Annotated in this window: 46 protein-coding genes (2 of these 46 cut by a window edge); 28 read left to right on the forward strand and 18 right to left on the reverse strand. The window is 37.9% G+C overall.

Annotated elements, in window-relative coordinates:
• From I215_RS07725 to I215_RS07780, 12 genes are all read left to right on the forward strand, one after another.
• A protein-coding gene (locus I215_RS07725; RefSeq protein ID WP_008991403.1) for an SDR family oxidoreductase crosses the window boundary here: on the forward strand, positions 1–443 show its 3' portion. The gene continues 361 nt to the left of window position 1, outside the view; only the last 443 of its 804 coding nucleotides appear in the window; its start codon lies off the left edge, out of view; the stop codon is at positions 441–443.
• 11 nt (positions 444–454) lie between these two features.
• Entirely contained in the window at positions 455–1,657 is a 1,203-nt protein-coding gene (gene uxuA, locus I215_RS07730; RefSeq protein ID WP_008991404.1) for a mannonate dehydratase, read from the forward strand.
• Positions 1,658–1,792: 135 nt separating this feature from the next.
• The gene (gene kduI / locus I215_RS07735) at positions 1,793–2,629 is read left to right on the forward strand and encodes a 5-dehydro-4-deoxy-D-glucuronate isomerase (protein ID WP_040460007.1); all 837 of its coding nucleotides are present in this window, start codon (positions 1,793–1,795) and stop codon (positions 2,627–2,629) included.
• Positions 2,630–2,636: 7 nt separating this feature from the next.
• Positions 2,637–3,422: a gluconate 5-dehydrogenase gene (locus tag I215_RS07740; RefSeq protein ID WP_008991406.1), complete on the forward strand. Its 786-nt coding sequence runs from the start codon at positions 2,637–2,639 to the stop codon at positions 3,420–3,422.
• Positions 3,422–4,828 (forward strand): glucuronate isomerase, encoded by a 1,407-nt coding sequence (uxaC, locus tag I215_RS07745; protein WP_008991407.1) that lies wholly within the window; start codon positions 3,422–3,424, stop codon positions 4,826–4,828. Before I215_RS07740 ends, uxaC begins: the two co-directional genes overlap by 1 nt.
• A gap of 20 nt (positions 4,829–4,848) precedes the next feature.
• A complete protein-coding gene (locus I215_RS07750; protein WP_008991408.1) occupies positions 4,849–5,859 on the forward strand; it encodes a sugar kinase in 1,011 nt (336 codons plus the stop codon).
• 23 nt (positions 5,860–5,882) lie between these two features.
• The gene (locus I215_RS07755; RefSeq protein ID WP_008991409.1) at positions 5,883–6,551 is read left to right on the forward strand and encodes a bifunctional 4-hydroxy-2-oxoglutarate aldolase/2-dehydro-3-deoxy-phosphogluconate aldolase; all 669 of its coding nucleotides are present in this window, start codon (positions 5,883–5,885) and stop codon (positions 6,549–6,551) included.
• A gap of 81 nt (positions 6,552–6,632) precedes the next feature.
• Complete coding sequence (locus tag I215_RS07760) at positions 6,633–7,613, forward strand: TRAP transporter substrate-binding protein (protein WP_008991410.1); 981 nt, start codon at positions 6,633–6,635, stop codon at positions 7,611–7,613.
• Positions 7,614–7,615: 2 nt separating this feature from the next.
• Complete coding sequence (locus tag I215_RS07765) at positions 7,616–8,077, forward strand: TRAP transporter small permease (RefSeq protein ID WP_040460009.1); 462 nt, start codon at positions 7,616–7,618, stop codon at positions 8,075–8,077.
• A gap of 4 nt (positions 8,078–8,081) precedes the next feature.
• Positions 8,082–9,377: a TRAP transporter large permease gene (locus I215_RS07770; RefSeq protein WP_008991412.1), complete on the forward strand. Its 1,296-nt coding sequence runs from the start codon at positions 8,082–8,084 to the stop codon at positions 9,375–9,377.
• Positions 9,378–9,404: 27 nt separating this feature from the next.
• On the forward strand, positions 9,405–10,871 hold the full coding sequence (locus tag I215_RS07775; RefSeq protein WP_008991413.1) for a tagaturonate reductase: 1,467 nt from the start codon (positions 9,405–9,407) through the stop codon (positions 10,869–10,871).
• Positions 10,872–10,890: 19 nt separating this feature from the next.
• The gene (locus I215_RS07780; protein ID WP_008991414.1) at positions 10,891–12,501 is read left to right on the forward strand and encodes a UxaA family hydrolase; all 1,611 of its coding nucleotides are present in this window, start codon (positions 10,891–10,893) and stop codon (positions 12,499–12,501) included.
• 84 nt (positions 12,502–12,585) lie between these two features.
• Here I215_RS07780 and I215_RS07785 read toward each other — a convergent pair whose 3' ends face one another.
• Positions 12,586–13,110 (reverse strand): DinB family protein, encoded by a 525-nt coding sequence (locus tag I215_RS07785; RefSeq protein WP_008991415.1) that lies wholly within the window; start codon positions 13,108–13,110, stop codon positions 12,586–12,588.
• Positions 13,111–13,255: 145 nt separating this feature from the next.
• Positions 13,256–14,272, reverse strand: coding sequence for a LacI family DNA-binding transcriptional regulator (locus I215_RS07790; RefSeq protein WP_008991416.1), 1,017 nt, complete (start codon positions 14,270–14,272; stop codon positions 13,256–13,258).
• 318 nt (positions 14,273–14,590) lie between these two features.
• Between I215_RS07790 and I215_RS07795 the strand changes: the two genes are divergently transcribed.
• From I215_RS07795 to I215_RS07820, 6 genes are all read left to right on the forward strand, one after another.
• Complete coding sequence (locus I215_RS07795; protein WP_008991417.1) at positions 14,591–17,692, forward strand: SusC/RagA family TonB-linked outer membrane protein; 3,102 nt, start codon at positions 14,591–14,593, stop codon at positions 17,690–17,692.
• A gap of 6 nt (positions 17,693–17,698) precedes the next feature.
• The gene (locus I215_RS07800) at positions 17,699–19,321 is read left to right on the forward strand and encodes a RagB/SusD family nutrient uptake outer membrane protein (RefSeq protein ID WP_008991418.1); all 1,623 of its coding nucleotides are present in this window, start codon (positions 17,699–17,701) and stop codon (positions 19,319–19,321) included.
• Positions 19,322–19,431: 110 nt separating this feature from the next.
• Positions 19,432–20,451: a DUF4861 family protein gene (locus I215_RS07805; RefSeq protein ID WP_008991419.1), complete on the forward strand. Its 1,020-nt coding sequence runs from the start codon at positions 19,432–19,434 to the stop codon at positions 20,449–20,451.
• 12 nt (positions 20,452–20,463) lie between these two features.
• On the forward strand, positions 20,464–21,690 hold the full coding sequence (locus I215_RS07810; protein ID WP_051009174.1) for a glycoside hydrolase family 88/105 protein: 1,227 nt from the start codon (positions 20,464–20,466) through the stop codon (positions 21,688–21,690).
• Between the two features lie 56 nt (positions 21,691–21,746).
• Positions 21,747–22,682, forward strand: a complete 936-nt coding sequence (locus I215_RS07815; RefSeq protein ID WP_008991421.1) for a pectinesterase family protein — start codon at positions 21,747–21,749, stop codon at positions 22,680–22,682.
• Entirely contained in the window at positions 22,657–23,418 is a 762-nt protein-coding gene (locus tag I215_RS07820) for a rhamnogalacturonan acetylesterase (RefSeq protein WP_008991422.1), read from the forward strand. The genes I215_RS07815 and I215_RS07820 overlap by 26 nt, the downstream gene beginning before the upstream one ends.
• 92 nt (positions 23,419–23,510) lie before the next feature.
• Here the strand turns inward: I215_RS07820 and I215_RS07825 are convergent, their stop codons facing one another.
• Both I215_RS07825 and gyrA read right to left on the reverse strand, forming a co-directional pair.
• Complete coding sequence (locus I215_RS07825; protein WP_008991423.1) at positions 23,511–24,782, reverse strand: tetratricopeptide repeat protein; 1,272 nt, start codon at positions 24,780–24,782, stop codon at positions 23,511–23,513.
• 31 nt (positions 24,783–24,813) lie between these two features.
• Positions 24,814–27,366: a DNA gyrase subunit A gene (gene gyrA / locus I215_RS07830; protein WP_008991424.1), complete on the reverse strand. Its 2,553-nt coding sequence runs from the start codon at positions 27,364–27,366 to the stop codon at positions 24,814–24,816.
• 266 nt (positions 27,367–27,632) lie between these two features.
• Between gyrA and I215_RS07835 the strand changes: the two genes are divergently transcribed.
• The 3 genes from I215_RS07835 (at position 27,633) to I215_RS07845 (ending at position 32,196) form a co-directional block, all read left to right on the forward strand.
• Positions 27,633–30,185, forward strand: a complete 2,553-nt coding sequence (locus I215_RS07835; protein WP_008991425.1) for an ATP-dependent Clp protease ATP-binding subunit — start codon at positions 27,633–27,635, stop codon at positions 30,183–30,185.
• Between the two features lie 120 nt (positions 30,186–30,305).
• The gene (gene rimK / locus I215_RS07840) at positions 30,306–31,682 is read left to right on the forward strand and encodes a 30S ribosomal protein S6--L-glutamate ligase (protein ID WP_008991426.1); all 1,377 of its coding nucleotides are present in this window, start codon (positions 30,306–30,308) and stop codon (positions 31,680–31,682) included.
• A gap of 106 nt (positions 31,683–31,788) precedes the next feature.
• The gene (locus I215_RS07845) at positions 31,789–32,196 is read left to right on the forward strand and encodes an STAS/SEC14 domain-containing protein (protein ID WP_008991427.1); all 408 of its coding nucleotides are present in this window, start codon (positions 31,789–31,791) and stop codon (positions 32,194–32,196) included.
• Positions 32,197–32,205: 9 nt separating this feature from the next.
• Here the strand turns inward: I215_RS07845 and hutH are convergent, their stop codons facing one another.
• Both hutH and I215_RS07855 read right to left on the reverse strand, forming a co-directional pair.
• On the reverse strand, positions 32,206–33,717 hold the full coding sequence (gene hutH, locus I215_RS07850; RefSeq protein ID WP_008991428.1) for a histidine ammonia-lyase: 1,512 nt from the start codon (positions 33,715–33,717) through the stop codon (positions 32,206–32,208).
• 88 nt (positions 33,718–33,805) lie between these two features.
• Positions 33,806–35,356 carry a bifunctional ADP-dependent NAD(P)H-hydrate dehydratase/NAD(P)H-hydrate epimerase gene (locus tag I215_RS07855; protein ID WP_008991429.1) on the reverse strand — a complete coding sequence of 517 codons (1,551 nt, stop codon included), beginning with the start codon at positions 35,354–35,356 and terminating at the stop codon, positions 33,806–33,808.
• Between the two features lie 300 nt (positions 35,357–35,656).
• On the opposite strand from I215_RS07855, the gene thrA reads away from it, so the two are divergent.
• From thrA to thrC, 3 genes are read left to right on the forward strand one after another with little or no spacing between them, the layout of a single operon-like run.
• Positions 35,657–38,104: a bifunctional aspartate kinase/homoserine dehydrogenase I gene (gene thrA / locus I215_RS07860; RefSeq protein WP_008991430.1), complete on the forward strand. Its 2,448-nt coding sequence runs from the start codon at positions 35,657–35,659 to the stop codon at positions 38,102–38,104.
• Between the two features lie 19 nt (positions 38,105–38,123).
• Positions 38,124–39,044, forward strand: coding sequence for a homoserine kinase (locus I215_RS07865; protein WP_008991431.1), 921 nt, complete (start codon positions 38,124–38,126; stop codon positions 39,042–39,044).
• A gap of 52 nt (positions 39,045–39,096) precedes the next feature.
• A complete protein-coding gene (gene thrC / locus I215_RS07870) occupies positions 39,097–40,401 on the forward strand; it encodes a threonine synthase (protein ID WP_008991432.1) in 1,305 nt (434 codons plus the stop codon).
• A 94-nt stretch (positions 40,402–40,495) separates the two neighbouring features.
• Here thrC and I215_RS07875 read toward each other — a convergent pair whose 3' ends face one another.
• Positions 40,496–41,578, reverse strand: a complete 1,083-nt coding sequence (locus tag I215_RS07875; protein WP_008991433.1) for a Gfo/Idh/MocA family protein — start codon at positions 41,576–41,578, stop codon at positions 40,496–40,498.
• A gap of 114 nt (positions 41,579–41,692) precedes the next feature.
• Between I215_RS07875 and gcvT the strand changes: the two genes are divergently transcribed.
• The gene (gene gcvT, locus I215_RS07880; RefSeq protein WP_008991434.1) at positions 41,693–42,781 is read left to right on the forward strand and encodes a glycine cleavage system aminomethyltransferase GcvT; all 1,089 of its coding nucleotides are present in this window, start codon (positions 41,693–41,695) and stop codon (positions 42,779–42,781) included.
• Between the two features lie 41 nt (positions 42,782–42,822).
• Positions 42,823–43,635, forward strand: coding sequence for a sugar nucleotide-binding protein (locus I215_RS07885; protein WP_156800232.1), 813 nt, complete (start codon positions 42,823–42,825; stop codon positions 43,633–43,635).
• A 29-nt stretch (positions 43,636–43,664) separates the two neighbouring features.
• Here the strand turns inward: I215_RS07885 and I215_RS07890 are convergent, their stop codons facing one another.
• From I215_RS07890 to I215_RS07930, 9 genes are all read right to left on the reverse strand, one after another.
• Positions 43,665–45,644 carry a protein-disulfide reductase DsbD family protein gene (locus I215_RS07890; protein ID WP_008991436.1) on the reverse strand — a complete coding sequence of 660 codons (1,980 nt, stop codon included), beginning with the start codon at positions 45,642–45,644 and terminating at the stop codon, positions 43,665–43,667.
• Entirely contained in the window at positions 45,637–46,953 is a 1,317-nt protein-coding gene (gene tilS, locus I215_RS07895) for a tRNA lysidine(34) synthetase TilS (protein WP_008991437.1), read from the reverse strand. Before tilS ends, I215_RS07890 begins: the two co-directional genes overlap by 8 nt.
• A 14-nt stretch (positions 46,954–46,967) precedes the next feature.
• On the reverse strand, positions 46,968–48,629 hold the full coding sequence (gene recN, locus I215_RS07900; protein WP_008991438.1) for a DNA repair protein RecN: 1,662 nt from the start codon (positions 48,627–48,629) through the stop codon (positions 46,968–46,970).
• 58 nt (positions 48,630–48,687) lie between these two features.
• The gene (gene porD, locus I215_RS07905; protein WP_008991439.1) at positions 48,688–49,578 is read right to left on the reverse strand and encodes a type IX secretion system protein PorD; all 891 of its coding nucleotides are present in this window, start codon (positions 49,576–49,578) and stop codon (positions 48,688–48,690) included.
• Complete coding sequence (coaBC, locus tag I215_RS07910) at positions 49,571–50,782, reverse strand: bifunctional phosphopantothenoylcysteine decarboxylase/phosphopantothenate--cysteine ligase CoaBC (RefSeq protein ID WP_008991440.1); 1,212 nt, start codon at positions 50,780–50,782, stop codon at positions 49,571–49,573. The genes porD and coaBC overlap by 8 nt, the downstream gene beginning before the upstream one ends.
• Positions 50,783–50,785: 3 nt before the next feature.
• The gene (locus tag I215_RS07915; protein WP_008991441.1) at positions 50,786–51,109 is read right to left on the reverse strand and encodes a DNA-directed RNA polymerase subunit omega; all 324 of its coding nucleotides are present in this window, start codon (positions 51,107–51,109) and stop codon (positions 50,786–50,788) included.
• Between the two features lie 9 nt (positions 51,110–51,118).
• Positions 51,119–51,952, reverse strand: coding sequence for an outer membrane protein assembly factor BamD (locus tag I215_RS07920; protein ID WP_008991442.1), 834 nt, complete (start codon positions 51,950–51,952; stop codon positions 51,119–51,121).
• A 169-nt stretch (positions 51,953–52,121) separates the two neighbouring features.
• Complete coding sequence (gene dapA, locus I215_RS07925) at positions 52,122–53,006, reverse strand: 4-hydroxy-tetrahydrodipicolinate synthase (RefSeq protein ID WP_040460033.1); 885 nt, start codon at positions 53,004–53,006, stop codon at positions 52,122–52,124.
• A gap of 2 nt (positions 53,007–53,008) precedes the next feature.
• Positions 53,009–53,530 (reverse strand): DUF6913 domain-containing protein, encoded by a 522-nt coding sequence (locus tag I215_RS07930; protein ID WP_008991444.1) that lies wholly within the window; start codon positions 53,528–53,530, stop codon positions 53,009–53,011.
• 67 nt (positions 53,531–53,597) lie between these two features.
• Between I215_RS07930 and I215_RS07935 the strand changes: the two genes are divergently transcribed.
• Complete coding sequence (locus I215_RS07935) at positions 53,598–54,365, forward strand: 5'-nucleotidase C-terminal domain-containing protein (protein ID WP_040460036.1); 768 nt, start codon at positions 53,598–53,600, stop codon at positions 54,363–54,365.
• A 7-nt stretch (positions 54,366–54,372) separates the two neighbouring features.
• On the forward strand, positions 54,373–55,275 hold the full coding sequence (locus I215_RS07940) for a bifunctional metallophosphatase/5'-nucleotidase (protein ID WP_008991446.1): 903 nt from the start codon (positions 54,373–54,375) through the stop codon (positions 55,273–55,275).
• An 11-nt stretch (positions 55,276–55,286) separates the two neighbouring features.
• Here the strand turns inward: I215_RS07940 and ligA are convergent, their stop codons facing one another.
• On the reverse strand, positions 55,287–57,281 hold the full coding sequence (ligA, locus tag I215_RS07945; RefSeq protein WP_008991447.1) for an NAD-dependent DNA ligase LigA: 1,995 nt from the start codon (positions 57,279–57,281) through the stop codon (positions 55,287–55,289).
• A 121-nt stretch (positions 57,282–57,402) separates the two neighbouring features.
• Positions 57,403–57,671, reverse strand: partial view of a peptide chain release factor N(5)-glutamine methyltransferase gene (gene prmC / locus I215_RS07950; protein ID WP_008991448.1) — the 3' end only. Its footprint extends 598 nt past the window's final position; only the last 269 of its 867 coding nucleotides appear in the window; its start codon lies beyond the right edge, outside the window; its stop codon occupies positions 57,403–57,405.

Here is a 57,671-nt window from a genome sequence, read left to right on the forward strand (position 1 = left end):
TAAAAGGAACCTTACTACCCACCTTTGTATTTGGAAAATCCATGGCAAAACAGGGTAAAGGAAGTGTTCTAAATATATCTTCCATGTCAGCACAACAAGCAATTACGCGCATTGTGGGTTATTCTGCCAGTAAGGCAGCGGTGGACAACTTTACAAAGTGGTTGGCTGTAGAGATGGCATTAAAATACGGAGAAGGAATCAGGGTCAATGCCATAGCACCTGGCTTTTTTATTGGAGAACAAAACAGAGCTCTTTTGCTGCAGGATGATGGTAGTTTAACCCAAAGAGGGAAAACCATTGTAGAGCAGACCCCTATGAAAAGATTCGGAAAACCTGAAGAGCTTCAAGGAGTAGTGAATTGGCTGGTAAGTGATCAAGCTAGTTTTGTCACTGGAGTTATTATTCCTATTGATGGAGGGTTTAGTGCCTTTAGCGGAGTTTAAAAAAAAATAAGATGAGTACAGAACAGATCATATTTGAAAAAACATGGCGGTGGTATGGACCAAATGACCCCGTGAGCCTAGATGATATCAAACAAGCTGGTGCCACTGGAATAGTAACTGCATTGCACCATATCCCCAATGGCGAGGTGTGGGAAGTGGATGAAATAGAAAAACGAAAAAAAATCATCAAGCAAAAAGGACTTCGCTGGGCAGTTGTAGAAAGCGTACCAGTTCATGAGTCAATTAAAACACAGAGTGGAGATTTTCAAAAATACATAGCGAATTATAATCAAACTATCAAAAACCTTGGTCAGTGCGGAATTCACATTCTGTGTTATAATTTTATGCCTGTTTTAGATTGGACACGTACCGATTTGGAGTATAAATTAGAAGATGGTTCTACTGCCCTTCGCTTTGATAAAAATGCCTTTGCAGCCTTTGAACTCTACCTTTTAAAAAGACCAGGAGCAGAAAATGTCTACACCGAGCTTGAACAAAAGCAAGCATTGGCATACATAGAGTCTTGCAATGAGAACCAAAAAAAGCAACTGATCAATAACATTATCGCTGGATTACCTGGTGCGGAAGAGGGTTATACCCTTGATGCTTTTAATAGCATACTAGAGACCTATAAGGAAGTGGATGAGAAAAAATTAAAATCCCACTTATTTTACTTTCTTCAGCAAGTTGTCCCCGTTGCCGAGTTATCTGGAGTACGCATGTGTATTCATCCTGATGATCCCCCCTTCCCTATTTTAGGATTACCAAGGGTGGTGAGTACTCTTGAAGATATACAACAGATCTATAAAGCAGTGGATAGTCCAAATAATGGATTGACATTCTGTACAGGTTCATTTGGCGTTCGAGCCGATAACGATCTAGTTACAATGATAAAAACCCTAGGAGACCGCATACACTTTGCACACCTTAGAAGCACTCAAAGAGATGCATCAGGGAATTTCTATGAAGCGAATCACTTAGAAGGAGATGTAGATATGTATGGTGTGGTAAAGGCACTAATAGAGCAACAGCTGAAAAGAAAACAAAACAATCGCTCAGATTTTAGCATTCCTATTCGCCCTGATCATGGCCATAAAATGCTCGATGATTTAAATAAGTGGACAAACCCAGGCTATTCAGCTATTGGAAGACTTAAAGGTTTAGCAGAACTGCGAGGACTAGAATTTGGTATACTCAAATCAATAAAAAGGTAATTTGCCGTAGAAAATCAAACATTTTTACCAAAAAAACGATGAATTACAAATTATATAAGAAGTTTTTTTTGATTATTGCCAATATTTAAAAAATTAATTTATATTTGTGTAATCGATTACATAAAACAAAATATTATGATGAAGATAGACTTTAGATACGCTAGCCATCCAGTGGATGCGAGAAGCTACGGAACAGATGAATTAAGATCTCATTTTTTACTTGACCCCATTTTTAGTGCAGATCAAATTCACCTCACCTACTCCATGTACGATCGCTATATCGTCGGAGGGGTAATGCCTGTAAATAAAGCTCTAAAATTAGAAACCTTTGACCATTTAAAATCATCCTATTTTTTGGAACGAAGAGAGTTAGGAGTTATTAATGTCGGAGGATCGGGCAAGGTAACAGTGGATGGAGAGGTATTCCAGTTAGACAAAAAAGAAGCACTATATGTTGCCAAGGAATCCAAGGAAGTTACCTTCGAATCTAGTGGTAATGAACAGGCTTTATTTTATATCAACTCCGCACCTGCACACCACAGGTTTACAACTAAAAAAGTTGGACGTCAGGATGCTGAAATTATAAACCTAGGAGATGATAAGTACGCCAATAAGAGGATTTTAAATAAATTAATTGTAAATAGTATTGTAGAGACCTGTCAATTACAAATGGGACTTACGGAGCTTGAACCTGGTAATGTTTGGAATACGATGCCAGCTCACACGCATAATAGAAGGATGGAAGCTTATTTTTACTTTGATCTCGAAGATGGGCAAACTGTTTGTCACTTTATGGGTGAACCTCAACATACTAGACACATCTTTATGCAAAACCACCAAGCAGTTCTATCTCCAGAATGGTCAATTCACTCTGGTTCGGGAACTGCAAGCTATTCCTTTATATGGGGCATGGCTGGTGAGAATCTAGATTATGGCGATATGGATGGTGTTGCTCCAAATGAATTAAAATAAATTGAAAATGAAACTATTTGATTTAAAAGGCAAACGTGCCCTGGTAACTGGAGGAACTCATGGACTAGGAATGGCTATGGCCGAAGGTCTAGCCGAAGCTGGAGCAGAACTAGTGATCAGTAGTACAACTCCTGAAAAACTTGAAAAAGCCCTTGTGCATTATAAAAGTAAAGGATATACCGCCTCGGGATATATCTTTGATATCACAGATGAGGAAGAAGCTGCTAGAAAAGTAAAAGAAATTAACACTAACCAAGGCACGATTGACATCTTAGTCAATAATGCTGGGATCATTAAACGAGAATTAGCCATAGATATGAAGGTTTCGGACTTTAGAAGAGTCATCGATGTAGACCTTGTGGGCGCCTTTATTATGTCGCAACTTGTTGTTAAAGATATGATCGAGAACGGAGGTGGTAAAATCATCAATATCTGTTCGATGATGAGTGAGCTTGGAAGAAATAGTGTATCAGCGTACGCCGCTGCTAAGGGAGGGCTCAAAATGCTAACCCAGAACCTGGCCACAGAATGGGCTAAGTATAATATCCAAGTAAATGGTATTGGTCCAGGATATTTTGCCACAACACAAACTGCGCCTATTCGCGTGGATGGAAATCCATTTAATGATTTTATCATTAATCGCACACCAGCGGCACGTTGGGGAGATCCAGAGGATCTTGCAGGTACAGCGGTCTTTTTAGCTTCTCAGGCAAGTAAGTTTGTCAATGGCCAAGTAATTTATGTTGATGGTGGTATACTTGCTACTATTGGTAAACCTTTAAATGAAAATTAATGGAAAACGATGCCTTTATACATGATAATTTCTTATTAAGCAACAAATTTGCTGAGGAGTTATACCACAACTATGCCAGTAAAATGCCAATCATCGATTATCACTGCCACCTTTCACCAAAAGAAATTGCAGAGAATAAGGTTTTTGAAAATATCACCCAGGCATGGATTTATGGTGATCACTATAAATGGAGAGCAATGAGAACCCTGGGGATTCCAGAGAAATATATCACTGGAAAGGCAAGCGATCAGGAGAAATTTGAAAAATGGGCTCAAACTGTACCCTACACTCTTAGAAATCCCTTATACCATTGGACACAGCTAGAACTTGCTCGGTATTTTGACATCGATCAGTTGCTTAGTCCTAAGACGGCTACAGAGATCTATAATCAAACTTCAGATCAGTTAAACACTCAACAGTACAGTACTCAGGGCATCCTTAAGAAAATGAATGTCAAGGTAGTATGTACCACAGAAGATCCAACTGATACTTTGGAGCACCATAAAACGCTGGCTGAGTCCGATTTAGAGACTCATATAAGCACTTCTTTCCGTCCTGACAAGGCTATTATGATTAATCATCATGGCTTTTTAGGCTACATCAGTGCCTTAGAAGAAGCCTCTGGGGTTTCCATTAATTCCTATCGCGATTTAAAGTTTGCCCTACTCCAGAGGATTGAATATTTCCACCAAAACGGATGCCGCGTTTCTGACCATGGATTAAATTACATTCCTTTTACCTCCTATAACGAAGCGGAAGTAACTAAAATATTTAATAAAAAACTAGATAAGCAAAATTTAAGTGCTGAAGAGATCTTAAAATACGAGACAGCTATACTACGATACCTGTCTCAAGAATACCATACTCGAGGGTGGGTTCAACAATTTCATCTTGGAGCCTTGCGCAATAATAACACCAGAATGCTGGCTGAATTAGGGCCAGATACTGGATGGGATTCCATAGCTGATTATCCACAAGCTGAAAATCTATCTAAATTTTTAAACAGCCTAGATGTAGAAGATCAACTCACCAAGACCATTATTTACAACCTCAACCCAGCAGACAATGAAGTCATGGCCTCAATGATTGGAAACTTTAATGATGGATCAATCAAAGGAAAAGTACAGTTTGGTTCAGGATGGTGGTTTTTAGATCAAAAGGATGGAATGACCAAACAGATGAACGCATTATCGAACATGGGACTTATTAGTTGTTTTATAGGTATGCTTACAGATTCAAGAAGCTTTTTGTCCTTTCCTAGACATGAGTATTTTAGAAGGGTCTTATGTAACTTATTCGGCCAAGAAATCCAGCAAGGGGAATTACCGAATGACATGCCATGGATAGGTAAAATCATACAAGATATCTCATACAATAACGCAAAAGAGTACTTTAACTTTAAATAATCATTATACGCTAATACCCTATGAAAAAAGTCATTGCACTAGGTGAAATATTACTTCGGTTTTCCACCACAGATCACCTTAGAATCTCGCAATCCAATGCGTTCAATGCTGATTATGGGGGTAGTGAACTAAATGTTCTTACCTCCGCGGCTAACTTTGGAATGGACTGCGAAATGGTCACGGTATTACCTAACAATGATCTGGGAATGGCTGCTGTAATGCAAATGCGAAAGTTTAACATTGGCACAAAATTTATCCCAAAAGCTGGAGAGCGTCTTGGGCTTTACTTTTTAGAAAAAGGAGCCTCTGTCCGCGGCAGTAAAATTATTTATGACCGAACGCATTCTAGTTTTTCTCAAATCAAGCCAGGAATGATCAATTGGGAGGATGTTTTCAAAGAAGCAAGTTGGTTTCATTGGTCTGGAATAACCGCTGGTGTGTCACAAGGTGCTGCAGATGTATGTCTAGAAGCTATTGAAGTCGCTTATAAAATGGGACTAACCATTTCTACGGATTTTAACTATAGAGCAAATCTTTGGAATTACGGAAAATCTGCAGGGGAAATTATGGAGGCTATGGTATCGAAATGTCATATTATCTTGGCAGGAGATTATGCGTCAAGACAATACTTTAACATCCATGCTAAGGGAGAATCTAAAGACGAATTGAATAAATCACTTTGTGAAAAATTAAAAGATCGTTTTCCAATAGCAGAAAAAATAATTATTACCCATCGCGATAATATTAGTGCTTTGCATAACAAGTGGAGTGCTGTACTCTACACTGATGGGAAACTGTTAAAATCCCAATCCTATGACATCACAGATATTGTTGACCGCATAGGAGCTGGTGATAGCTTTATGGGTGCATTGATTTACGGGTTAAATCACTTCGAAGACCAAAAAGCCCTAGAGTTTGCCGTTGCAGCATCATGCTTAAAACACACCATCTATGGGGATGCGAATTTAGTTACCACTCAAGAGGTTATTGATCTTACACAGGGAGATTCAACAGGAAGGGTGCGCAGATAGATTTAATCATTTAAACAATCAAAATGAAAACATATACCAGAATAGAAGTTCTCAAAACCATGGAAACAACAGGTTTAGTACCCTTGTACTACAACCCTGAAGCAGAAGTGATGTGTGAAGTTGTAAAAGCTTGTTACCAAGGGGGAGCACGATTATTCGAATTTACCTCCCGGGGACCATTGGCTCACGAGGTGTTCACCACCCTTGTCAAATACTGTCAAAAAAACTGTCCTGACCTCATCCTTGGTGTGGGCTCGGTAACTGATGCAGGATCTGCTTCGTTGTACATGCAACTTGGAGCTCAATTTATTGTAACTCCTGTTTTTAGAGAAGATATCGCTAGGGTATGTAATCGTAGAAAAGTATTGTGGTCACCGGGATGCGGTTCTTTAACTGAAATTGCCTACGCTGAAGAATTCGGATGTGAAATCGTTAAATTATTTCCAGGCTCCATATACGGTCCTGAATTTGTAAAAGCAATCAAAGGACCTTGCCCCTGGACGCGTATTATGCCTACTGGCGGGGTGGACACCTCACAGAATAATTTAAAATCTTGGTTTAAGGCAGGCGTTAGTTGTGTAGGATTAGGTTCTAAGCTTATCACCAATGATCTTGTAAAAAATAAAGATTTTGAATTGTTAACAAATCAGGTAAAAAACATCTTGAATTTTATTGACTCTATAAAGGATTAAGAACTTCCCATTACCAAAACCAATATAAAACTAAGCAAAAAGCATTTCAAGAATTTGGTTCTTGAAATTAATAACCGTCCTATGAAACTTTTAACAAATATCTCAATCGTTGTAATTCTATTAACAACGCTACTCTCCTGTAATCAAACCAGCGAAGAAAAAGTAATAAAACTGGCTCACGGACTCGATATAAATCATTCGGTTCATAAAGCAATGGAGATCATGGCTAAAGACTTAGAGGAAGTCTCCAGTGGGCAACTTACCATAAAAATATATCCCAATCAACAATTAGGCTCAGAACGAGAATGTCTGGAACTTCTTCAAATTGGAAGCTTGGACATGACTAAAGTCTCAGCAGGTGTTATGGAAAATTTCGCTCCTCAGATGAAAGTCTTAGGTCTTCCTTTTCTTTTTAGAGATAGAGAACATGCTTTTAAAGTACTAGATGGACCAATTGGGCAGGGATTACTCAACGAAGCTACCAAATCCTGGTTGAAAGGCCTGTGTTATTATGATGCTGGAAGCCGAAGTTTCTACACTATGGACCATCCAATCGAAACCCCAGAAGACTTAAAGGGTTTAAAAATAAGAGTTATGGAAAGCGCCACCTCCATGGCAATGGTTCAGAGTCTTGGTGGCTCTCCTACTCCAATCGCTTGGGGAGAGCTCTATACTGCTCTTCAACAAGGGGTCGTGGATGGAGCAGAAAACAATCCTCCAAGCTTTTACCTATCAAGGCATTATGAAGTTTGTAAGTACTACTCAATTGATGAGCATACCATGCTACCAGATATTTTGGTAGTAGGAACACATTTATGGGACAAACTAAATACCCAAGAACAAAAATGGTTACAAGAGGCAGCCAGGAGATCTGTTGTGCATCAAAGAAAGTTGTGGGCGGACTCCGAAAAAGAAGCTTTAAACGCCATTAAAGAAGCTGGAGTAAAAGTGAATTATCCAGACAAAGACCCCTTTATAGAGGATGTTCAAAATATTTATGAGCAATACCAAAACAATCCAGAAATAAACACCCTCATCCAACAAATAAAAAAAACAAAATAATTATGAGCGCAATACGTCAAAAAATTGACCTTATTTTAAGTAGGACCCTCATTATCATAATGGGTTTAATGGTCATTAACGTTTTATGGCAGGTATTTTCCCGCTATCTTTCAGAATCTCCTAGCTCCTTCACTGACGAATTATCAAGATATTTAATGATTTGGGTGGGGATTTTAGGTGCAGCCTACGTTTCAGGAAAAAATCAACATGTAGCTATTGATTATTTACCCTCAAAACTAAAAGAAAAACCCAGAAGAAGGTTAGAGGTTTTAGTGCATATTATAGTTTTGTTATTTGCACTATTCGCATTGGTTATCGGCGGTATCCGACTTGTGTACATAAGCTTCACCCTAGGACAAACAACACCCGCATTAGGCATGCCCTTGGCGGTGATTTACCTTGTTATTCCTCTGAGCGGATTGCTTATCATTTATTACAAATTAGCTGACTTACTTAAAAAATAAAATTATGGACTATACACCTGTTCTTGTACTTCTTATAAGTTTCTTATTTCTTCTTGCCATAGGAACTCCTGTGGCCTGGAGTATAACCATATCCTCTTTACTAACAATGATGGTATCCATTGATTCCATTGCCTCTTTTACCACAGTTTCACAACGAATGGCCACTGGTCTAGACAGCTTTGCTTTATTAGCCATCCCCTTCTTTATTCTCTCGGGTGAACTGATGAACAAAGGAGGAATTGCGCACCGACTTATTGCCTTTGCCAAGACCTTGGTGGGATCTCTACCGGGTGGTCTTGCCTTAATTAATGTCATAGCCGCAATGCTCATGGGGGCTATTGCCGGCTCTGCCATGGCTTCAGCCTCTGCAATGGGGAGTATTTTAGGTCCCGAGATGGAAAAGGAAGGTTATTCTAAAGAATTTGGAGTTGCCGTTAATATCACTTCATCCACCACTGGACTTATTATTCCACCTAGTAATGTGCTTATTGTATACTCGCTTGCTAGTGGTGGAGTCTCTATTGCTGCCCTCTTCTTGGCTGGTTATATTCCTGGGATGCTCACTGGGTTGTTTTTAATGATTGTTGCTGCAATCTGGGCTAAAAAGAAGAAGTATAAAGTAGGAAAGCGTAGCTCACTAAAACAAGTATTTAAAACTTTTATTGATGCTCTACCAAGTCTGTTTTTACTAGTTGTGGTCATCGGTGGGATCGTAGTTGGTGTATTTACTGCAACTGAGGCCTCTGCAATTGCGGTTCTATATACCTTGGTTCTAGGCTTTGTATACAAAGAGATTTCTCTTAAAAAACTACCACAGATACTACTTGATTCCTCTGCAACTACTGCAGTAGTCATGCTTTTGATTGGGGCCTCAATGAGTATGTCTTGGGTGATGTCCTATGAAAACATTCCACAAGAAATCAGCAATGGTCTTTTACAGATAAGTGAAAACCCAATTATCATACTCCTAATCATTAATCTTATTCTATTAGTCGTTGGTACCTTTATGGATATGACTCCAGCGGTTTTAATTTTCACACCCATCTTTTTACCTATTGTTACAGCGTTAGGTATGGATCCAGTCCATTTTGGAATTATAATGGTTCTGAACCTTTGTATAGGACTCTGTACCCCCCCAGTAGGGTCGGTACTCTTTGTTGGGGTCGGGATTGCTAAGACGACCATAGAAAAAGTCCTCAAACCACTTATTCCAATGTTTGTAACCATGTTAATAGCCTTGTTTTTAATCACCTATTTCCCGCAATTAACATTATGGCTACCAAGCGTATTTGGATTTTAAAATATAAAATAAAATTTTGCTAAATAAATGAAACAATTAAACAGAAATACGGTTAACCACCTTAAAAATTATCCTATCAAAGTACTGCAGTTCGGAGAAGGAAATTTCTTAAGAGCATTCGTTGATTATGCGATTCAAACCTTGAACGATCAGTGTGATTTCAAGGCAGGAGTTGCAGTGGTACAACCCTTATCTGGAGGGATGGTTGATAAACTTAACCAACAAGATGGTTTATATAACCTTTTTATGAAAGGTATATGGCAGGGAGAAGAAATACAAGAAAAAGAATTAATCTCTAGTATCGTTAAAGGTATTGATCCTTATAAAGATTTTAAGGCTTATCTGGACCTTGCCAAGTTAGAGGAGCTGGAATTTGTGATTTCTAACACCACAGAAGCTGGAATTGCGTTTAATCCTGAGGATCGTTATGAAATGCAACCTCCAAGTTCGTTCCCTGGAAAGCTGACACGTTTTCTATTTGAGCGTTTTAAGCATTTTAAGGGTGACCGAAATAAAGGGCTTACCATAATTCCATGTGAACTAATTAATCACAATGCGGAAACCTTAAAAAAAATTATTTTACAATACATTGAGCTCTGGGAATTAGACAACGACTTTAAAACGTGGATTCTCGAGAGCACCCATTTTCATAACACGCTTGTAGATAGAATTGTTCCAGGTTATCCTAAAGATGATATTTCGTCCTATAATCAGGAATTAGACTATGAAGATCATCTGATCGTAAGTGCTGAAAAATTCTTTTTATGGGTTATTGAAGGCGGAGAGGAACTCAAAGCCAAATTACCATTTCACAACACGGCATTGGATGTAAAAATTGTGGATGACATGCAACCATATCGCACCAGGAAAGTGAGAATTTTAAATGGTGCGCACACCACCATGGTACCATTTTCTATCCTATTCGGAAATCAAACGGTTAAGGAAACTGTTGACAATTCCTTTACGGGACCTTTTGTAAAGACAGCCTTATTTAATGAGATAATTCCTACCTTAGAGATGGACCGCCAAGAATTGGAAGATTTTGCAGAAGCTGTTCTAGATCGTTTTAGAAATCCATTTATAAAACATATGCTTTCCAGTATTGCGTTGAATTCCATTTCTAAATTTCAGGTCCGTGTATTACCAAGTTTATTGGGATATGTAAAACTTAAAGGCAGACTACCAATACATCTAACTTTTGCTCTTGCTTGCTTAATTCGATTCTATAAATCACATTGGCAAGGTCAAGAGTTACCCGTGAACGACGATAAGGAAATTGTATCCCAATTTAAAGCGTTATGGAAACTGGAATCGTACGACCAAATAAGTGAGCAAGCACTCTCAAACATTAGTTTTTGGGGTCAAGACTTAACAAAAATAGAAGAACTAACCGATACAGTGTCCAAAGGGCTCAGCCTTATTGACACTTATGGTATTGAAAAAGGATTTGATGCCTTTGTAAGGTATATAAATCAACAAGGCGAAGAAATTTAAATGAAGAAAATAAGGCGTTATGGAAAAGCAATTAATTAAAGTACATCCGAAAGACAATGTTGCTGTGGCTTTGAAAAATATTTCAAAAGGGACGCAAATTGATTTTGAAAAACAATCTATAGAGGTAGTATCAGATGTTAAGGCCAAACACAAAATAGCCTTAACACCATTAGAGATCAATGATAAAATCATCATGTATGGTGTATTAGTTGGCAGCGCGAGTAAACCTATTGGGAAAGGAGAGGTCATTACTACAGAAAATGTAAAACATCAAAGTGAAAAAGTGTTCGGAAAAACCGAACAGTTCACTTGGACGCCACCTGAGGCAAGTCGGTGGAAAGATGAAACATTTATGGGGTATCACAGAAAAGACGGCCAAGTTGGAACCAGAAATGTATGGTTGTTCTTTCCCCTTGTGTTTTGTGAAAACAGGAATATCGAAGTCCTCAAAGAAGTCTTTGAAAAAGAACTGCTAAATCAGCATGTAAGCGAACAACAATTATTGCTGCGCTCACTACTAAATAAATCTGATCAGAGTTCTTCCTCAGTGGTTGCCCAACCTGTTCCTGTATTCGATAATGTTGAGGTACAATTCATTACCCACCAAGGAGGATGCGGTGGCATACGCCAAGACTCAGAATCACTTGCTCGTTTGCTTGCTGGTTATGTAAACAATCCCAATGTCGCTGGCGCAACAGTGCTGAGTTTGGGTTGCCAAAACCTCCAGATACGGATTTTTAAAGACGCTTTAACAGCTGTCGCACCGGAGAACACAAAGCCAGTACTGATATACGAACAACAACAGATGGGTACAGTGGATAATATGCTCAATACTATTATTACAGACTCATTTGAGGCCATTAAAAAAGCCAATGAAATCAAACGCAGCCCTGCGTCAATTTCAAAACTTAGGATAGGACTTGAATGTGGAGGATCAGATGGATTCTCAGGGATTTCAGCCAATCCGACTCTAGGTCATGTTTCTGATATCATGGCAGCAGTAGGTGGTTCAGCAATTCTTTCTGAATTTCCAGAACTCTGTGGTGTAGAACAAGAACTTGTTAATCGTTGTGTGGAGGAGAAAGATGGTAAGCGTTTTTTAGAATTGATGAAAGCCTATGAAAAGTCAGTGGTAGATGCGGGATCAGGATTTGATATGAATCCATCCCCTGGAAACATTAAGGATGGATTAATTACTGATGCTATGAAATCTGCAGGTGCTGCTAAAAAAGGTGGAACATCACCTGTTTCAGAAGTGTTGGATTATACTGAATATGTCACAAAACCAGGCCTAACATTACTTTGTACCCCAGGAAATGATGTAGAAAGTACTACTGCAATGGCAGGCTCAGGGGCAAATATCATTCTATTTACTACTGGACTGGGTACTCCTACTGGAAATCCCATTACTCCAGTCATTAAGGTATCCTCTAATACGGAGCTTGCTGAAAAAATGCCTGATATTATAGACTTTGAAACCGGGGCAATTATTCGAGGAGAAAAAACAATAGAACAAACTGCCGATCAACTGATGGAATACATTCTTGAAGTTGCCAGTGGTAAACCTACCAAGGCAATGGAATTAAATCAAAGTGATTTTATTCCGTGGAAAAGAGGCGTTTCGCTATAAGTTTTAAAAAAAATAAAACCCATCCACTACTAATTACTTTGTTATTTATGGATGGGTTAAATTTTAAGAGCCTATATTGTAAAATTAGAACAGCTTTTCCTTCGGTGGTTTCTCTCCAACAAGCCGAAGATAGATGGTTGTTTGTCCACGATGATGGGTTTGGTGTTCAAATGCTTTATTTAAAGCAGCGTTTCTAGTTAAATCAAATTGACCGAACACTTTAATGGATTCATTTAACCGATCATCTGTCAATGATTTTAAATTATCAATTACAAAATCATAACCTGCATTAACCAGTTTGATGACATTTTCCGCTGAGGTATCCTCAGTTTTTTCAGACTCTCCCCTACCAACAGGACTTTCAACGCCAAAAATAACAGATCCAAATCCATAATTGGCATCTGTAATGTGTAACATTTGCTCAGCAAAGGAGCGAACATCTTTAGTGGGTTTAAAATCGAACTGATCACTAGGCATAGCTTCCATATACTCCAATGTATAGGCTTTAGCCCGTTCCCAGTCCTTAATTATTTTAGCAGTTTCCTGCCCTTGCGTTACAAAAGATCCGCTTAACAGCAAAAGAGTGATTACTAACCGAATGGTATTCATTGATTTAATTTTTTGGTTGGTACTTAATTTTAAACTGATTCCCTAATTAGCTAACCTGAGAAACTACAGAAATCCAATCTAAAATTAATGAATTTATTAATTACCAAGTAATTGTAAGCCAAAAATTTAATCATGAAAAAGTTGATTATGACCTGCTAGAAGATTTTCGGATCTTAAGTTTAGGTGAGAGTACTACCTTTTTTTCAATTTTCACATTGGAATCTTTCACCTGTTCCAAGAATACCTTAGCGGCTGTATTTCCCATCAGAACAGGAGATTGATCAACACTGCTAATAGAAAGTTCCATAAATTTTGTAAAAGGTTCATTACTAAATCCAACTACACAGAATTCTTCTGGAATTTTAATTCCATTTTTCTTCAGTTGCTGAATGGCGCCCAATGCTAAAAAGTCACTGGAAGAGAAAATGGCGTCAGGCCGATGATCCAATTTCATGAATTTATCAATTGCCTTATGACCAGCAGCTATATCATTTTTACATTGAACAACATGATCTTTGTTAACCTTTAGACCAAAATCTTCTAATGCCTTTTTATAACCTTCGTAGCGATGCTTATAGATCTCTAATGAACGATCCCCAGATAGATGTGCGATACGTTTGCAACCTTGCTCTATGAGGTGTTTGGTAGCTGTATATCCCCCTTCAAAATCGTCAATAGTTACCGTGCTTACACCTTTAATATCCTTCTTCCTATCAAAGAACACCAATGGAACTCCTTTTTTAAGAACATGGTCAAAATGATCAAGCTGTGTTGTGTGTTTTGATACCGACATTAATATGCCATCTACCTGGGCGTTTAATAGGGCATTGATATTATCAATTTCAGTCCCCTCCTCTTCATGGGTTTGACAAATGATTACATGATAGCCCAAAGGATACAATTCCTCCTCAATGCCACGTATAATGGAAGAGAAAAAATTTCTATCAATATAAGGGACAATGACCCCTACAGTGTTACTCCTTCCGCTCTTGAGTGCCAAAGCCAGTTTATTCTGCTTGTAATTCATCTTAGCCGCAGTCTCAAGCACCAGTTTTTTTGTTGCTTGACTTATTTTTGGATTATTGTTCAGAGCCCTTGAAACCGTAGCAGCAGTAATATTTAAGGCCTTAGCTATATCATAAATCGTTGTCTTTTCACTCATTCATTAGGTATTTTATACGATCAGCTTACAAATGTAACTATTTTCAATATCAATTAATTTTTTAATGTTATCGATTACCTATTAATCGAAATATTCTAATAAATTCATCTTATAAGAAGCTTTATTGGTTTTTTAAGCTCCTCTCGATGGCTAATGTAGTATTATTTTGTTAAAATTAATAGTTATAAATTAATAATTACATCTTTTTTTAAGGATTTATTTGTTTTTTGATATCAAATTAGTAGATTCGTGCAATCGATTACAAATAGAAATAGTATTATGAATTAAATCAACTTTAAAAACCAAGCTAACGCAATTATGAAAATCAAAACACCACTAAAAACAAGACTTAGGTCTTTGACAACTGCTATCGCAGTATGCTGTTTGATTATGGCAAACGCTGTTTACGGCCAACAAGGTTCCACTGTTACAGGAACTATTGTAGATGACCAAACCAACACCCCACTGCCGGGAGTGAATGTGATTGAAATAGGTACCAATAATGGTACAACTACCGACTTCGATGGTAATTTTAATCTAGAAGTTTCCTCTTTAGACGCTATTCTACAGATTACCTATATAGGGTTCAAACCACAAGAGATTAACCTTAATGGAAGGTCCAACGTACAAATTATATTAGAAGTAGATACGCAATCGTTGGAGGAAGTTGTGGTCATTGGATATGGGACACAGAAGAAATCTGATTTAACTGGGGCTGTTGGAAGCTTGGACGCAGGTATGCTTACAGAACGTAGCATGAACAATCCTTTAGAGGCCATGCAAGGTAATGTGGCGGGAGTTCAAATTTCCCAATCGACTGGGCGAATTGGAGATGGTTATGACATTGTTATCAGGGGTAAGAATTCCTTAAGCGGGAATAGTGACCCATTATTTATCGTTGATGGTGCACAAACCGATAATATTGACTTTTTAAACCCAGAAGATATAGAGCGCATGGACATTCTTAAAGATGCCTCCTCTACTGCTATATATGGATCTAGAGGATCCAATGGGGTAGTTATCGTTACCACAAAGAGTGGTGTATCCGCCCCTGCAGACTTTACGGTCTCTATAGACAGTTATATGGGAATAAGAGATGTTGCTAGATTGCCTAAAATGATGGATTCAGAAAAATGGTGGTATTATCATAGATCTGCTTATTTGGCTACTGCGAGCTCAGGACCCGATGGTTATGTTACCCCAGAAACCTTATTTGACGCCTATAGCGGAACAAGAAATTCAGAATTACTCAGAAGAGCGGAAAATAATGAGTCTTTTGACTGGTATGATGCCGTATTAAAATCAGGAATCCAACAAAACACCTATGTGAATGCAGCTGGCAGAACAGAGGATGGTTTAGGTTACAATATTGGGTTAGGAGCTCAAAAAGAAACAGGAAACATAGACAATGAGTCTTTAAAGAAATACAATTTTAAAACTGGAGTTACGAAAAAGTTTAATGAGAAATTTGAAATTGGTGCTAATCTTACGGTATCCTTTATCGAACAACAAGACGGAAGTAGTGTTGCCATGCGTGAAGCCTTTCGTTTTAGCCCTCTAATGACTCCTTATGGATTTGATGGTGAACTATTCCCTCTACCTGGAAAATTAACAGATTTGGATGGAAATATGGTAGTGGACAAAACCTCTACTTACAACCCTATTTTAGAAATTCAGAATTCCTCAGATGAAACCAGAAAGTGGACTGGGGTTGGGAATATTTATTTCCAATACAATATTCTGGATTGGTTGTCCTTTAAAACGGCTTACTCAGCAAGTTATAGAAACCACCGTAGAGGTCAAGCTTGGGGTGCTATGACTAACACTGGAGTTTCCAATGGAGATATGCCGTCTGCATCCATGGAAAAAGGAGAAACGGTCAACGGTACTTGGGATAATCAAATCAATATAGACTATAACTTTAACGACACGCACCAATTTAATTTTCTAGCGCTTCAAAGTTTGTATTACAGTCGAACGGAAACCTCCTTTTTAAGTTCTCGTAATATGCCTTTTGACACTGGATTTTATAATATCGGTTCTGGAGAACAAGGCACTTTTAATCTAGGTTCGAACTTTTACAAACAGACCATGAATTCATTTGCGCTTCGTTTGAATTATTCTTTTAACGATCGATATCTAATTACGCTTTCCAATCGTTGGGATGGATCATCCTTATTATCAGAAGGAAAAAAATGGGATACCTTCCCATCTGCAGCTGTGGCATGGCGTATTTCTGAAGAAGATTTCCTAGCCAACTCGAATACTGTTAGTAATTTAAAGTTACGTGCAAGTTATGGGTACACAGGGAACAACAATGTTTCTCCATATGCGACCATGAACTCATTAGATAGACAATTATTCTATGATTTTAACGGAACTGTTGCCAATGGATGGTTACCTTCTATCCTAGCCAATTCTAACCTAGGATGGGAGAAAACACGTGAGATGAACTTCGGTCTAGACTTTGGATTCGCAAATAACAGAATATCAGGAAATGTGGATGTATATGATCGTCTTTCAGATGATTTAATCCTAGATCAGAAACTTCCTATTGAATCAGGTTGGTCAACCATCAAAGCTAATGTAGCCTCGGTTCGAAATACAGGTGTAGAAGCAAGTATCACGGGGCGTATTATAGAAAGTGAAAATGTATCATGGACCACAAGTCTGACTTTTACTAAAAACACTAATAAGATTGAAGAACTATACAATCAAGATCAGGTTGATGATGTTGGAAATGGATGGTTTATTGGAGAGGACATAGAGGCACATTACAATTATAAATTCGACGGAATTTGGCAAGGGAATCAAGTGGCTGAAGCCGAATCCTATAATCAATCTGAAGGTGAGGCTAGAGTGAAGGATATAAATGGTGATGGTACGATCACTCCAGAGGATGACCGTATTATTTTAGGTAGCCCTTCTCCAGACTGGTCAGGAAGTATTTTCACCCAATTAAAAATTGGCAACGTTGATCTTTCTGCCTCTCTAATTACAAATCAAGGCGTTTTAGCTTATAGTAATTTTCATGCTAATTTCACGGACACTAGGGACCGTGGAAGACAAAAGTTAGACATCGACTGGTACATCCCAGAAAATCAAGCAGGATTACCTGCGCAGTATTCAAATAGCTACCCACAGGGAAGAAATATGGGAACCTATTGGAGAGACGAAGGTGTAGGGTATTACAAAGACGCTTCTTTTGTTAAAATCAAAAACATCGGCCTAGGTTACACCTTTAGTGATAAACTTATTGATCGATTGAACATTAAACAACTAAGGATTTATGCCAATGTTATCAATCCTTTTGTTTTTACAAATTACGAAGGTTATGACCCAGAGTGGGCAAGTGCTCCATTGGGAATTGGACGTGTAAGTTCAGTTACGTATCAATTAGGTATCAACTTAAAATTCTAAGAAATCATGAAATTTAAACATATCATATACACCGCAGCCATCTTTGGATTCACAATGTTTTCTTGCGACGATTATATCGAAGAAGAAAATTTATCCAATGTCGATGGCGAAAGTTTTTACACCACCGAGGCAGGGTTTGAGACTCTTGTCAATGCCAATTATGCCCAATTAAAAGATATTTATGGTAATGAACCCTGGTTATTTAGCGCTGGAACGGATCTTTATGCAGAGGGAAGAGATCAAGAACCCCCTGGTCTGAGTCAATACATTCAGCTGACCCCTTCAGCCGCTGGTGTAGACCAATTGTACACCAGTTGTTACCGTGCCATACAAAGTGCCAATATGGCGATTCATTATGGCGAGTTAAACACTCAAAATTCTACTATTAGCCAGCGAATAGGAGAAGTGAGATACTTGCGAGCCAACGCCTACTTTTTATTGGTACAAACCTATGGAGGTGTAGGTCTGGTGACGGAATATTTAGACAGCCCAATACTGACCTTTGATCGCAATTCAGCCGAAGAAGTGTATAGCTTTGTTATAAGTGAACTAGAAATGGCTCTTTCCGCCGTTTCTGGTGGAGCCTTTGCCGGAAGAGTAAACAAGCGCGCTGTTCAACATTTACTAGCCAAGGTTCACCTCACTAGAGCTTATGAAAGCTTTGCTGGATCAGATGATTTTTCAAAAGCAGCCGGGTATGCTGATGACGCCATTGCTGGGCAATCCTTAACGATACCGTTTGAGGAACTTTGGACCCCTGGGAATGAAATGAATGCTGAAACATTATTTTCAGTTCAATTTAGCGAAGAATCTGCTAGTACTGATCCTACGAACCTTGGTCATATGCAAAATTTGTTCTTTAGTTCTTATCTAGGTGGTGCTGAGATTTCAGGAGACGCACCTTATAGATCGTACAACCTCTGTCCTACTCAGTTTGCTATAAGCCTTTATGACCAGGGAGACCAGAGATGGGAAGCAACTTTTATGACCCAGGCCTTTGAACGCTATTATGATTATTACGATCAAGCTGATCATAGTAGCCTAGTGGTTGCACACTATTATGCTCCCAAATGGGCAAGTTCTGAAGCTGATTTAGCGGCCTATCAAAGTCTTCACCCTCAGGCAATCATTCATCCTTATGGAGAGTATGTCCCTTCGGTAAGTAGGAATCTAGATTACCAAACCATTCCAGTTAAGAAATTTGATGATCCACAGGCTCCATTTGACGGAGGGCGAACCAGTACTCGAGACCTTATTTTATCACGTTTAGGTGAAACATATCTCATTGCAGCGGAGGCCTACCTACAATCCGGTAATGCTTCAACTGCTTTAGATCGCTTAAACCAGGTAAGAAATAGAGCCAATGCAACTCCAGCCACCGCAGCAGAACTAGATATTGATTATATTTTAGATGAAAGAGCAAGAGAGCTACTTGGAGAATACCATCGTTGGTTTGACCTTAAACGTACTGGTAAATTAGTAGAACGCGCTTCTTTACATCACTATTTGATCGAAGAAAGCAATTTTGCTGGTGCTAATGGAGAGTTGAAGATTTTAAGACCTATACCACAAGATGCAATTGATTTAAATCAAAATAAGGATTTTCCGCAAAACCCAGCTTATCAATAAGACAAATATTCACATAGCATTATATTGATGTTGTTAGCATTCATGAACTTATTGTAACTTACGATAAGTTCATGATCTTTAAAATAAATTGTAAACTTAATAGTATAAAAATGAAAACAATTCAGTTCTTAATTCCCATTTGTTGTATTACACTTTGTTTGTCTTGTAAAGAACAAGAAAAAAAACAACCAACCTCATCGGAAAACCAGGTTGAACAAGTTGCAGAAACACCAAAATCTGAAGGCATGTCTTACGCGGAAATCTCCGTTAAAGAAGGTGGAAAATGGGTTGATCGAAAATACGAAGGTGGCGGAGCGTTTAAAAACGTAAACCAACTCGATGTTCCTAAAGAACATACAGATCACTCCTATTATATCCGTTATGAAGGTCCAGGTTGGGAAAGTGACAGAGTGGGGTATCGCCTCTATTTAGATTGGAGAAATGCCATTGATATCTTTGGAAAGAAAACTCACCAAAAGGTACTTCCTAAAGTGGGTCAAGATAATTTTGACTCCTACCATGAGATGAGTGATTGGGGTATGGATATTTTAAAGGCAGGTAAATCTCTTGGGATTGGTTCAATAGGGAGATATCACGATGGAAAGGTATTGCATTTTGAAAATGTAGATGCCACTTCTGCTAGTGTTGTAAATACTGATCAGCAGTCCACAGTTCATGTCAATTACACTGGCTGGGAAACCGCTGGTGATAAAATTGATTTAACTTCTGAACTAACCATCCAGCCAACAAATCGTTACACCAAACACACCATTAAGGCAAGTCAAGCAATCAGTGGAATTACAACTGGAATTGTAAAATTTGATGACATTGAGTTAATTAAAAAAACAAGCGACAACGGAAAATGGGCTTATATAGCCACCTATGGTGAGCAAACCTTAGTTCCAGACACCCTTGGTATGGCCTTGTTTTACAATACTGAGTCGGTTGATCAAGTGGTAGCTGGCCCAGATGATCATCTAGTTGTTTTCAAACCAACTACACAGGCCGTTTCATTTTATTTCCTAGGAGCATGGGAAAAAGAAAAAGATGGAATAACAAGCAAACAAGAATTCTTAAGCTACATCGATGGGCTTTTAAAAGAATTAAATTCTAATAATCAATTACCCTAACTAAAAATTAATATGAAAATATCAATGAATGTTATAACCACTGCTTTTATGGTGATGATTCTTCTGAGCAGTTGTAAGGAGATCAAGACTAAATCTAATGAAACAGAAACCACTGCAACAAATACTCTTGTAGATAGCACGGATAAGTGGTCTGTCAGGATGGCCAATTCAATCATGCATCGCAATGAGCACGCCTATGAGATTGACCATAGAACGGTTCCTAAATGGGATTATGTTCACGGGGTGGTGATGCTAGGTTTTGAAAAGCTTTATGAAAAGACCAATGATCAAAAATATTACGATTACATAAAAGATTACGCCGATACTCTTATCAACGAAGAAGGCGCTATTGCTACCTATAAAATCGAAGATTATAATATCGATATGATCAATGCGGGGAAGATTCTTTTTAAACTCTATGATCACACCAATGATTCTAGGTATAGAAATGCTATGGACACGCTTCGTCTGCAACTCACCGATCAACCTCGAACCAAATCAGGCGGATTTTGGCATAAAAAGCGTTATCCTAACCAAATGTGGCTTGACGGCCTCTATATGGGAGCTCCGTTTTATGCGCAGTACACGGTTAATTTTGAGCAAGGTAAAGCCTTAGATGATATTGCCCATCAGTTCGAGCTTATTGAAAAACATGCTAAGGATGAAAAGACAGGTTTACTCTTTCACGGTTGGGATGAGAGTAAGGCCATGGATTGGGCGGATGACAAAACGGGCACTTCTCCAAACTTCTGGTCTAGATCTTTAGGTTGGTATGCCATGGCACTTGTGGATGTACTTGATTATTTTCCGCAGGACCATCCAGGAAGAGCTCAGATCATAGGTTATTTAAAAGAACTTGCCACCGCAGTTGTAAAGGTACAGGATGAAACTGGGCTGTGGTATCAGGTTACAGATATGGGAGATCGTGAAGGTAATTTCCTGGAAGCCTCAGGATCCACCATGTTAGTTTATGCCTTGGCAAAGGGTGTAAACAAAGGATATTTACCAGAGCATTTTATGAAAAATGCCGAATTAGGATTTAAAGGACTCACAGAGGAATTGATTAAAGTGGATAAAGATGGTCTTATAACTATCACCCAAGTATGTGCAGTAGCTGGTTTAGGTGGTAATCCTTACCGTGATGGATCCTACGAATATTACATCAATGAACGTAAAAAGGACAATGACCCTAAGGCTACTGGACCGTTTATAATGGCAGCCTTAGAACTAGATAAGTAATTATGAGCCTTTCACTTAAAAGCATATCGAAATTTCTGATGGTTTGCACGTTTTTTATGTGTAACCCAGAACATTTGTACAGCTTTCAACCCAGTGAGGCGGATGTGGTAGTTGCTGCTGATGGCAGTGGTGACTACCGCTCCATTCAAGAGGCAATTGATAACACCAAGTCGTTTCCATATCAAAGAATTACCATCTTTATTAAAAATGGTATCTATAAGGAGAAAATAAAGGTCTATGAGTGGAATACCAATTTAAATCTTATTGGTGAAGATCCTCAAGAGACAATTATAGCATATGATGACTATTTTGATAAAATTGATAAGGGACGCAATAGTACTTTCCACACCCCCACTCTCTTGGTCGATGCAACAGGGACCATTGTAAAGAATATAAGAATCCTCAATACGGCAGGACCTGTTGGACAGGCTATTGCTCTGTCTATTACAGCTGATAGGGTAAAGGTCGAAAATTGTGCTATTATTGGCAATCAAGATACCGTATATCTCAGTGGAGCGAATAACAAAATCTATTTTAAGAATTGCAGCATCCAGGGTAGTACTGATTTTATATTTGGACAAGCTACGGCTGTATTTGAAAACTGTACGATCCACAGCGTTTCAGGTTCCTATATAACTGCAGCATCAACTCCGAAGAATGTAGATTATGGATTTGTTTTTATTAAGTGTACTCTAACTGGTTCAAAAGATAGTAAAGATGTCTATTTAGGTAGACCTTGGCGTTATTATGCTAGAACGGTCTTTATTAATTGTCATATGGGTAAACATATCAACGACAAAGGTTGGCATGACTGGAACAAGCCTGAGAGCCATAAAAACAGCTATTACGCAGAATATCAATCTAGTGGCCCTGGAGCTAATTCTAAAAAGCGCGTTCAGTGGTCGCACCAGCTCACAGAGAGCCAGCTAGCAAACTATAACCTTGAAAAGATTTTAAAATCAAAAAATGATAAAAGTTGGTACCTCCATTAAAAAACAGCTAGCTGCTGTACTGCTCGTTTGTTTAACGACCCTTAGTTATGGCCAGGGCATTACCATTTACACTATTGGAGATTCTACAATGGCCAATAAACCTGATACAGAACAGAACCCTGAACGTGGATGGGTTCAAATGTTACCTGCATTCTTTAACCAAGACATCACCATTGTAAACAAAGCTATCAATGGGAGAAGCACGCGTAGTTTTATAGATGAAGGTAGATGGAAGGAGGTTTACCAGATGCTTCAGCCCGGTGATTATGTTTTTATTCAATTTGGTCATAATGATCAAAAAGAAAAATCACCTGATCGTTATACCAATCCACATACTGCCTATCGCCATAACTTGATACAGTTTGTAACCCAAAGCCGATCCAAAGGAGCGATACCTATACTGTTTACTTCCATAGTAAGAAGAAATTTTAATACTCAAGGAACATTAATCGACACTCATGGTTCGTATCCTTTAGAAGTCCGTTTAGTAGCACAACAATACAAAGTTGATTTTATAGACCTACAATACCTTACAGAAATATTAGAGATGAGTTATGGTGTAGAGAAATCCAAAGAATTACATCTTCATTATACAGAAAGAGAAATTCCCTATTTTCCAAAAGGAAAGCAGGACGACACTCATTTATCAGTCAAGGGAGCCACAGAAGTATGTAAACTTGTGGTTGAACAACTTAAAGCATCTACACATCCTTTAAGTAACTATTTAATAGAGTAAGTTAATAGAAATATTCCTTATAATTCATCTAAGCTAAAAAGGCACCCATTGGATGCCTTTAATAGTAAATATAATTCGGTGAGTGGATGAAATTACTGTTCTAAACCAGCTAATTTTTCTTTCATTTCCATGAACTTATCTTGTTCACCTAAAGTACCGTAAATGTTCATTAACGTTCTAACGGCATCTATATTAGAAGGATTGATTGTTAGAAGCTTTTCAAGATAAGGTACTGCCGAACGATAAAGCTCTTCACGCTCTTGCTTTAACTCATCATAACGTTTGTTGTCCGCAGCACTATTTCCAAGACTATTCATCTCGTTTACTAAATCTTGCTCGCTAGAAAGTGTCATTGAAGCAAGGTTCAAATATGCGTTTTCATTTTGAGGATCTAGCTCAATCGCTTTTTTGTAATATTCCCCAGCTTGCTCATTGTTACCTTGCTCTGCCGTAATTACACCTAAATTGTAATACAATGTTGGATTTGATGGATCTTTCTGAATCGCTTCTTCCATCAATGATTGGAATTTTGCTTTATCGCCAGCTTGGATATACATATTAGCTTCTGTTAATAGCAAATTCATATCGTCTGGGTTAGCCGCACGCGCATCTTTAATAGCCTCAGTTGCTTTTTCCGTTTCTCCTTTTTCATTGTAGATCAAGGCAATATTTTTAATGATCTCAGGATATCTTGACTCCGTTTCTTCCTCAGAAGGATCAGTATATTGTCCGGTCTTAACCATTAAGTCACGATTTTGCTCTGAACCAAGATTCTCGGTCTCCCCAGTTTCTTTGTTTACAGCCAAGTAAGCAGTGCTCTCTCCTGTGTAACCTAGTTCATTTAATTTTAAATAATGTTCTAAAGCAATGTCGTAATCACCACCTTGAACCGCACTAGAGGCTGCGTAATACAAATAATCTTGGTTATCAGTCATTTGATAAGCCATAAATAATTTGTTTGCCGCTTTTGAAAATTCTTTGTTGTTATTATCTTCAATTGCAGCATTTACGATATCTCCTGACAAACCATTAAGTATTTCAGTGGCTTCGTCAGTATATTTATTCTTAAAGGTTTTTTCAAACTCAACAAGCTTGTTTAGGTTTTCAACGGCCTTTTGATAATCCGCATCATCACCACCCTTTTTTGCTAAATCAGCATGAGTTTTACCTAATAGAAAATAATATTGTGCTTTGTACTTATCATCCGCTGACTCTATAGTTGAAGCCAGGCTTTGCAAAGTGGTCTTGGCCTCTGCCGCGCTTCCTTTATCCAATGCTTTATCCGCATCTCTTAATTCGCTTTTCTGAGCGATTGCAAAAGAAGAAACTAATAAAGCTGACGCTATTATAACTCTCTTTTTCATTGTTCTTAATTTGAAATTTGTTTTTAAAGGGTTAATTATTGTTGTTTTCAGGTTGTATCTCGTTATCATTATCTAATTCCGTGCCATTTTCTTGAACTTCGATGTCGTTGACGTCTTGGTCTAACTCATCTTCTTTCATTACTTTTGCAACCGCGGCAATAGAATCATTTTTAAGATTGATCAATTTAACACCCTGAGTAGCACGCCCCATTACACGTAGGTCCTCTATAGCCATCCTAATGGCTACACCACTCTTTGTGATAATCATTAAATCGTCCTCATCACAGACATTTTTAATGGCAACTAAAGCACCTGTCTTCTCGGTGATGGACATTGTCTTGACTCCTTTTCCTCCTCGGTTCGTAATACGATAAACGGCCTCCCCATCTTCTGGGTCATCTAGATAGGTGCGTTTTCCATAACCATTTTCAGAAACCACTAAGATATTATCGTCCAGGTTGTTTACCGAAACCATTCCTATTACTTCATCATTATCATCGGCCAAGGTTATACCACGAACACCTGAGGCATTTCTTCCCATTGGACGGGTTTTACCTTCTTCAAAACGAATCGCCTTACCTGATTTTACAGCCAAGAGAATTTGACTGTTTCCAGTAGTTAGCTTAGCTTCTAATAATTCATCATCTTCACGAATCGTTATAGCATTAATTCCATTTTGTCTTGGACGAGAATACTGTTCTAAAGAAGTCTTCTTAACCACTCCTTTTTTGGTAGCCATAATGACATAGTGACTGTTAATATATTCTTCGTCTTTTAGGTCCTTAGTACAAATAAAGGCTTTTACCTTATCGTCCTGTTCGATATTAATAAGGTTTTGGATCGCACGACCTTTGGAGGTTTTACTACCTTCAGGTATTTCATAAACTCGCATCCAGAAACACTTACCTTTTTGGGTAAAGAACAACATATACTGGTGGTTTGTACCAACAAATAGATGCTCTAAGAAATCTTCATTTCGAGTTGAAGATCCTTTTTGCCCTACTCCTCCTCTATTCTGTGTCTTGTACTCACTCAGAGGTGTTCTTTTAATATAACCGGCGTGAGAAATGGTAATTACCACTTGCTCATCTGGGATCATATCCTCAATACTTAAATCACCTCCAGCGTATTCGATTTGAGAACGTCTTTCGTCTCCGTATTTAGCTTTTACTTCTTCTAGTTCTTCTTTGATAATTTCCATTCTACGCTCTTTTCGAGCTAGAATATCTTTACAGTCTTCTATGAACTTTAGGATCTCTTCATATTCAAGTCTTAATTTGTCCTGCTCAAGACCCGTTAATTGACGTAAACGCATTTCAACAATGGCCTTGGCTTGAATTTCTGAAAGCTTGAATCGCTCCATTAATTTAGCGCGAGCCTCATCAGCATTCTTGGATCCTCTAATAATAGCAATTACCTCGTCTATATTGTCAGAGGCAATAATAAGTCCCTCTAAGATATGCGCTCTCTCTTCTGCTTTGCGCAATTCGTACTCTGTTCTTCGAACGACCACCTCATGACGATGTTCCACAAAGTGATGAATCATATCCTTTAGATTCAACATATGTGGTCTACCGTTGACAAGTGCAATATTGTTTACACTAAAAGATGATTGAAGCGAAGTGTATTTAAACAAATTGTTCAATACTATATTTGGAATAGCATCTCTTTTTAAAATGTAGACAATGCGCATTCCTTTTCTATCCGATTCATCACGGATATTAGAAATCCCTTCAATTTTTTTCTCGTTAACTAGATCAGCGGTCTTTTTAATCATGTCCGCTTTATTGACCTGGTAAGGGATTTCAGTAACTATAATACACTCTCTCCCTTTCACCTCTTCAATACGAGCTTTCGCTCTCATCACAATACGTCCTCTACCTGTTTTAAAGGCTTCACGAACGCCATCATAACCATAGATTACTCCACCTGTTGGAAAATCTGGGGCTTTAATGTGCTCTATAAGTTCGTCGATCTCGATATCGTGATTGTCAATATAAGCAATAGTACCATCTACTACTTCTGATAAGTTATGAGGAGGCATATTGGTGGCCATCCCAACAGCGATACCAGAGGCTCCATTAACGAGCAAATTAGGCACCCTTGTTGGAAGCACCTTAGGCTCCTTTAAAGTATCGTCGAAATTTAATTGGTGGTCTACTGTATCTTTGTCAATATCTGCCAACATGTCTTCGGATATCTTTCTCATACGTGCCTCAGTATAACGCATCGCAGCTGGACTGTCACCATCTACCGATCCAAAGTTACCTTGGCCATCGACAAGCATATACCTCAAACTCCAAGATTGTGCCATACGCACCATAGTGTCATAGACTGAGCTATCACCGTGTGGGTGGTACTTACCAAGTACCTCACCTACAATTCTCGCAGATTTTTTGTAAGAACTATTCGATCTAACACCCAGCTCATGCATTCCAAACAACACACGTCGGTGAACTGGCTTTAAACCGTCCCTAACATCCGGTAAAGCACGTGACACAATGACTGACATCGAGTAATCGATATACGCCGATTTCATCTCATCCTCTATATTTATAGGGATCAGCTTTTCTCCTTCCGCCATATTAATTATATTATTTTCTGTTTAATTATAAATCGTGCCAATATACGTATTTTATTGATGCTTTCGCGTGGGTTGCTGATGTTTTTTAATGTTTTTATCAACACATTATTAAGGTAAAAAGGTTAATAAATAGCATATGTATTTTTTTGATTTAAACAGTTTTTTTTGTCTATTAGCTAAAACTACGTGAAATAACAACATTTTAAGGTATGGTTTTTGCCTACTAACAGTTGATTTAGTATTTTTAACAGTAGAAAGAAAGAAGTATGGATGACAATTTTTCCCCAAGAGTAAAAGACGTTATTGCCTACAGCAAAGAAGAAGCCCTGCGATTGGGGCATGACTTTATAGGCACGGAACATCTTATGCTCGGACTTTTGCGTGATGGAAACGGAAAAGCGATCGATATATTAAGTGCTTTGAGTGTAGACCTAGATCATTTAAGAAGGAAGGTAGAAATTCTTAGCCCCTCCAACCTTTCCGTTGGAGTAAGCGCAAATGATAAACGTAATTTGCATTTAACTAGACAGGCTGAACGAGCCTTAAAGACGACCTTCTTAGAGGCTAAATTATTTCAGAGTCCTTCGATAAACACCGCTCATTTACTGCTTTGTATTTTGCGTAATGAAAATGACCCAACGACAAAGTTGCTAAACAAGCTTAAAATTGATTACGATAATGCTAAAGAACAATTTAAGCTCATGATAACAAGTGAAGACGATTTTTTAGATCCTCCTACTGCAGATTCGTTCTCGGATGAAACTGGTTCCGCCGAGGAAGGAAACAACCCCTTTGGTTCAAGTGCTTCGAACAATCCAAAAACCAATAAAAAATCTAAAACACCTGTTTTAGATAATTTTGGACGTGACCTTACGCTACTTGCAGAGGAAGAAAAACTTGACCCTGTTGTAGGTCGAGAGAAAGAAATAGAGCGCGTTTCTCAGATTCTCAGTCGACGCAAGAAAAACAACCCTTTACTAATTGGTGAACCTGGTGTTGGTAAAAGTGCCATCGCCGAAGGTCTAGCACTTCGTATTGTCAAAAAGAAGGTATCGCGAATTTTGTACAACAAAAGGGTCGTGACTTTGGATTTGGCATCACTAGTTGCTGGAACAAAATATAGAGGGCAGTTTGAAGAGCGTATGAAGGCTGTGATGAATGAACTCGAAAAGAATGATGACATCATCCTTTTTATCGATGAGATTCACACCATTGTAGGTGCAGGAGGCGCTACTGGTAGTTTAGATGCTTCTAATATGTTTAAGCCAGCATTGGCTCGTGGAGAAATCCAATGTATCGGAGCAACAACTCTTGATGAATATAGACAGTACATTGAAAAAGACGGTGCTTTAGAGCGACGATTTCAAAAAGTTATTGTGGAACCAACTTCAGTAGTAGAAACTATTGAAATCCTCCACAACATCAAGGATAAATACGAAGAACATCACAATGTCAACTTTACCGATCAAGCGATAGAGGCTTGTGTAAAATTGACGAATCGTTATTTGACAGATCGATTCTTACCAGACAAGGCTATTGATGCTTTGGATGAGGCTGGTTCTCGCGTACATATTATTAATATGGAAGTTCCAAAACAAATTTTGGATTTAGAAAAGGAACTAGATCGCGTGAAAGAACTCAAAAACTCTGTAGTTAAAAAGCAGAAATATGAAGAGGCGGCCAAGCTAAGAGATGACGAGAAAAGAATTGAAAGAGAGCTCTCTCAAGCCCAAGAAAAATGGGAAGAAGACAGCAAGTTACACCGAGAAATAGTAACAGATGAAAATGTAGCCGACGTGGTCTCTATGATGAGTGGTGTACCAGTTACTAGAATCGCCCAGGCTGAGAGTTCAAAACTCGCCCAAATGCCAGACCTTATTAAAGGAAAAGTAATCGGGCAGGACAATGCTGTGGCTAAAGTGGTGAAAGCTATCCAAAGAAACAGAGCTGGTCTTAAAGATCCAGATAAACCTATTGGATCATTTATATTCCTTGGGCAAACTGGTGTTGGTAAAACACAACTTGCTAAAGTACTAGCCAAACAACTCTTTGATTCCGAAGATGCTCTAGTTAGAATCGACATGAGTGAATATATGGAGAAATTTGCGGTATCAAGACTCATCGGAGCGCCTCCAGGATATGTCGGATATGAAGAAGGTGGTCAACTTACAGAGAAAATCAGAAGAAAACCTTATGCAGTTATACTTTTAGATGAGGTCGAAAAAGCACATCCAGATGTCTTCAACATGTTATTACAGGTATTGGACGATGGATATATCACCGATAGTTTAGGAAGAAAGATTGATTTTAGGAACACTATTATCATTATGACTTCCAATATTGGAGCGCGTCAATTAAAAGATTTTGGACAAGGTGTTGGATTCGGAACCTCAGCCAAACAAGCACAAGCTGATGAACACTCAAAAAGTGTGATTGAAAATGCTTTGAAAAAGGCCTTTGCTCCAGAATTTTTAAACAGAATTGACGACGTGGTAGTCTTTAATCCTCTAGAAAAAGAAGATATCCACAAGATTATCGATATCGAATTGGAAAAATTATATCAGCGAATCGAAGGTTTAGGATATTATTTATCACTATCTGAACAGGCCAAAGATTATATCGCGGATAAAGGATTCGATAGACAATACGGTGCCCGTCCACTAAAACGTGCTATCCAAAAATACATCGAAGATGCTTTGGCTGAAGAAATTATCGCTTCAAAAATTGCGGAAGGAGATCGTATTGAGATGGACTTAAGTGAAGAGAAAGATGCACTGACTATTAAGATCTCTAAAGTAGAGAAATCTACCGAGTCATAAAACCTTTCTCCTTTAAAGGGAAATAAAAACGTGTGATGTCACTATCACACGTTTTTTTTATAATTTTACTGACCGTAATATTCTTCTTAACTTAGAGGATACGTCAGAGAAATAAATTACATGGAAAACAAAACAATTATTGGTAGCCAGGAATGGGTTTCTTTACCAGAACTTGACATTCCAACAATCAAGGTACGCGTGGATAGTGGAGCAAAAACTTCCGCCTTGCACGCAGTCAATATACAACCTTTTCAACGCAACAACGATACTTGGGTAACTTTTGACGTATACCCTATACAAAACAACGGTAAAAAGGTTATTCATTGTGAGGCTCTAGTGCTGGACAAAAGAGTAGTGAAAAGCTCCACTGGTAATCGGGAAAATCGCTACATCATCCAGACCAATTTGCATATTAATGGAGATTCTTGGGATGTAGAGTTATCACTGACTAACCGAGATAGCATGGGATACCGAATGCTGCTTGGTAGGGAAGCCATGATTGGAAGACTTATTGTGGATCCTGAAGCCAATTTTATGTTGGGTGATTTGAGTGATGAAGAGCTTGGAAAACGCTATAAAAATACCATAAGTAACAAGGGTGGTTTAAAAATTGGATTGTTAGCCAGTAATCCCAATCTTTATAGCAATCGAAGAATCGTTGAGGCTGCTGAGCGCATGGGTCATGAAATTGAATTTCTCAATATCCGCCAGTGTTATATGAAACTCGATGCAGATACTCCTGAGATTCATTATCGTGGAGGTAAAATTTTAAATGACCTCGATGCTGTTATTCCTAGAATACGCCCAAGTATGACGTATTACGGATGTTCTCTTACAAGACATTTTGAATCCATAGGGGTAGCTGTTTTAAACAAAGCAGAATCCATACGTCAATCAAGAGATAAACTTTTCTCGCTTCAATTGCTTTTAAAAAACGGGGTAAGCATTCCAACTACTGGTTTTGCGAATTCTCCATTAGACACAAACGATCTGATAAAAATGGTAGGCGGTTCTCCCCTTATCATTAAACTTTTAGAAGGTACCCAAGGTAAAGGCGTGGTACTTGCAGAAACTAAGAAGGCAGCAGAGAGTGTTATTAATGCCTTTAAAAGTTTAAATGCCTATATCTTAGTACAAGAATTTATAAAGGAAGCAAACGGAAAAGACATACGCTGTTTTGTCATTGATGGTAAGGTTGTAGCTGCAATGCAACGAGAAGCACCTCCAGGAGAATTTAGAGCCAACATCCACCTTGGTGGAACTGCTTCCCTTATTAAGGTAACTGCAGCGGAGAAAAAGCTTGCTATTAAAGCCACCAAAGCTATGGGACTCGATGTTGCTGGGGTGGATATTATTCGTTCTTCAAAAGGCCCATTGTTACTAGAGGTGAATTCTTCACCAGGATTGGAAGGTATTGAGACTGCAACGGAAATGGATATCGCAGCTTCGATGATTAAATCAATTGAGAAAAAACTACATTGGAAAGCAAACAAATAAGTTAATTTCGAGCTTAAAAGCACAACTTAACTGCTAAAAAATGTAATTCATCTAATATCAACATACACTTTATTACCCTGATAAAAATAGGAGTAATTTTGTGGAGATGAATGCAATATCTTCAAAGTACAATTTAGTCAAGATCTATGAACTTGATTTTGGGAATATCGAAGTATATTCTAATCTTGTCGTGGGCATAGTCAATGATGGGATTGACTTTAATTTAGAACACATATCGGCTTTGATAAATATCGCGGAAATTCACTTTAACAACAAGGATTTCGGGTACATCTCATTAAGAAAAAATTCTTATGCACTAGACCCTTCTGTTTATAAATACTTAAAAGAATTACCAACCCTTAAAGGTATAGCTATAGTTTCTGAAAATAAACTCTTTAAGCACAATTTTAAAATTGAAAAGTACTTCTACGGTAATAAAATGAAATTATTTAAAAACGTAGAAACCGCAGGTGAATGGATTCAAAGTATCGTACTTCCCAATCACATGAGTTAAACCCTATGATCAATCCTTAAAAATATCAGGACTCACAGGAATCTCTTCTATAAATTTAATTGATTTTTTAATATCCTGATAAAAGACTCGATCACTTGCCACAAATGGAACTCGCTCGCGGTACATAGCGTATAATTCTTCTATAATTTCCGATGATTTAAGTGGTCTTCTATAAGTTAATGCCTGTGAAGCATTAAGAAGTTCGATAGCTAAAATCGACTTTAAATTATTGATAAGTTTTAAGCATTTAGTAGCTGCATTAGCCCCCATGCTTACATGATCTTCTTGACCGTTGGAGGAAACAATGGAATCCACACTAGACGGACTGGCTAATTGTTTATTTTGACTTGCAATACTAGCAGCGGTATACTGAGGAATCATCAATCCAGAATTCAAACCAGGATCATTAATTAAAAATGGCGATAAACCGTGCTGACCCGAAATTAACTGAAAGGTTCTTCGCTCGGAAATGCTCCCCCATTCGGACAAGGCAATACCGAGATAGTCCAAGGCCATAGCAAGTGGTTGCCCATGAAAGTTTCCACCTGAGAGAATCAAATCCTCATCGATAAAAATATTAGGATTATCCGTCACGGAATTGATTTCTGTTTTAAATACTTTTCTAACGTGCGTTAGTACATCTTTCGAGGCTCCATGAACCTGTGGTATGCATCTAAAAGAATAAGGATCCTGCACTTGTGTCTTTGGACTTTGAGCTATTTGGCTTCCCTCTAAAAATTGACGAATTCGATCAGCGGTTTTGATCTGACCTCTATGAGGCCTCACCAGATGAATTAGTCTATGGAATGGCTGAGACAGACCATCAAATGCCTCAAGTGACATCGTTCCAATTAGATCCGCAGCATAAGAAAGTCTATATGCGCTCATCACACACCAAATTCCATAAGCACTCATAAACTGGGTACCATTAAGCAAAGCTAAGCCTTCTTTGGCTTTAAGCTCCACTGCCTTCCATTTCATTATGTTCATAGTAGATTCCATATCCGTGATTTCTCCTTTATAATACACTTGTCCTTCTCCAATTAAAGGAAGGGACAAATGAGCAAGGGGTGCCAAATCACCAGAAGCTCCCAGAGAACCTTGGGTGTAAACCACTGGAATAATATCAGCGTTATAAAACTCTATCAATCTTAGAACCGTTTCTAACTGCACACCACTGTGACCATAACTCAATGACTGTATTTTTAGAAGCAACATGAGCTTAACAATTTCTGGGTCCACCAATTCACCCGTTCCACAAGCATGGGAACGCACTAAATTTCGTTGCAATTCATTGAGATGGTGTCCAGCGATCCTCACATTACATAAAGAACCAAAACCAGTATTAATTCCATAAACAGGAGTTTTATCTGAAGCTATTTTCTGATCTAAATATTTTCGGCATTTCTCTATGTTTACTTTGGCCTCATCGGAGAGCCTGAGTTTAGTTTTACGTTGAGTAAGGTTCCAAATTGTTTCAATATCTAAAACGGTGGAACTTATATAATGAAATTCTTCCATGAGTTGCTTGTTGTTAGAGCAAAAGTCTGTAATTACACCTTAGTTTCCAAAATTCATTTTATGGAAGGCTCTCGAGCTTTTAAATTCTTTATGGTTCTTGATGATTTTGATCTGAGGAAGATGATTTGGGTTCATTCACACGAATAAGATCCATGAAGGCATCACCAATAAAATCAATGATATCTGTAGCTGTTAATGCCTCTATACTGGACCTTTGAGCTGCCAAATCACCTGCCAAACCATGAATATATACCCCTAACACAGTGGCGGCTAGTAGAGAATACCCTTGAGCTATTAAACCGCTAATGAGTCCCGTAAGAACATCTCCGCTTCCTGCAGTTGCCATACCTGGATTTCCAGTAGAGTTCACAAACATTTGGTCTTGGAATACTGTTATTGTATGCGCGCCTTTTACCAAAAGAATAACTTGGTATTCTTTAGAGAAAGCCTTCATTTTATCCAGTTTCTCAAAATCATCTTCCCAAGGACCTATTAGTCGCTCTAGTTCTTTGGGGTGTGGCGTTAATACCGCTTTTCCCTTTATGAACTGTAATAACTCGTAGTTTTTAGCTAGGATATTTAACCCATCAGCGTCAATAACCAACGGTTTATCATTTTGTTTTAAAAAGGTAGAAAAGGCTGCAACAGTATTTGGATGGGTTCCCATCCCTGGTCCTATTCCAATGACCGATGGATCCACATCAAAATGAATATGCTGTATATGCTTTTGATGGCTATCGGTAATCACCATAGCCTCTGGAAGAGAACTTTGTATAATCTGATATCCACATTGAGGGGCAAACACACTTACAAGGCCTGCCCCAGCATGTAAGGAGGCTTCACTGCACATAAGAACAGCTCCTATTTTACCATAACTTCCCCCAATAATTAATGCATGGCCAAAGGTTCCTTTGTGACTGTATTTATCTCTAGGACGATAACGCTTTAAAGCTTCAAATTTACCAACATACTCAGCTAATGGTTTTTGGTTTTGAATAAACTCAGCATCCAGACCAATATTGAGAACTTGCCAATACCTAGTGTACTTTCCAGTGCTAGGTAGCGAGAAAATTAATTTAGGAAATTGGAAACTTAAGGTGTAGTCCGCGTATATCGCTTCTCCTTCTTGGGTCGCTTTCTCCATATATACCCCGGAAGGAATATCGATTGAAAGGACAAAGGACTTACTTTGGTTAATATGGTTTATTAATTTAGCTATCCAATCAACATTTGGGCGGTTAAATCCAATACCAAAAATAGCATCAATAACAATGTCATTTGCTGGAATTTCAGGCAAATTTGAATTTTCATTCAGTAATTTAGGCCATATATTAATCTCTTTTATACGATCGAAATTCGTTAGAAAATCTTCTGAACGTTGATCACTGAAATTAACAACATGTATGTTTACCGAATATCCGGATTGCAATAAATATCGAGCGATAACCAACCCATCTCCCCCATTATTACCAACACCACAAAATACATGTATTCCAACCTTTGAATCTCCTAACTGCGATTGAATCCATTCAAAGGCCACTTTACCGGCCCTTTCCATTAGTAGTTCACTAGAAATATTCTGACGATCTATTGTAAATTCATCAGCCTGCCTAATCTGATTTAAGGAAAATATCTTCATTTGTTAAAAAAACATTGATTAAATTATCAAATCTTTAATAATAAGAATTAGGTTTTATTACTTGCATAAATGTACTACATTTGAAAACTAATACGAATAAACACCAGTGAAAAATTTAACAAGCATACATGAAGCTACTTCCATATTCCCAATAGGGAATACATGTAATGCTATTATTATTCGTACTATCACCATTATTACCCCTTTTGGGGTTTAATTCATTTCATATCGTCCGCAGTCTATTTTGTTTGATTTTTAAACAAAAACAAAACCAATTACTTATTTGTAATCTATATTTTCATGAAAGTATTAAAATTTGGCGGCTCTTCGGTCGCTAGTCCAGATCGTATAAGAAAAGTTAAAGAAATTGTATTTAAAGCTTCACAGAAGCAAAAAGTGGTTGTAGTTGTATCGGCCTTTGGCGGTGTTACCGATCTTTTAGTAAAAGCTTCACTACTCGCTGCAGCCCAGGATGAAGAGTATAAAGAAATCCTACTACAAATTGAAGAGCGCCACCTTAGCGCTATTGAATCCCTGATTGACATTAACAAGCAAAGTGCGGTGATAAGCACAGTAAAACGTGATTTAAATGTACTAGAAACGCTCCTAGAAGGCGCTTATCTAATTGGGGAAAGCACCCCAAAATTACTAGATAAAATTGTGGGTTATGGAGAGCTACTCTCCTCTTATATCATCAGTGAATATTTTATAAACGAAAAAATCGATAGCGTTCATAAGGATAGCCGTCAACTAATAAAGACTGATACCTGTTTTGGTAAATCTCATGTTAATTTTAAAGCAACCAATACGCTCTGTGAAAATTATTTTGGAACAGTAAGCTATAGCGTTATTGTAACACCTGGGTTTATCGCATCGTCGATAGATGGAAATTCCACTACACTAGGTCGTGGTGGATCAGACTATACCGCCGCCATATATGCAGCTGCATCTGGTGCTAAAAAATTAGAAATCTGGACAGATGTCAGCGGGATGTTTACCGCGAATCCAAAGATTGTTAAACAAGCTTTCACCATTCCTAGTATTTCATATCAAGAGGCAATGGAACTTTCTCATTTTGGAGCTAAGGTTCTGTACCCACCAACGATTCAACCAGCATTATTTAAAAAGATTCCTATCCATATAAAGAATACCTTCGCACCAGAGGATTCGGGCACACTAATCTCTTCGGAGACTGAAGACAAGCCAGGTGCAGTACGAGGAATTACCCATATCGAAAACATTTCATTGCTTTCCTTGGAAGGTTCTGGGATGGTTGGTATACCAGGGATTTCAAAACGTTTTTTTGAAGTTTTATCTCATGCCGAGGTCAGTGTAGTTTTCATTACACAAGCCTCCTCAGAACATTCAATTTGTATTGGGGTTTCTTCTCAAGACGCTCCTAAAGCAAAAGAGGCCTTAGATGCTGCATTTGAATACGAAATCAGCCTTAAGAAAATCAATCCAGTAAGTGTAGAAGATGACCTTGCCATTATTGCATTAGTTGGTGATCACATGAAAAGCCATCAAGGACTTAGTGGTCGTATGTTCAGCGCACTAGGGAAAAATAATGTAAATATAAGAGCGATTGCTCAAGGAGCATCTGAAAGAAATATTTCAGCGGTAATAAATAAGGAAGATGTAAAAAAAGCCTTGAACACTTTGCATGAACAATTTTTTGAAGATCATATAAAACAGCTCAATCTCTTTGTAATGGGCGTTGGAAATGTTGGAGAAAAGTTTTTAGATCAAATCCACACTCAAAGAAAATACCTCAAAAAGCAGTTAAAATTAAACATTCGCGTAGTTGGGATATCCAACTCCAAGAAAATGGTATTTGATGACAGTGGCCTTGATTTAGCAAATTGGAAATCCCAATTGGACCAAGGAGAAACAACTGGTTTAGATTCTTTCTATCAAAGAGTTAAAGAGCTCAATTTACGCAATAGCATTTTTGTTGACAATACCGCCAATGATAAAGTAGCTCAGACATACGATAAGTACCTTAGCGACAGCATCTCTGTGGTAACATGTAATAAAATCGCTGCATCCTCCCCTTATAAGAAGTATATTCAATTAAAGGAACTTTCTAGACGTTACAATGCACCATTCCTTTTTGAAACAAATGTTGGAGCAGGGTTACCTATTATAGATACTTTAAAGCACTTGATTGCCTCAGGTGATAAAATCACTAAGATACAAGCCGTACTCTCTGGTAGTTTAAACTTTGTGTTTAATAACTTTAACCTCGAAACTCCATTTGACCAAGTGGTTAAACAAGCTCAGGATGAAGGGTATACAGAACCTGATCCAAAAATTGACCTCAGCGGGATCGACGTGATGCGAAAAATTTTAATCCTAGCTCGAGAAAGTGGAAATGAATTGGATATTGAACAAATTGAAAATGATGCCTTCCTTCCTGAAGAAAGCTTAAACACTACGAACGTTGAAGATTTTTACAAGTCGCTAGTTAAACATAAAGCTCATTTCGATAAGATTTATAGTCAAGCTGAAGAAAAGAATTGTCGTTTAAAGTATGTCGCTCAATTCGAAAATGGAAAGGCAAAAGTAGGACTACAAGAAATCCCGAAAGATCATCCATTTTACAACCTAGAAGGTAAGGATAACATCGTTCTATTTTTTACCCAGCGTTATAACGAGCAACCCCTACTAATAAAGGGAGCCGGTGCAGGTGCAGAAGTTACAGCATCTGGAATTTTTGCAGATATCATTCGAATTGGGAACTTTTAATATCTGAATCGTAATCAAGATGAATGAAATAAAATTATTTTGTCCCGCTACTATAGCTAACGTATCCTGTGGATTTGACGTATTAGGACTGTGTTTAGAAAGCACTGGAGATGAAATGCTTATTCGAAAGGTTAGTACTCCAGGGGTTAGAATCACTAAAATTATAGGGCAACAACTCCCGATGGAGACTGAGAAAAATGTAGCCGGAGTGGCTGCCTTAGCCATGCTTAAAGATTTGGATATTGATTTTGGTTTTGAAATTGAAATCAATAAAAAAATTAAACCTGGAAGCGGTATTGGTAGTAGTGCTGCGAGTGCTGCAGGGGCCGTTTATGGCATTAATCAAATTCTAGGAGCACCGTTTAATCAAACGCAGTTAGTTGAATTTGCTATTCAAGGAGAGGCACTAGCAAGTGGAACTGCACATGCCGACAATGTGGCACCTGCTCTTTTGGGCGGTTTCACCTTGGTAAAGGGATATGAGCCTTTGGAGGTATTAAAATTAAATACTCCTAGTGAGTTGTATGCAACAGTTATACATCCTCAGATAGAGGTCAAAACAGCGGATGCCCGTTCGGTTCTAAAGCAGTCCATTCCACTTAAAAAAGCCATTGTTCAGTGGGGAAATTTAGCTGGATTAGTCAGCGCTTTATACTCCGAAGATTACGACCTATTATCCCGGTGTCTGCACGACGAGATCATCGAACCGATGAGGAGTCCACTTATACCAGGATTTTACAAGGTAAAACAAGCTGTCAAAGAAGCTGGAGCACTTGGTAGTGGTATTTCTGGATCAGGCCCTTCAATATTCGCCCTTTCAAAAGGGAAAGACATAGCCCAAGAGGTAGCTAAAGTTATGGGGAATATTTACAAGGATTTTGGAGTGGATTACGATCTGCATATTTCCAGCATCAATACGCAAGGTGTTAAAGAATTATGAGAAGCAGAGTCTCCAGCTAAAAAATAAATAAAATAAATAGCTTAAAAGAAAAATGAAATATTATAGTTTAAACCAAATCAAGGCTACAGCAAACACCAGCTTTGAACAAGCCGTTATCCAAGGGATTGCCCCAGATAAAGGTCTCTATTTTCCCAATGAAATTAGACCACTAGATCCTTCTTTTATCAAAAATATAGAGCAGTATTCAGATCAAGAAATTGCATTTGAGATCATCAAACAGTTTGTCAATGGTGAGATTCCAGACAAGGAATTAAAAGAGATTATCGCTGAGACCTTGTGCTTTGATTTTCCTACAGTAAAGGTGGAAGCCAATGTTTATGCTCTGGAGCTTTTTCACGGACCAACTATGGCCTTTAAAGATGTTGGTGCTCGATTCATGGCACGCTGTTTAGGGTATTTTAATAAAAATAAGACAGACCAGCAAGTCACTGTTTTAGTAGCGACTTCAGGAGATACCGGCGGGGCTGTGGCAAGCGGTTTTTTAGGTGTGAAAGGGGTTGATGTGGTAATACTATACCCAAGTGGAAAGGTAAGTGATATCCAAGAAAAACAGCTCACCACTTTGGGACAAAATATCGTGGCCTTGGAAGTTGACGGAGTTTTTGACGATTGCCAAGACATGGTTAAAGCGGCATTTTTAGATCCTGAACTAAAAGACCAGAACCTTACTTCAGCCAATTCAATTAACGTGGCAAGGTGGTTACCGCAAATGTTTTACTTTTTCTACGCGTATAAACAATTGAAAAATAAACACAAAGATCTAGTCTTTTCAGTTCCAAGTGGAAATTTTGGAAATATATGTGCTGGCATTATGGCTCATAAACTCGGTTTACCTGTAAAACACTTTATCGCAGCAACCAACATTAATGACACGGTACCAGTTTATATGAATACACAAAAGTATGAACCTAAGGCCTCCAAACAAACCATATCAAATGCCATGGATGTTGGAAACCCAAGTAACTTCGTGAGAATTCAAAACTTATTTGACAATGATTTTAATGCCTTGTCAGCATTGTTTTCCTCTGAAAGTTATACAGATTCCCAAACCATAGAGGCTCTTAAAAAGATCTATAAAAATAATGGTTACATCGCCGACCCACATGGAGGTGTTGGATACTTGGGATTTAAGAAATATCAAGAAAAAAATCCAGAAACCACTGGAGTGTTTTTAGAGACTGCCCATCCAGTGAAATTTTTAGATACCGTTGAAAAGGCTCTGGATATTACACTACCCATTCCAGAGCAAATTAAATCAGTGATTGATAAAGAAAAAACTAGTATAGCAATATCCACTTTTGAGGATCTAAAGAACTATTTAAACTCAAGAGGATAACTGTCCTGGTTTAACAGTCTTTAGAACTTATTACAAACGGGAATATTTTAAAAGATATTCCCGTTTGTAATTTTCAATCAAATCGCATGTTAACTTAAAGATATACCGTCTTTCCACTTTTAACCGACTCATCACAAGCTAGCACCACCTCAAGACTACTTACAGCATCTTGTAAATGTTCTGATAAATCAATGTCATTTCTAATTGCATTCAAAAAATATTGTTGTTCTCTCATGCACAATTCTAAATGATCAGGTTCATCCTTAAAATGAATCCATTGATCGTCCTTCACAAATTCATTATTACTATCTACTTCAGCGTGATGGATTTTTAAGCTTTCTGTCTTGGTATGTCGATCCACAGAGTCTGTAGTCCCCTGCTCCATGGCCGTGGCTGATACTATAGAAACACTTCCCTTTGGCCCCATTACATCTTTAACAAAATGTGCAGTTTCACTAATCATTGGTCCCCATCCAGCCTCATACCATCCAATAGAACCGTCTTCAAAGGTTATTTGTAATTGTCCATAATTGTAATTCTCAGGAGATATTTCTTCTGTTAAACGCGCCCCAATGGCAGAAACTTGTTTTGGCTTAGAACGAACCATTTGGCACATTACGTCAATGTAATGAACGCCACAATCCACTATAGGGCTCAAACTTTTCATAAGGTTCTTGTGAACATCCCACATATATCCATGACTTTGTTGATTTAAATTCATCCGCATAACTAGTGGTTTTCCAAGGCCTTGGGCTACTTCAATAAACTTTTGCCAGCATGGATGTTGTCTTAAAATATAACCAATTACAAGTTTCCTTCCTGTCTTATTAGCTGCCTGAACTAAAGTCTTAGCACCTTGAGTGGTAGTGGCAATGGGTTTTTCTAAAAACACATCACAACCAGCATTAAATGCTGCCAAGGTGTAATCCATGTGAGTATCGGGATAAGTAGAGATACAAACTGCATCAGGGTTGGATTGCTCTAAAGCCTTCTCATAGGAGTCAAAAACAGGATAATTTGCTTTGAGTTGTTTGTTTAATTCATGTTTACTTTCTCCTCTAGAGACCAAACCACAAATCTCAAAATCGTTTTTTAATTGATGGTAGACAGCGGCATGAGATGCTCCCATATTTCCACAGCCTACTACCAGAATTTTAATTTTATCGTTTTTCTGCATTTCTAAGCTATTAAGTGTCTTTAATTATTGCTGCTTAGTTTTTTTGCTCACTATATTTAAATAATTTTGCAATAGTAAGGTAAACGAACTAGCAATTTTTTAAATATACTAAAAATGAACAATACTGCTTTAACAAATGTCCATATTGAATTGGGTGCAAAAATGGTACCTTTTGCCGGTTACAATATGCCAGTACAGTACGAGGGAGTAACTGCTGAACATGAAAATGTAAGAAACAATGTAGGGGTTTTTGATGTAAGCCATATGGGTGAGTTTCTTGTCTCTGGGCAAAACGCCCTAGCTTTATTACAAAAAGTATGTAGTAATGATGTCTCCAAACTGGTTGTTGGTAAAGCCCAATACAATTATCTACCAAATAAACAAGGTGGGATTGTTGATGACCTAATCATCTATCAGATTAAAGAAGATCAATATTTACTAGTAGTTAACGCTGCAAACATTGAAAAGGATTGGGAGTGGATAACGCAGCATAACGAGGAGTTTGGCGCCGATTTAAGAAATATCTCTGATGAATACTCTTTATTAGCTATCCAAGGTCCAAAAGCCATAGAGGCTATGCAATCTCTAACTACTATAGATCTTTCGGCCATTAAATTTTACCAATTTGAAGTAGGACAATTTGCGGGCATTGAGAATGTGATTATTTCTGCAACAGGATACACTGGCAGTGGTGGATTTGAGGTGTATTGTAAAAATGAAGAAGCAGGACAGCTTTGGGAAAAGGTTTTTGAAGCTGGAAAAGACTTTGGTATAAAACCTATCGGCTTGGCAGCTAGAGACACTCTTCGACTTGAAATGGGGTATTGTCTTTACGGAAACGACATTGATGATACTACATCGCCATTAGAAGCTGGATTAGGATGGGTTACCAAATTCACAAAGGATTTCGTAGGTTCAGACATCCTTAAAGCGCAGAAAGAAAGAGGGCTAACCAATAAACTTGTTGGATTCCAATTAGAGGAAAGAGGTATTCCTAGAAGCGGTTACCAGATTACCGATAATAATGGAAAGGTAATTGGAAATGTTACCAGTGGGACTATGGCTCCATCTTTAGGGATTGGAATTGGTATGGGATATGTCCCGGTAGAGTATGCTGAACCTGGAAACACAATTGGAATTCAGATTCGAAAAAATCAGGTTCCAGCAACTGTTGTTAAACTACCTTTCTACAAAAATAAATAAGCACAGTTTGAGTTCTCTTAATACCGATGAAAGAAAGATATTTGAAAAAGATTTTAATATTAGGAGCTAGTGGTTTTATAGGTGGAGCACTCTACAAAGAGTTATGTTCCTACTTTGACACCTACGGAACTTATCATACGGGAAAGATTTATGCTAACAATAAGCATTTCTTTCCCTTTGATATGCAAAATGACGACCTCATAGAAATTCTTTCAAGAGTCCGACCTGATGTGATTATTTCTGCACTTCGAGGTGATTTTGAATCGCAAATAGAGACCCATTTCGATGTGGTTGATTATTGCAAAGCCACTGGTAGTAAGATCATATTTTTATCATCAGCAAATGTTTTTGATGCCTTTAGTAACTTTCCCTCTTATGAGTTTGATAAGACGCTCTCCATGAGCCCTTATGGTAAGTTTAAAATTAAGATTGAGACTGCTCTAATGCAGTTGCCAGAAAAAAATTATTCGATCGCGCGATTGCCTATGGTATTTGGAAGTCACTCTCCAAGGATCAAAGAACTCAAGTATTATATAGAGAACCACAAGGCTTATGAGGTTTTCCCTGACCTTGTAATGAATGTGACTAACATCGAATTACTCACCAAGCAACTTCACTATATTATCAATCGAGAAATAGGTGGTATTTTCCACCTTGGAAGTTCTGATTTAGTACATCACAATGAGTTTATAGAAGAAATCATTAAAGTCTTAGGTTACCACAAACCCTTATTAAAAAATGTGTACACCTCGAACTTTGATCGTTTTTTAGCAGTGTTACCCAAAGACAACAAACTTCCCAAACATCTTAATTTTGGTCACATCGAGGTGATTAAAGAGATGAATATTAGTTAAATCTCAAAGAGGTCTTTGATACTTAAAAGTTAATTTCCCCCTCGGGACTCTTTGAAATTATTTAACCCATCTTGTAACCACTGGTAATAGGTAACCGCATCAGTATATTTTTGAGGACCACTTAAAAGCTCATAATCAGATGACATTTGAATGTAATAGGGCTGCGAAGCAGTTTTAAAGTTAATAGTCTGAAAGGTCGCCCATTTATCTCCGATGGTCTTTATGCTTTTCACGCGGCCATTTGGAAGCTCGAAATTAAACTGATCACTTTCATCTAGAACTTTACGATCATCCACATAAAGAGAAATCAGTACAAATTCTTCATTAAGAAGACTAAATATCTCTGGTTCACTCCATACATTCTCTTCCATCTTACGACAGTTAACACATGCCCATCCAGTAAAGTCAAGTAAGATAGGTTTGTTGTTCTCCTTGGCATAAGCCAGACCTTGATCAAAGTCTTTAAAACAAGTTAGCCCTAAAGGACAATCACTTTCCTTTTCATAAACACTATAGAACACTGGAGGTGGAAAACCACTGAGTAGTTTTAGATTTGATTGCGGGGTATTGAATAATCCTGGTATTAAATAGGCAACAAATCCAAGTACCGCTATTCCGAAAAACATGCGATAGAAACTGAGTTTTTTACGCGGGCCATCGTGTGGAAAACGAATTAATCCGAAAATATATAAAGCCATAAGGATAAATATTATAATCCAAATCCCGATAAACACCTCACGTTTTAAGATTCCCCAGTGCTCGACCAAATCTGCATTGGATAAGAATTTAAATGCCATTGCTAATTCCAAAAATCCTAAAATAACCTTAGTGGTTGTCATCCATCCACCAGACTTAGGCAGTGAATTAAGCATATTGGGAAAAAGAGCAAATAAAGCAAATGGTAACGCCAATGCCAATCCAAAACCAGTCATTCCAACAGTTAATTGAGTAGCGCCACCATCATTAGAGAGTGAACCAGCTAGGAGCGATCCTAATATCGGCCCTGTACAGGAGAAAGAAACAATAGCCAAAGTAAGAGCCATAAAGAAGATCCCAATAATCCCACCTGCACCTGAGGCACTATCCATTTTATTTCCCCAAGAATGAGGCAGTGTCAACTCAAAATACCCAAAGAAGGAAAACGCGAAAACTACAAAAATTATAAAGAAAATAACGTTTAGCCACACATTGGTCGATATGTTATTCAGTATCTCAGGTGCAATAGTATCCAAAAAGTGGAATGGAACACTAAGAGCCATGTATATAACTATAATAAACACTCCATATAGTATGGCGTTAGATATACCCTTTCTCTTGTTACTACTTTGTTTGGTGAAAAAGGATACCGTCAAAGGTATCATTGGAAACACACACGGGGTGAGCAGTGCTATAAGTCCTCCTAAGAAGCCCAAAACAAATAAATTAAACAAGCCGCTACTTGAAGAACTATCGCTTTGATGATTTGTTTTTAATAACTCGGTGTTGGTTAATGGAAGTTCTAGGCTTTGGGCTAAATCTAAGCTTTTTGCATCCACCTCCTTATCGATCACTACAGCTTTTCCATCAAGAGAAAAACCTAAATCATATTGATCAAAAATACACTGTTTATCATCACATGCCTGATAGGCTACATCCCCGATAATAGACTTAAGGTTTGGATTTAGAACCTGAATTTGTTGTTTAAAAACTGCCTTGTCAGCAAAATATGATAGTCTTTGTTCGAAAATCTTATCCATTTCCGTAATAGGCTCCCCTTCCTCTATCTCTCCAATGATCTTAAAATCAACACCCTCCCCTTGAAATGTAAAGGTTGTGGGATTAATCATTGGCTCCTCATCTTCCGGCTGGTTTACCGCATAAAGGTGCCAGTTTTCTAATATGTCAGCTTCAATTATCAGAGTATAGGTAGAATCTGAAACAGCCTCAACAGAGGTATTCCATTGTACTTGATTTTGGCTAAAAATAAAGTTGGTGAAAAATAGTAGTAAAACAGCTATTAAATTACGCATGAAGGGATGTTATTTTTAATATTTCTATTGTTCTTTCTGTTATTTTAAAGCGGTCATCGGCACGTTGCCCAATAATCCATATAATTTCATTATCGCCATTGCAGAGTAACCACTGATTTTCTTTCTCCAATAAAGAAAACTTTTGATCTTTGAAATACTTACTGAGTTTCTTCTTCCCGTGCATTCCAAATGGACAAAAGTAGTCACCATTTTCTCGTTTACGAAGGATAAGCGGAAACTTTAACTTATCTTTATCAACTAACACCTCATCTTGAGAAATGGGTATTTTTAAGTTGATTTGCTCAATCCTTAGATGAATTGGATAGCTTATGTCTTGTTGGTGTTGTTCAATGGTAAATCTTTGACTTAAATCATTAAATTTCAAGGTCGTTAACAACAAATGATCCCGATTTCGAATTAAGCGGTGGCTTTCAGAAAAAAGCTGTTTCCCAGAAAGAGTATCTAAGAGCTGCTGTAGTTCAACTTCACTTTTAAAACCATATGGTTTAAAGAGTTCATATAAGTATGCATCTAAAGGATTTAGTTTTTTAAGGCCAGCCACAGGGATCTCAATTACATCGCCGTTTTCTACGAACAATTCTGCGCGTTTTTGCTCCACAGCCAATTTTATAATACTATTAGATTGATTTAAATACTGTAATGACTTGGTGAAATTATCCAAGAAATCCGGCTTAATTTGTTTGATAATAGGGATAATATCATGACGGAATTTATTGCGAATGTATTTAGTCTCTGCATTACTGCTATCCTCTCGCCATGCTATGTTATGCTTGATGGCATACTGATTAATTTCAGATCTTGAAAAGGGTAACAGAGGCCGAACAACATAATCATTGACCTGTGGTATCCCAGTTAATCCTTCCAGACCGCTAGCCCTTCCGAGATTAATCAAAAAAGTCTCTAAATTATCATCAGCATGATGCGCCGTTAGTAAGAATGAAAAACCTAACCGCTCCTTTTGCTTTAAAAACCAGTTATATCGCAGTTCCCTAGCGGCCATCTGAATAGAAATCTTAAGCTTTTCTGCATAAGCAGCGGTTTCAAAGCTGACAGTATAAAAATCAACTCCATAACTATCACATTGCTGTTTTAAAAACTCCTGGTCTTGTTTGCTCTGTGATCCCCTTAATTGAAAATTACAGTGCAGCACCCTACAATTGAGATTTAGTTTTACGCATAGGTCTAAAAGAACCATACTGTCAATTCCTCCACTAACCGCAAGAGCTATAGGGGTGTTGATTAAAAAAGGGAGCTGATTGTCAATATGAGTGTTAAAGCGTTTTTGCATCACACAAAGTTATGCTAATTTCGCTTGATCAACAATTCATTGGCATGTGCTCTTGCCGAAGAACTGATATCCTTACCTCCCAGCATTTCTGCGATTTCAATCACACGCTGGTCTTGGTTTAATTTCTTCATCTGAGAAGTAGTAATCCCTTGCACTTCCTCTTTGTAGACTTTATAATGCTGATCACCCTTAGCTGCAACCTGAGGGAGATGTGTAATGGTGAATACCTGCATGGTCTTACTCATTTGATACATAATATCGGCCATTTTATTGGATACCTCTCCAGAAACACCAGTATCAATCTCATCAAACATAATAGTCGGAAGATGCATATACTGCGCTAAAAGCGATTTAATTGCAAGCATAATGCGTGACAACTCTCCTCCTGAGGCTGCCTTTTTGAGCTCATTAAACTGCCCTCCTTTATTGGCAGAAAACAAAAATGAAAGATTGTCCTTACCATTGGAATGATAATGTTCACCTGGGGTTAATTCAATCTCAAATTGGGCATTTGGCATCCCTAAAGAGGCTAAGGTGTTTTCCAAATGATCTTTAAGGGCAGGAATTCCTTTAGTGCGTTTGTTATGTAATTCTAACGCTATTTTATCCAAGGCTTCTTCCCTAGTCATCAGTTTTAATTGCATCTCCTTAATGTCACTTTCAAGGTTCTGTGTTTTGGAGACTTGGATTTCGAGTTGCTCTTGGATTTCAATAAGTTCTGTTACCTCTAATACATTGTGTTTCTTTTGCAAGTTATAGATTAGTTGAAGTTTCTCATTCACCTTCTCTAATTCCACAGGATCAGCCTCCAAGCTTTCCTCAAGGGAAAGGGTCTCATTGAACACGTCGTCGAGCTCAATTAAAACCGAATCAATTCTGTCAGATAAATCTTTGTAGGTTTTACCAAAGCCACTAAGACGATTAAAATTGCTTTTAATTTCATTTAGACTTGGTAACACTCCCATTTGCTCCTCTGAGAACAACTGCAATGATTGTGTTACTCTGTTAGCTATTTCATCAACATTGTTTAACTGTTCAAATGTAGCTTCTAAATCAGCTAACATTCCTTTTTTTAATTTAGCCGATCTTAACTCCTCTAATAAAAAGGAATTGTAATCGTTATCTTTATCTGCCTGTTGCTGAAATTCAATGAGGGATTTTAACTCCTTCTTTAGGGCTAAATAATCTGTAAGCTTATCAGTGTAAAGATTAAGTTCTTCACTCACATCAGCAATAGCATCGATAACCTGAAACTGAAAATCATTATCGGTGAGTTTTAAGGTTTGATGTTGAGAGTGGATATCGATAAGTTGACCCCCTAAAGAAGACAATACGTCTAAGGTAACAGGAGTATCATTGACAAAGGCTCTAGATTTACCACTTGGTAAGATTTCCCTTCGTATAATGGTTTGCTGTTCAAAATCAAGATCTTGCTCATTAAAAAAATCTTCGAGCTTGTAATTTCCAATGGCAAAGCTTGCCTCGATAACGCATTTATCGGTCGCATCTTTAATACTACTAAGATCTGCTCTTTTGCCAAGTACCAAGGACAATCCACCCAGAAGTATTGATTTACCTGCACCAGTCTCCCCGGTAATGGAAATCAACCCCTTGTCAAAATCTACATTCAGATGATCGATTAAGGCGTAATTCTTTATAATCAGATTAGTTAACAATACAAATTAAGTTTTAGCATCCCAAAGATAAATTATATTTTAAAAGCAAGCTAAGAAATTAATACTTGATACGGCTCCAAGTTTTAGAATAAAGGGGTGCCATACTGTTGAGATTTTCTTTTAACTCTGCTATTTTCACCTTAGGACCCCCCGAGAAAACATTGGCAATTTCCTCTGATTTTGCATCAAAAAATGCTTGAAGCACAAAAGAATTTGGTCGGGTATTATTTAGTTTCTCCAATAAGGTTATTGAGTTTAGGATGTTCTCTTTAGCTCCTAAAGGATCCGATACCAATACATCCATGCCTTGACGATGGTAATTATAAAGTGCCAAACGGTATTCCTTAAAGGTATTGGAGAGCAGATTATCGGCCAGCTCCCATCGCGTTCTATTTCCATCTGTTTGCTTCCAGCCACTAAAACCACTACTTTGGCTTAAGTTTACAATAGACTGCGCTTGCTCGAAATATGGTGTCCCTCCTTCTTTTGAAAATGTATCGGCATCAATACCTAAAATGATATAAACGTAATAAGAAATAACAGCCGTAAGATTACTCTCAAAGACATTCGGGTTGAAGTATAATGGTGCAAACTCCACATATTTAAAACTGAACTGTTTGTCTTGGTAATTAAAAACGGGAGACTGATAGTTGGAATTAAAAACAGGACGGTTTGATTGAATTTGTATGGTCCCACTAAAGGCACTATTGTCGTATTGCGTGATGGTTACCATCATACTACACTCTATGCGCTGATTCGCATCAAAGTTTGCACTAGTCCATTGTGTTTTATTCACATAGTCATTCAAGGACTTCTCTAGGGTCCTAAAAATTTGCTTATTGGTTTGATTAACCTGATCAGAATTAACAATTACAGTGCAATTTAACTCCTGTGCATAAGAAAGGCTTAAGCAGACAAAAAATACTAAGGTAAGTAATGGTTTAAGCATCAAGTCTAGATCGTATCTCGTTAAAAATATCGATTGCTACTTCCGCTTTTGATTTTAATGGAAAAGCAACCCGATTTAAATTCTTATCTATAAATGTAACCTTATTTGTTGATTTACCAAAACCAGCACCCGTATCATTTAAAGAATTTAAAACTATTGCATCCAAGTTTTTTCGTTGTAGTTTAGAAACTGCATTGTCAAATTCATTTTGTGTTTCCAATGCAAATCCTACCAAAAATTGATTCGATTTTATCTCACCTAAGGATGCTAATATATCATTTGTAGGAACAAGATCAATATGTAAAGTGGCCGTTTTCTTTTTTATTTTTTGATCAGCAACCTCAGCAGGTTTATAATCTGCCACTGCAGCAGCTAAAATGGCAATATCCACCTGATTAAACACTTGATGTGCTGCATTGTACATCTGATCAGCACTCTGTACCCGAACTAATTTTATCAAAGGGTTATCCAAGTTCAAAGAGCAAGGTCCTGCAATTAAAAAAACTTCAGCTCCTAATTGAGCAGCGTGACTTGCTAACTCAAATCCCATACGACCACTGGAATGGTTTCCTATAAAACGCACAGGATCTATCGCCTCGTATGTTGGTCCAGCTGTTACGAGCACTTTTTTACCATAAAGCGGCAAGGTGGATTTTAGAAGGTTCTCAACAAGACTGACTATGGATTCTGGTTCAGCCATCCTTCCTTGTCCTACAAGTCCACTAGCTAGTTCACCGCTTTCTGCTGGAATCATATAGTTACCCCTTTCCACAAGTGTACTTATATTTTCTTGAGTTGTAGGGTGAGAATACATATCCAAATCCATTGCGGGCGCAATAAAAACAGGACAGGTTGCAGAGAGATACGTAGCTAATAAAAAATTATCAGAAGCTCCAGAGGCCATCTTTGACATAGTATTTGCAGTTGCTGGAGCAATGATCATAAGATCAGCCCACAACCCCAAATCCACATGGTTATTCCACATAGCTTCCTTGTGATCAGGATCTGTAAATGAGGAATACACCTTGTTTTTGGACAACGTAGAAAGCGTTAAAGGAGTAACGAATTCTTTCGAATTTTCCGTCATTACCACTTTAACGCTTGCTCCGGCTTTTATGAGTAAACGCACCAAAAAAGCCGATTTGTATGCGGCTATTCCTCCTGAAATTCCAAGTAAAACTTTTTTGCCGCTAAGTATGGACATGCCCTACTCTTTTTCTGTATTTCTATAATAAATTTTATCGTTTAACCACTCCTCGATAGCAATCGCGTGTGGCTTTGGAAGTCTTTCGTAAAACTTAGAAACTTCTATTTGTTCTTTGTTTTCAAAAACCTCCTCCAAGCTATCAGTATAGGTTGCAAACTCCTCCAACTTCTCTATCAACTCCTTCTTGATATCACCATTGATTTGGTTGGCGCGTTTAGAAACTATTGAAATAGCCTCGTAAATATTATTTGTCGGTGCATCCAATTCATTTCTATCATAGGTAATGGTAGAAATAGGTGCTTCAGAGTTTCTCAATTCGCTCATAACTTTGATTTAATTATTTACTGTGTATTGTTCTAGTAATTCTTGTAATTCAGTAGCGTGCTTATCTAAGTCGCTATACATTTTATCGGACCTTCCGATGTATTTAGATTCTGGATATTCACTCTTAAGAGCACTATATGCTTCTCTGGCACTTTCGATTCGCTCCTCTTTCCTATTATAAACACTATTGACTGCTAAATTATAACGCGCCAAATAGTCGTAAAACAAAGCGTCTTCCTTATAAATAGATCCTGGGAAATTTTCAAAAAAGATCTCAAAAGAAGTTATAGCTGCATTGTAATCTGAAATTCTATTATATTGTTTTGCAATTTCAAATGACTTTTTCTCCAATTTCGCTCTTAGGGTTTCCATCATCTCATTAGCCTCAGCTAAAAACTCGGATTCTGAATAGGTATTGATAAAGACCTGTATTCTATCAATGGCTTTTTGCGTCTCACCTTGGTCTAAGCTATATCTAGGAGATGTCAAAAATTGACTCTTTGCGCCCATAAAAGCAGCTTCTTCTGCCTTGTCGCTTCGAGGGTATGATTTGGTAAATCTTTCAAATTGATAAGCTGCCAAGTAATAATCCTCAGATTGATAATAAGCATTGGCATAAAAATACTGCAAACGCTCTCCTTGGGGCTTCCCAACATATTGTGGAACGATTTGCTCATAGATTCTTATGGCTCGCTTATAATCACCTTCTTCATATAGCTTCTCAGCCATATCATATTTCTTCTTGACATCACTGTCTTTTAGCACTTTTTGGTATTCACTACAACCACTCAGTAGTACAATGGCAAAAAAGGCTAAATAAGTAAATCTCCAATTTTTAATCATTCGGCAAAATTAGGTAATTATATTAAATATTAAAAACATTTTTACATGCCCAATTTAAGGCAGCAAAACGGATTAAAAGAAGGCTGAACTATAATTTATCAAATCTTTAACGCTAAAAGGCAAAAAAACCCGAACGCGATGCCGGGTGTTTTGTTTAGTAGTCTTCAAATCACACGATTTGCGAGACACTAATATAGTTTCCAATACGCTGTTTTAAATCCGCTGTAGCCTCCACAAGTGGCAGTCTCACGACATCACTACAAAGTTCTAAATATTCAAACACAGCCTTTATCCCCGCGGGGTTCCCTTGTTCGAATATCAGTTCAATGATATCCATCAATTGAAAATGTAAGTGATTGGCTTGATCTAGGTCTCCTCGCAGCCCATATCTAACCATGGCTGAGAACTCCTTTGGTAAACCTTGACCTATTACGGAAATCACTCCTGACCCGCCTGCTAATACCATAGGTAGGGTAAGCATATCATCACCTGAGATCACCAAAAATTCTTTTGGCTTATTTTTTATAAGCTTCATGGCTTGAACAATATCCCCTGCCGCTTCTTTGATACCGATGATATTTTCAAAATCGTTTGCTAAACGGATAACTGTTTCTGGTAACATGTTTGAACTAGTTCTCCCTGGTACATTATAAAGGATTACTGGAAGTGGAGAACTTTCAGCAACTGCCTTAAAATGCCTATAAATCCCTTCCTGTGTTGGTTTATTATAATATGGAGAAACGGACAATACCGCATCAAAGCTACTCAAGTCTTCTGCCCGAAGCTCTCGAGCAACCTCAGCCGTATTATTGCCACCTATGCCAAGGACTAAGGGCAATCTACCACGATTAGCTTTTATTATAGTTTGCTTGACAAGTTGCTTTTCTTCTTTACTTAGGGTAGCAGACTCTGCTGTTGTTCCCAAAACCACCAAATACTCAACACCGCCATCAATAACATGATTGACGATAGCGCTAAGCGCTTGTACATCTACACTTAAGTCTGACCTAAACGGTGTGACTAGTGCTACTCCTGTCCCAAGAAATTTTGACATAATCATAATCTTTTTAATATTTTTAGGTATTTGACCAATTCACTTGAAAACTGATCATAATCCTTTTCATTAACCTTCAATACCAAATTGTTTAAATGTTCACTCCCTTCTGTGACCCCTACTTTAAGATCACTTTTACACAGGGTAGAAACGTACTCTAAATACAAATTCGGTTTGCTATAATAATTTATGGCTATATCATATGGACGGTCTAAAAACGTTTGTAAATCATCCTGTTTAATCTTTCCATTAATTCCAAATGAATTTTTAGAAAATACAGGAATCATATAATTGACATTTTTATACACCTTTTCCACATAACCCGCTATAAAAATATTATCGTTATTAATGCGAATAGCCTTGGCGATATCCATTAATGGCTTGTAATCAACCAGAGTATCGTAATTAATAATAATAGCCAATGAACGTACTGCTCCGCTTCCATCATCATAACCCTCTGATTTTAAGCTGGATGCCTTAATTGCTTTTTTTATTGAATTTTCTTTAAGACCTTTAAAAATCATGTACAATTCCTTTATTTTTGTAAAGGTAAAACTTTATAGTCTTAACGTGGTAAAATTAAAGAATCTTATGCTTATAAAAACACAACATTTTGTTATATTCTTAACTTTTCTGTTCTGTATCTCCTGTCAACAAAAGGATACTAAACTTCGAGAAATACATGGAAAAGAGATCGCGATGGTCGATAGTATCCCTGAGGTTGACAGCATTAAGACTTTTATCACCCCTTATAGAGATCACATCAAAGAAATTCTAGACACTCCTTTGGCATATGCGCCAAAAACGATGCAGAAAACAGACGGAGAATTAAATTCTTCCATCGGGAACTTTATTGCAGATTTAACCTTTGAAATATCCAATCCAGTATTTGAAAAGCGCACTGGTAATAATATTGATTTTGTTCTTTTAAACCACGGAGGGATTCGAGCTATTATTTCCCAAGGGGAGGTTAGCCGCAGGACGGCCTATCAGGTCATGCCATTTGAAAATAGGGTACTTATTCTTGAGCTCAGTGGCGAAAAGGTCATAGAGTTACTATCCTACCTAGCCAAATCAAAAACAGCACATCCAATTAGCAAACAATTAGAACTACATCTTAATGACCGTGGAGAAATCGCACATGCGAGCATTGCTCAAAAACCTATTGATGTTTCTAAAAGTTATTTCGTAGCGACTTCCGATTTTTTAGCCAATGGTGGGGATCATATGGACTTTTTTAAAAACCCCATAAATACCACTGACATTGAATATCTGCTCAGAAATGAAATCATTGATTATTTCATGAAAACTGACACCTTAAAAGCATCAGTAGACCAACGATTCATTCAAATCAAATAATTTCACCATGAAAAGAAGATCCTTCCTTCAACACACCCTTGCAAGTTCAATTTTTGTAAGTGCCGCTGGTTTATCGCTATCGGCTTGCTCTTCAATGGCTAAAAAGCATATTACCATACTGCATACCAATGATGTGCACAGTCATATTGATCCTTTTCCCCAAACGCATTCGAGAAATCCAAATCAAGGAGGTGTAGCTCGAAGAGCTCATCTAATTGAGCAAGTTCGAAACGAAAATCCTAATACCCTTTTATTCGATGCTGGTGATATCTTTCAAGGCACCCCTTATTTTAACTTTTACGGTGGTGAGATTGAATTTAAACTGATGAGTATGATGAAATACGACGCGGCAACTCTAGGGAATCATGATTTTGACAATGGAATAGATGGTCTATATGCCCAATTACCTAATGCTGATTTTCAAATCCTCAATGCAAATTACAATTTCGAGAATACCGTCATGGACGGGCATGTAAAGCCTTATTCAATATTTGAAAAATCAGGGATTAAAATCGGAGTGTTCGGTTTAGGTATTGAATTGAAAGGACTAGTGAATAAACCGCTTTATAAGGAAACCAAATATCTTGACCCTATCGAAAAAGCACAAGACATTTCTAAAGAATTAAGAAATCAAAATTGTGATCTTATTGTATGTCTATCGCATTTGGGATACCAGTACCAAGAGGATAAGGTTTCCGATATTACCCTAGCCGAGAACACGGATGATATTGATTTAATAATCGGTGGCCACACGCATACTTTTATGGACAAACCTGCAATCCACACCAACAGACAAGGGCGAAATGTCTTAATTAACCAGGTGGGGTGTTTTGGACTATTCTTAGGCAGAATTGACTTCTATTTCGACAACAATACCAATCAATCTGAGGGAGTTAGTATAAATGTCTAGTGATACAAGCCTTAGATCATATCTAAAAACATGTCCTCGGTGATAATTTTAACCCCGAGGGCATCCGCTTTATTTTTCTTACTTGGCCCCATTTTATCACCTGCCACCACATAAGAGGTTTTTGAGGATATGGAAGAGCCTACCTTTCCACCGTTCTTCTCAATTAATTCTTTGAGTTCATTTCTAGAAACTTTTTCAAACACTCCAGAAACTACAAAGGTTAACCCTTTTAGGATTTCACTACTTTCCTCCAACTGTTCAGCTGAGATTTCTAGCTGTACGCCATATCCTTTAAGTCGTTCTATAATTTGGTTATTGTAATTACTATCAAAAAACTCAACGACGCTTTCTGCTATTCTTGCTCCGATTTCATCAACACCAACTAAGGTATCGATAGTTGCCTGAGCTAAAGCATCTATAGATTTAAATTCCTTAGCCAATTTCTTGGCAACTGTTTGACCTACATATCGGATACCTAAAGCGAACAAGACCCGTTCAAAAGGAATTTCCTTAGATTTTTCAATTCCTTGAATTAAATTATCGGCTGATTTTTCAGCCATCCGTTCAAGGGGAATCACCTGCTCTTTGGTCAATTGGTATAAATCCGCATAATTTGATATAAGTCCTTGTTTAACTAGTAGGGCTACAGTTTCAGCACCTAAACCTTCGATATTCATGGCATTTCTGGAAATGAAGTGCTGAATTCGTCCTGTGATTTGTGGATTACAGCCATAGATGTTCGGACAATAATGTTGAGCCTCCCCAGCATTTCGAATTAGTGGCGTTCCACACTCTGGACAATTTTGGATATACTCCACAGGCATTGCATGCTCGGATCTCCTACTAAGATCTACACCTACAATTTTTGGAATAATTTCGCCTCCCTTTTCAACATAAACATAGTCCCCTATTCTTACATCGAGTTTCTCAATTTGATCCGCATTATGAAGGGAAGCTCTTTTTACTGTTGTCCCAGCAAGTAGAACGGGTTCAAGATTTGCCACCGGGGTTACTGCGCCGGTTCGACCAACTTGATAACTAATACTTTTTAGCACCGTTGAAACTTGCTCTGCTTTAAATTTATAGGCCATTGCCCACCTTGGAGCCTTTGCTGTATACCCCAACTCATCTTGTTGATGAAAACTATTCACCTTTATTACTATACCATCGATCTCATAGGGTAATTCATGACGATGCACTTCCCAGTAATTTATAAAATCCATTACTTGGTCAGTATTCTTACACAAGCGTGCTTGCTGTGGAACTTTGAACCCCCATTCTTTGGCTTTTTGAAGGCCTTCAAATTGACTTTCTACCCCTAAGTTAGTTCCTGCAAGACTATACAACAAGCAATCTAAAGGTCTTTTAGCCACCTCACTACTATCCTGGAGTTTTAAACTTCCACTAGCAGTATTACGAGGGTTCATATAAGGAACCTCTCCTGCATTTACACGTTCCTGATTCATTTTAGCAAAACCTTCTAAGGGCAGGACAATTTCACCTCTAATTTCAAATTCATCAGGGTAGTCGCCTTGTAATTTTAAGGGTACTGATCGAATTGTCTTAACATTATTTGTCACCTCATCTCCTTGAACACCATCGCCTCTGGTAACGGCACGAACCAAGATTCCATTTTTATAGGTCAAACTTATCGAAGCGCCGTCATATTTTAATTCACAGGTAAATTCAACTGTTTCATCCCCCAAAACACGTGCAATCCGTCGCTCCCAATCCTCTAGATCCTCCTTAGAATACGAATTATCCAAAGAGTACATTCGAATGCTGTGCTTTATGGTCTTGAAATTTTTGGTAATCATACCCCCAACGCGAATAGTTGGTGAGTTTGGATCGTTATATTCAGGATGTTCAGCCTCTAATTTCTGCAAGGCTTTGAGCTTCATATCAAACTCATAATCTGTAATTTCAGGCGCATCGAGCACGTAATAATTGTAATTATGTTTAGTGAGTTCTTGACGAAGCGCAGAAATTTCCTTTTGAATATCCATAAATAAAAACGGTTAATTAGAGGTTTTAAACAAAGGTAATAGATGCAGGTTTATTTTTTAAAAATTAATTCAAGTTCCTGATTCAATTCTTTGAAAGCTGTGAATTGAAATCGCTATATGGTTATCTAACTGCACTGAGCATACGGTCATTTCCAAAAGTGTCCTTGATCACCTCCACTTCTTTAAACCCAGCATTAATAACTAAATCCTTTGTCTGATCCCCTAGGTATTGATTGATCTCAAAATAAAGTCTTCCATTTGTTTTCAAATGACAAGCGGCAAGCTTAGTGATTTGTTCATAAAAAAGCAATGGGTTCTCATCTGAGACATACAATGCACTCTGAGGTTCGTATTTTAAAACATTATTTTTCATTGTAGCTTTCTCAAGCT

The sequence above is a fragment of the Galbibacter marinus genome (assembly GCF_000300875.1).
In the GTDB taxonomy this organism is placed as follows: Bacteria; Bacteroidota; Bacteroidia; order Flavobacteriales; family Flavobacteriaceae; genus Galbibacter; species Galbibacter marinus.

Excerpts from the sequence above, each read along its gene's own strand:
- I215_RS07915 (WP_008991441.1), bottom strand. The coding sequence starts at position 51,109 with ATGAGCGAATTGAGAAACTCTGAAGCACCTATTTCTACCATTACCTAT.
- I215_RS07755 (WP_008991409.1), top strand. The coding sequence starts at position 5,883 with ATGAAAACATATACCAGAATAGAAGTTCTCAAAACCATGGAAACAACA.
- I215_RS07855 (WP_008991429.1), bottom strand. The coding sequence starts at position 35,356 with ATGAAGATATTTTCCTTAAATCAGATTAGGCAGGCTGATGAATTTACA.
- I215_RS07835 (WP_008991425.1), top strand. The coding sequence starts at position 27,633 with ATGGATGACAATTTTTCCCCAAGAGTAAAAGACGTTATTGCCTACAGC.
- coaBC (WP_008991440.1), bottom strand. The coding sequence starts at position 50,782 with ATGTCCATACTTAGCGGCAAAAAAGTTTTACTTGGAATTTCAGGAGGA.
- I215_RS07760 (WP_008991410.1), top strand. The coding sequence starts at position 6,633 with ATGAAACTTTTAACAAATATCTCAATCGTTGTAATTCTATTAACAACG.
- I215_RS07940 (WP_008991446.1), top strand. The coding sequence starts at position 54,373 with ATGAAAAGAAGATCCTTCCTTCAACACACCCTTGCAAGTTCAATTTTT.
- uxaC (WP_008991407.1), top strand. The coding sequence starts at position 3,422 with ATGGAAAACGATGCCTTTATACATGATAATTTCTTATTAAGCAACAAA.
- I215_RS07770 (WP_008991412.1), top strand. The coding sequence starts at position 8,082 with ATGGACTATACACCTGTTCTTGTACTTCTTATAAGTTTCTTATTTCTT.
- I215_RS07935 (WP_040460036.1), top strand. The coding sequence starts at position 53,598 with ATGCTTATAAAAACACAACATTTTGTTATATTCTTAACTTTTCTGTTC.
- I215_RS07775 (WP_008991413.1), top strand. The coding sequence starts at position 9,405 with ATGAAACAATTAAACAGAAATACGGTTAACCACCTTAAAAATTATCCT.
- I215_RS07930 (WP_008991444.1), bottom strand. The coding sequence starts at position 53,530 with ATGATTTTTAAAGGTCTTAAAGAAAATTCAATAAAAAAAGCAATTAAG.
- I215_RS07785 (WP_008991415.1), bottom strand. The coding sequence starts at position 13,110 with ATGAATACCATTCGGTTAGTAATCACTCTTTTGCTGTTAAGCGGATCT.
- I215_RS07825 (WP_008991423.1), bottom strand. The coding sequence starts at position 24,782 with ATGAAAAAGAGAGTTATAATAGCGTCAGCTTTATTAGTTTCTTCTTTT.
- ligA (WP_008991447.1), bottom strand. The coding sequence starts at position 57,281 with ATGGATATTCAAAAGGAAATTTCTGCGCTTCGTCAAGAACTCACTAAA.
- I215_RS07820 (WP_008991422.1), top strand. The coding sequence starts at position 22,657 with ATGATAAAAGTTGGTACCTCCATTAAAAAACAGCTAGCTGCTGTACTG.
- I215_RS07780 (WP_008991414.1), top strand. The coding sequence starts at position 10,891 with ATGGAAAAGCAATTAATTAAAGTACATCCGAAAGACAATGTTGCTGTG.
- I215_RS07875 (WP_008991433.1), bottom strand. The coding sequence starts at position 41,578 with ATGCAGAAAAACGATAAAATTAAAATTCTGGTAGTAGGCTGTGGAAAT.
- dapA (WP_040460033.1), bottom strand. The coding sequence starts at position 53,006 with ATGTCAAAATTTCTTGGGACAGGAGTAGCACTAGTCACACCGTTTAGG.
- rimK (WP_008991426.1), top strand. The coding sequence starts at position 30,306 with ATGGAAAACAAAACAATTATTGGTAGCCAGGAATGGGTTTCTTTACCA.
- I215_RS07765 (WP_040460009.1), top strand. The coding sequence starts at position 7,616 with ATGAGCGCAATACGTCAAAAAATTGACCTTATTTTAAGTAGGACCCTC.
- I215_RS07815 (WP_008991421.1), top strand. The coding sequence starts at position 21,747 with ATGTGTAACCCAGAACATTTGTACAGCTTTCAACCCAGTGAGGCGGAT.
- gcvT (WP_008991434.1), top strand. The coding sequence starts at position 41,693 with ATGAACAATACTGCTTTAACAAATGTCCATATTGAATTGGGTGCAAAA.
- I215_RS07920 (WP_008991442.1), bottom strand. The coding sequence starts at position 51,952 with ATGATTAAAAATTGGAGATTTACTTATTTAGCCTTTTTTGCCATTGTA.
- I215_RS07890 (WP_008991436.1), bottom strand. The coding sequence starts at position 45,644 with ATGCGTAATTTAATAGCTGTTTTACTACTATTTTTCACCAACTTTATT.
- gyrA (WP_008991424.1), bottom strand. The coding sequence starts at position 27,366 with ATGGCGGAAGGAGAAAAGCTGATCCCTATAAATATAGAGGATGAGATG.
- I215_RS07750 (WP_008991408.1), top strand. The coding sequence starts at position 4,849 with ATGAAAAAAGTCATTGCACTAGGTGAAATATTACTTCGGTTTTCCACC.
- I215_RS07790 (WP_008991416.1), bottom strand. The coding sequence starts at position 14,272 with ATGAGTGAAAAGACAACGATTTATGATATAGCTAAGGCCTTAAATATT.
- I215_RS07795 (WP_008991417.1), top strand. The coding sequence starts at position 14,591 with ATGAAAATCAAAACACCACTAAAAACAAGACTTAGGTCTTTGACAACT.
- I215_RS07740 (WP_008991406.1), top strand. The coding sequence starts at position 2,637 with ATGAAACTATTTGATTTAAAAGGCAAACGTGCCCTGGTAACTGGAGGA.
- thrC (WP_008991432.1), top strand. The coding sequence starts at position 39,097 with ATGAAATATTATAGTTTAAACCAAATCAAGGCTACAGCAAACACCAGC.
- thrA (WP_008991430.1), top strand. The coding sequence starts at position 35,657 with ATGAAAGTATTAAAATTTGGCGGCTCTTCGGTCGCTAGTCCAGATCGT.
- I215_RS07805 (WP_008991419.1), top strand. The coding sequence starts at position 19,432 with ATGAAAACAATTCAGTTCTTAATTCCCATTTGTTGTATTACACTTTGT.
- kduI (WP_040460007.1), top strand. The coding sequence starts at position 1,793 with ATGATGAAGATAGACTTTAGATACGCTAGCCATCCAGTGGATGCGAGA.
- uxuA (WP_008991404.1), top strand. The coding sequence starts at position 455 with ATGAGTACAGAACAGATCATATTTGAAAAAACATGGCGGTGGTATGGA.
- porD (WP_008991439.1), bottom strand. The coding sequence starts at position 49,578 with ATGCTTAAACCATTACTTACCTTAGTATTTTTTGTCTGCTTAAGCCTT.
- tilS (WP_008991437.1), bottom strand. The coding sequence starts at position 46,953 with ATGCAAAAACGCTTTAACACTCATATTGACAATCAGCTCCCTTTTTTA.
- I215_RS07865 (WP_008991431.1), top strand. The coding sequence starts at position 38,124 with ATGAATGAAATAAAATTATTTTGTCCCGCTACTATAGCTAACGTATCC.
- I215_RS07845 (WP_008991427.1), top strand. The coding sequence starts at position 31,789 with ATGAATGCAATATCTTCAAAGTACAATTTAGTCAAGATCTATGAACTT.
- I215_RS07810 (WP_051009174.1), top strand. The coding sequence starts at position 20,464 with ATGAAAATATCAATGAATGTTATAACCACTGCTTTTATGGTGATGATT.
- I215_RS07800 (WP_008991418.1), top strand. The coding sequence starts at position 17,699 with ATGAAATTTAAACATATCATATACACCGCAGCCATCTTTGGATTCACA.
- hutH (WP_008991428.1), bottom strand. The coding sequence starts at position 33,717 with ATGGAAGAATTTCATTATATAAGTTCCACCGTTTTAGATATTGAAACA.